Annotated in this window: 55 protein-coding genes and 2 riboswitches (1 of these 57 only partly in view); of the genes, 7 read left to right on the top strand and 48 right to left on the bottom strand. The window is 36.9% G+C overall.

Translation table 11 applies throughout. The annotated features are described in order from the left end of the window. Positions 1-149 precede the first annotated feature (149 nt). From ACWNMY_RS10820 to ACWNMY_RS10840, 5 genes are all read right to left on the bottom strand, one after another. Entirely contained in the window at positions 150-491 is a 342-nt protein-coding gene (locus ACWNMY_RS10820; protein WP_449538235.1) for a zinc ribbon domain-containing protein YjdM, read from the bottom strand. A gap of 13 nt (positions 492-504) precedes the next feature. After that, positions 505-1,341 carry a MetQ/NlpA family ABC transporter substrate-binding protein gene (locus tag ACWNMY_RS10825; protein WP_449538236.1) on the bottom strand — a complete coding sequence of 279 codons (837 nt, stop codon included), beginning with the start codon at positions 1,339-1,341 and terminating at the stop codon, positions 505-507. A 19-nt stretch (positions 1,342-1,360) separates the two neighbouring features. After that, a complete protein-coding gene (locus ACWNMY_RS10830) occupies positions 1,361-2,023 on the bottom strand; it encodes a methionine ABC transporter permease (RefSeq protein ID WP_449538237.1) in 663 nt (220 codons plus the stop codon). Further along, entirely contained in the window at positions 2,016-2,765 is a 750-nt protein-coding gene (locus ACWNMY_RS10835; protein WP_449538238.1) for a methionine ABC transporter ATP-binding protein, read from the bottom strand. Before ACWNMY_RS10835 ends, ACWNMY_RS10830 begins: the two co-directional genes overlap by 8 nt. Positions 2,766-2,941: 176 nt before the next feature. After that, positions 2,942-3,880 carry a hypothetical protein gene (locus ACWNMY_RS10840; RefSeq protein ID WP_449538239.1) on the bottom strand — a complete coding sequence of 313 codons (939 nt, stop codon included), beginning with the start codon at positions 3,878-3,880 and terminating at the stop codon, positions 2,942-2,944. Between the two features lie 275 nt (positions 3,881-4,155). On the opposite strand from ACWNMY_RS10840, the gene ACWNMY_RS10845 reads away from it, so the two are divergent. Then, positions 4,156-4,986 carry a LysM peptidoglycan-binding domain-containing protein gene (locus tag ACWNMY_RS10845; RefSeq protein WP_449538240.1) on the top strand — a complete coding sequence of 277 codons (831 nt, stop codon included), beginning with the start codon at positions 4,156-4,158 and terminating at the stop codon, positions 4,984-4,986. A gap of 187 nt (positions 4,987-5,173) precedes the next feature. Here ACWNMY_RS10845 and ACWNMY_RS10850 read toward each other — a convergent pair whose 3' ends face one another. From ACWNMY_RS10850 to queF, 3 genes are all read right to left on the bottom strand, one after another. Continuing rightward, entirely contained in the window at positions 5,174-5,713 is a 540-nt protein-coding gene (locus ACWNMY_RS10850; protein ID WP_449538241.1) for a VUT family protein, read from the bottom strand. Beyond that, the gene (queC, locus tag ACWNMY_RS10855; RefSeq protein WP_449538242.1) at positions 5,710-6,378 is read right to left on the bottom strand and encodes a 7-cyano-7-deazaguanine synthase QueC; all 669 of its coding nucleotides are present in this window, start codon (positions 6,376-6,378) and stop codon (positions 5,710-5,712) included. Before queC ends, ACWNMY_RS10850 begins: the two co-directional genes overlap by 4 nt. Before the next feature lie 242 nt (positions 6,379-6,620). After that, positions 6,621-7,121 carry a preQ(1) synthase gene (gene queF / locus ACWNMY_RS10860; RefSeq protein ID WP_449538243.1) on the bottom strand — a complete coding sequence of 167 codons (501 nt, stop codon included), beginning with the start codon at positions 7,119-7,121 and terminating at the stop codon, positions 6,621-6,623. 120 nt (positions 7,122-7,241) lie between these two features. Next, positions 7,242-7,288: riboswitch (PreQ1 riboswitch) on the bottom strand. A gap of 336 nt (positions 7,289-7,624) precedes the next feature. Between queF and adhP the strand changes: the two genes are divergently transcribed. Beyond that, positions 7,625-8,659 carry an alcohol dehydrogenase AdhP gene (adhP, locus tag ACWNMY_RS10865; RefSeq protein WP_449538244.1) on the top strand — a complete coding sequence of 345 codons (1,035 nt, stop codon included), beginning with the start codon at positions 7,625-7,627 and terminating at the stop codon, positions 8,657-8,659. 124 nt (positions 8,660-8,783) lie between these two features. Here adhP and ACWNMY_RS10870 read toward each other — a convergent pair. Together ACWNMY_RS10870 and ACWNMY_RS10875 are read right to left on the bottom strand one after the other, a co-directional pair. Then, positions 8,784-10,342 (bottom strand): IS3 family transposase gene (locus ACWNMY_RS10870; RefSeq protein WP_449537189.1). Its coding sequence is split into 2 segments (ribosomal slippage): positions 8,784-9,700 and positions 9,700-10,342, totalling 1,560 coding nucleotides; the frame shifts between segments, so codons are not numbered across the junction. A 146-nt stretch (positions 10,343-10,488) separates the two neighbouring features. After that, positions 10,489-10,986, bottom strand: coding sequence for an LURP-one-related/scramblase family protein (locus ACWNMY_RS10875; protein WP_449538245.1), 498 nt, complete (start codon positions 10,984-10,986; stop codon positions 10,489-10,491). A 315-nt stretch (positions 10,987-11,301) separates the two neighbouring features. On the opposite strand from ACWNMY_RS10875, the gene ACWNMY_RS10880 reads away from it, so the two are divergent. Continuing rightward, positions 11,302-11,754: a staygreen family protein gene (locus tag ACWNMY_RS10880; protein ID WP_449538246.1), complete on the top strand. Its 453-nt coding sequence runs from the start codon at positions 11,302-11,304 to the stop codon at positions 11,752-11,754. 163 nt (positions 11,755-11,917) lie between these two features. Here ACWNMY_RS10880 and ACWNMY_RS10885 read toward each other — a convergent pair whose 3' ends face one another. Continuing rightward, positions 11,918-13,126 carry an ATP-binding protein gene (locus ACWNMY_RS10885; protein WP_449538247.1) on the bottom strand — a complete coding sequence of 403 codons (1,209 nt, stop codon included), beginning with the start codon at positions 13,124-13,126 and terminating at the stop codon, positions 11,918-11,920. Positions 13,127-13,530: 404 nt separating this feature from the next. Here ACWNMY_RS10885 and ACWNMY_RS10890 point away from each other — a divergent pair, with 404 nt between their 5' ends. Then, complete coding sequence (locus tag ACWNMY_RS10890; RefSeq protein ID WP_449538248.1) at positions 13,531-14,010, top strand: PAS domain-containing protein; 480 nt, start codon at positions 13,531-13,533, stop codon at positions 14,008-14,010. 241 nt (positions 14,011-14,251) lie between these two features. Here ACWNMY_RS10890 and ACWNMY_RS10895 read toward each other — a convergent pair whose 3' ends face one another. From ACWNMY_RS10895 to ACWNMY_RS10985, 19 genes are all read right to left on the bottom strand, one after another. Continuing rightward, positions 14,252-15,445, bottom strand: coding sequence for a class I SAM-dependent rRNA methyltransferase (locus ACWNMY_RS10895; protein WP_449538249.1), 1,194 nt, complete (start codon positions 15,443-15,445; stop codon positions 14,252-14,254). 132 nt (positions 15,446-15,577) lie between these two features. Continuing rightward, on the bottom strand, positions 15,578-16,057 hold the full coding sequence (gene rlmH, locus ACWNMY_RS10900; protein ID WP_449538250.1) for a 23S rRNA (pseudouridine(1915)-N(3))-methyltransferase RlmH: 480 nt from the start codon (positions 16,055-16,057) through the stop codon (positions 15,578-15,580). A 93-nt stretch (positions 16,058-16,150) separates the two neighbouring features. Continuing rightward, a complete protein-coding gene (locus ACWNMY_RS10905; protein ID WP_449538251.1) occupies positions 16,151-16,306 on the bottom strand; it encodes a CxxH/CxxC protein in 156 nt (51 codons plus the stop codon). A gap of 200 nt (positions 16,307-16,506) precedes the next feature. Further along, entirely contained in the window at positions 16,507-17,619 is a 1,113-nt protein-coding gene (locus ACWNMY_RS10910) for an ABC transporter permease (protein ID WP_449538252.1), read from the bottom strand. Then, positions 17,616-18,875 carry an ABC transporter permease gene (locus ACWNMY_RS10915; protein WP_449538253.1) on the bottom strand — a complete coding sequence of 420 codons (1,260 nt, stop codon included), beginning with the start codon at positions 18,873-18,875 and terminating at the stop codon, positions 17,616-17,618. Before ACWNMY_RS10915 ends, ACWNMY_RS10910 begins: the two co-directional genes overlap by 4 nt. A gap of 18 nt (positions 18,876-18,893) precedes the next feature. After that, positions 18,894-19,826 carry an ABC transporter ATP-binding protein gene (locus tag ACWNMY_RS10920; RefSeq protein WP_449538254.1) on the bottom strand — a complete coding sequence of 311 codons (933 nt, stop codon included), beginning with the start codon at positions 19,824-19,826 and terminating at the stop codon, positions 18,894-18,896. A 245-nt stretch (positions 19,827-20,071) separates the two neighbouring features. Further along, entirely contained in the window at positions 20,072-20,701 is a 630-nt protein-coding gene (locus ACWNMY_RS10925) for a response regulator transcription factor (protein ID WP_449538255.1), read from the bottom strand. Positions 20,702-20,714: 13 nt separating this feature from the next. Further along, positions 20,715-21,794, bottom strand: a complete 1,080-nt coding sequence (locus ACWNMY_RS10930) for a sensor histidine kinase (RefSeq protein WP_449538256.1) — start codon at positions 21,792-21,794, stop codon at positions 20,715-20,717. A 119-nt stretch (positions 21,795-21,913) separates the two neighbouring features. Then, complete coding sequence (locus ACWNMY_RS10935) at positions 21,914-22,708, bottom strand: MBL fold metallo-hydrolase (protein WP_449538257.1); 795 nt, start codon at positions 22,706-22,708, stop codon at positions 21,914-21,916. 7 nt (positions 22,709-22,715) lie between these two features. Continuing rightward, positions 22,716-23,492 (bottom strand): two-component system regulatory protein YycI, encoded by a 777-nt coding sequence (locus ACWNMY_RS10940; protein WP_449538258.1) that lies wholly within the window; start codon positions 23,490-23,492, stop codon positions 22,716-22,718. Beyond that, the gene (locus ACWNMY_RS10945) at positions 23,479-24,834 is read right to left on the bottom strand and encodes a YycH family regulatory protein (protein ID WP_449538259.1); all 1,356 of its coding nucleotides are present in this window, start codon (positions 24,832-24,834) and stop codon (positions 23,479-23,481) included. The genes ACWNMY_RS10940 and ACWNMY_RS10945 overlap by 14 nt, the downstream gene beginning before the upstream one ends. Beyond that, positions 24,824-26,650, bottom strand: coding sequence for a cell wall metabolism sensor histidine kinase WalK (walK, locus tag ACWNMY_RS10950; RefSeq protein ID WP_449538260.1), 1,827 nt, complete (start codon positions 26,648-26,650; stop codon positions 24,824-24,826). The genes ACWNMY_RS10945 and walK overlap by 11 nt, the downstream gene beginning before the upstream one ends. 8 nt (positions 26,651-26,658) lie before the next feature. Next, positions 26,659-27,366 (bottom strand): response regulator YycF, encoded by a 708-nt coding sequence (yycF, locus tag ACWNMY_RS10955; protein WP_449538261.1) that lies wholly within the window; start codon positions 27,364-27,366, stop codon positions 26,659-26,661. 218 nt (positions 27,367-27,584) lie between these two features. Further along, complete coding sequence (locus tag ACWNMY_RS10960; RefSeq protein ID WP_449538262.1) at positions 27,585-29,021, bottom strand: peptidoglycan DD-metalloendopeptidase family protein; 1,437 nt, start codon at positions 29,019-29,021, stop codon at positions 27,585-27,587. A 605-nt stretch (positions 29,022-29,626) separates the two neighbouring features. Further along, on the bottom strand, positions 29,627-30,913 hold the full coding sequence (locus ACWNMY_RS10965; protein WP_449538263.1) for an adenylosuccinate synthase: 1,287 nt from the start codon (positions 30,911-30,913) through the stop codon (positions 29,627-29,629). 226 nt (positions 30,914-31,139) lie between these two features. Beyond that, complete coding sequence (gene dnaB, locus ACWNMY_RS10970) at positions 31,140-32,504, bottom strand: replicative DNA helicase (protein ID WP_449538264.1); 1,365 nt, start codon at positions 32,502-32,504, stop codon at positions 31,140-31,142. A gap of 252 nt (positions 32,505-32,756) precedes the next feature. Next, positions 32,757-33,203, bottom strand: coding sequence for a 50S ribosomal protein L9 (rplI, locus tag ACWNMY_RS10975; RefSeq protein ID WP_449538265.1), 447 nt, complete (start codon positions 33,201-33,203; stop codon positions 32,757-32,759). After that, entirely contained in the window at positions 33,200-35,173 is a 1,974-nt protein-coding gene (locus ACWNMY_RS10980) for a DHH family phosphoesterase (protein WP_449538266.1), read from the bottom strand. Before ACWNMY_RS10980 ends, rplI begins: the two co-directional genes overlap by 4 nt. A 27-nt stretch (positions 35,174-35,200) precedes the next feature. Continuing rightward, complete coding sequence (locus ACWNMY_RS10985) at positions 35,201-36,130, bottom strand: YybS family protein (RefSeq protein WP_449538267.1); 930 nt, start codon at positions 36,128-36,130, stop codon at positions 35,201-35,203. Between the two features lie 233 nt (positions 36,131-36,363). Continuing rightward, positions 36,364-36,464: riboswitch (TPP riboswitch) on the top strand. A 72-nt stretch (positions 36,465-36,536) separates the two neighbouring features. Between ACWNMY_RS10985 and thiT the strand changes: the two genes are divergently transcribed. Then, positions 36,537-37,109 carry an energy-coupled thiamine transporter ThiT gene (gene thiT, locus ACWNMY_RS10990; protein ID WP_449538268.1) on the top strand — a complete coding sequence of 191 codons (573 nt, stop codon included), beginning with the start codon at positions 36,537-36,539 and terminating at the stop codon, positions 37,107-37,109. Between the two features lie 109 nt (positions 37,110-37,218). On the opposite strand, the gene rpsR is transcribed toward thiT, so the two are convergent. The 7 genes from rpsR to ACWNMY_RS11025 all read right to left on the bottom strand — a co-directional run bounded on the left by rpsR (position 37,219) and on the right by ACWNMY_RS11025 (position 43,603). Next, the gene (gene rpsR / locus ACWNMY_RS10995; protein ID WP_449538269.1) at positions 37,219-37,458 is read right to left on the bottom strand and encodes a 30S ribosomal protein S18; all 240 of its coding nucleotides are present in this window, start codon (positions 37,456-37,458) and stop codon (positions 37,219-37,221) included. Between the two features lie 49 nt (positions 37,459-37,507). Then, a complete protein-coding gene (ssb, locus tag ACWNMY_RS11000; RefSeq protein ID WP_449538270.1) occupies positions 37,508-38,047 on the bottom strand; it encodes a single-stranded DNA-binding protein in 540 nt (179 codons plus the stop codon). 54 nt (positions 38,048-38,101) lie between these two features. Continuing rightward, positions 38,102-38,389, bottom strand: coding sequence for a 30S ribosomal protein S6 (gene rpsF / locus ACWNMY_RS11005; RefSeq protein WP_449538271.1), 288 nt, complete (start codon positions 38,387-38,389; stop codon positions 38,102-38,104). Positions 38,390-38,727: 338 nt separating this feature from the next. Further along, positions 38,728-39,828: a redox-regulated ATPase YchF gene (gene ychF / locus ACWNMY_RS11010; protein WP_449538272.1), complete on the bottom strand. Its 1,101-nt coding sequence runs from the start codon at positions 39,826-39,828 to the stop codon at positions 38,728-38,730. Between the two features lie 273 nt (positions 39,829-40,101). Next, a complete protein-coding gene (locus ACWNMY_RS11015; protein WP_449538273.1) occupies positions 40,102-42,120 on the bottom strand; it encodes a molybdopterin-dependent oxidoreductase in 2,019 nt (672 codons plus the stop codon). A 136-nt stretch (positions 42,121-42,256) separates the two neighbouring features. Further along, complete coding sequence (locus ACWNMY_RS11020; RefSeq protein ID WP_449538274.1) at positions 42,257-42,454, bottom strand: DUF951 domain-containing protein; 198 nt, start codon at positions 42,452-42,454, stop codon at positions 42,257-42,259. Positions 42,455-42,583: 129 nt separating this feature from the next. Then, positions 42,584-43,603: a YkvI family membrane protein gene (locus tag ACWNMY_RS11025; protein ID WP_449538275.1), complete on the bottom strand. Its 1,020-nt coding sequence runs from the start codon at positions 43,601-43,603 to the stop codon at positions 42,584-42,586. Positions 43,604-43,732: 129 nt separating this feature from the next. Between ACWNMY_RS11025 and yyaC the strand changes: the two genes are divergently transcribed. Next, the gene (gene yyaC, locus ACWNMY_RS11030) at positions 43,733-44,344 is read left to right on the top strand and encodes a spore protease YyaC (RefSeq protein WP_449538276.1); all 612 of its coding nucleotides are present in this window, start codon (positions 43,733-43,735) and stop codon (positions 44,342-44,344) included. Between the two features lie 29 nt (positions 44,345-44,373). On the opposite strand, the gene ACWNMY_RS11035 is transcribed toward yyaC, so the two are convergent. The 11 genes from ACWNMY_RS11035 to rpmH form a co-directional block, all read right to left on the bottom strand. Next, positions 44,374-45,111: a DUF554 domain-containing protein gene (locus tag ACWNMY_RS11035; RefSeq protein ID WP_449538277.1), complete on the bottom strand. Its 738-nt coding sequence runs from the start codon at positions 45,109-45,111 to the stop codon at positions 44,374-44,376. Positions 45,112-45,206: 95 nt separating this feature from the next. Next, positions 45,207-46,064: a ParB/RepB/Spo0J family partition protein gene (locus tag ACWNMY_RS11040; RefSeq protein WP_449538278.1), complete on the bottom strand. Its 858-nt coding sequence runs from the start codon at positions 46,062-46,064 to the stop codon at positions 45,207-45,209. Then, positions 46,057-46,818, bottom strand: a complete 762-nt coding sequence (locus tag ACWNMY_RS11045) for a ParA family protein (RefSeq protein WP_449538439.1) — start codon at positions 46,816-46,818, stop codon at positions 46,057-46,059. Before ACWNMY_RS11045 ends, ACWNMY_RS11040 begins: the two co-directional genes overlap by 8 nt. Positions 46,819-47,487: 669 nt before the next feature. After that, a complete protein-coding gene (gene noc / locus ACWNMY_RS11050) occupies positions 47,488-48,396 on the bottom strand; it encodes a nucleoid occlusion protein (RefSeq protein WP_449538279.1) in 909 nt (302 codons plus the stop codon). A gap of 393 nt (positions 48,397-48,789) precedes the next feature. Beyond that, positions 48,790-49,506 carry a 16S rRNA (guanine(527)-N(7))-methyltransferase RsmG gene (rsmG, locus tag ACWNMY_RS11055; protein WP_449538280.1) on the bottom strand — a complete coding sequence of 239 codons (717 nt, stop codon included), beginning with the start codon at positions 49,504-49,506 and terminating at the stop codon, positions 48,790-48,792. Between the two features lie 97 nt (positions 49,507-49,603). Next, entirely contained in the window at positions 49,604-51,487 is a 1,884-nt protein-coding gene (gene mnmG, locus ACWNMY_RS11060; RefSeq protein WP_449538281.1) for a tRNA uridine-5-carboxymethylaminomethyl(34) synthesis enzyme MnmG, read from the bottom strand. 31 nt (positions 51,488-51,518) lie between these two features. Next, the gene (mnmE, locus tag ACWNMY_RS11065; RefSeq protein ID WP_449538282.1) at positions 51,519-52,895 is read right to left on the bottom strand and encodes a tRNA uridine-5-carboxymethylaminomethyl(34) synthesis GTPase MnmE; all 1,377 of its coding nucleotides are present in this window, start codon (positions 52,893-52,895) and stop codon (positions 51,519-51,521) included. Positions 52,896-53,197: 302 nt separating this feature from the next. Beyond that, on the bottom strand, positions 53,198-53,818 hold the full coding sequence (gene jag, locus ACWNMY_RS11070; RefSeq protein WP_449538283.1) for an RNA-binding cell elongation regulator Jag/EloR: 621 nt from the start codon (positions 53,816-53,818) through the stop codon (positions 53,198-53,200). Beyond that, positions 53,815-54,588, bottom strand: coding sequence for a YidC family membrane integrase SpoIIIJ (gene spoIIIJ, locus ACWNMY_RS11075; RefSeq protein WP_449538284.1), 774 nt, complete (start codon positions 54,586-54,588; stop codon positions 53,815-53,817). The genes jag and spoIIIJ overlap by 4 nt, the downstream gene beginning before the upstream one ends. 142 nt (positions 54,589-54,730) lie before the next feature. Next, positions 54,731-55,081 carry a ribonuclease P protein component gene (rnpA, locus tag ACWNMY_RS11080; RefSeq protein WP_449538285.1) on the bottom strand — a complete coding sequence of 117 codons (351 nt, stop codon included), beginning with the start codon at positions 55,079-55,081 and terminating at the stop codon, positions 54,731-54,733. 416 nt (positions 55,082-55,497) lie between these two features. After that, positions 55,498-55,632, bottom strand: coding sequence for a 50S ribosomal protein L34 (gene rpmH / locus ACWNMY_RS11085; protein ID WP_233808912.1), 135 nt, complete (start codon positions 55,630-55,632; stop codon positions 55,498-55,500). 818 nt (positions 55,633-56,450) lie between these two features. On the opposite strand from rpmH, the gene dnaA reads away from it, so the two are divergent. Continuing rightward, positions 56,451-57,671, top strand: partial view of a chromosomal replication initiator protein DnaA gene (dnaA, locus tag ACWNMY_RS11090; protein ID WP_449538286.1) — the 5' portion only. 126 nt of this gene lie beyond the right edge of the window; only the first 1,221 of its 1,347 coding nucleotides appear in the window; the start codon lies at positions 56,451-56,453; its stop codon lies beyond the right edge, outside the window.

Consider the following 57,671-nt stretch of genomic DNA (forward strand, 5'->3'; position numbering starts at 1 on the left):
ACATGAAAACTGATTTGTATACGCGATGTTTACATTTTGTATACAAGTAAACTATTTTGTATACTTCAAATTAATTTACCTATTAACTAAAAAAAGTGCCAAGAACAATTACTTGTCCCTGACACTTCTATATAGAAAAATCTATTTCGTTAGACTTTCTTAACAAATTCAGATTTTAGTTTCATTGGTCCAAATCCATCGATTTTGCAATCAATGTCATGGTCTCCGTCGACTAATCGAATATTTTTTACCTTTGTACCTTGTTTTAATACGGATGAACTACCTTTTACCTTGAGGTCTTTAATGACTGTTATCGTATCTCCATCATGTAACACATTCCCATTTGCATCTTTGACAATCTTCTTGTCCTCATCCTGTTCCTGGTCACCTTGTAACGTCCATTCATGACCACACTCTGGACAAATAAGAAGTGTTCCATCCTCATAAGTATATTCTGAGTTACACATTGGACAATTAGGCAATTTACTCAATATTCTATACCTCCTATTCAAATGCCGGAATGGCAGTTTCATCATACTCTTTTTCTAAAAACTCGCGTACTTCTGGGCTTGTCATAGCTTTTGCTAACATTTGAATTGGCTCAGTATCTGCATTATCTTTACGTGCAACTAACGTAATTGCAAAATCATTCTCGATTCCCTCCGTTAGCAGTGCATCACTTTTCGGTGTTAGATTAAGTGGTGCAGCATACGCAGGTGTCATAACTACTGCATCTGCATCATCATACATTCTAGCTAACATTAACAGATCGACTTCTTCGAACTTATAGTTTTTTGGATTCTCCGTTATATTTGCTTGTGTATAATATGGTCCTGTTTTTTCTTCTAACGTAATAATATCATGTTGGGCTAACAACGCTAATGAACGGTCAACATTTGAAATATCATTCGCGATTGCAATTACAGCACCTTCAGGTAAATCATCCATTGAATCGTATTCCTTTGAATACACACCATAATTCGCAAAATAAATTGGCACAATCGGAACTAAATCTGCATCATTATTTCGATTGTATTCCTCCATATAAGGAACATGTTGAAAGAAGTTTGCATCGACCTCACCTGCTGCAAGTGCACTATTCGGCTGTACATTATCACTTAATACAACAAGCTCGAGGTTTATGCCCTCCTCTGCAAGTTGCGGTTTAGCAAGCTCAACAATATCAGTCATCGGCGGAATTAATGATGCGACCTTAATGGTGACTTGTTCTTGTTCTTTATCCGTGCCTTTTGTCTTTTCATTATCGCTTGTTTCGTTTTCCTGTCCACAGCCAGCTAACAGTATGAGAACCAAAAATAGCAAACCTAGCATTTTTTTCATGTGAAATTCCTCCAATTATTTATCTTTTATCTAGTAGTCTTGATACGGTTGTACCAATATACTGAATAAGCTGTACCAATACGATCATAATCATAATCATGTACATCATAAGGTCGGTTTTAAATTGTTGATACCCATATCGAATCGCAAAGTCTCCAATACCACCGCCTCCTACGACTCCCATGATTGTCGAATACGAAATGAAACTAATTATCGACGTTGTTAATCCGAGAACAAGCCCCGAACGAGCCTCTATGTACAGAAATTTGAACATAATTTCCTTAATAGATGCGCCCATCGAAATGGCAGCCTCCATCACACCTCTTGGTACATCCAATAAGGATTGTTCAACTAAGCGTGAATAGTGAGCAATCGCAATAATCGATAACGGAATTGTTGCTGCAGCCGTACCAATGGCTGTCCCAATAACCCACCTAGTAAACGGGATTAAAAATACGACCAAAAGCAAAAAAGGAAATGATCGTATGATATTTACTAGTAAATTTAAAGTTGAGAAAACATACTTATTCTCGAGTAACTGGCCTTTCCTGCAAAGATACAGTAACGTGCCTACCGGAAGCCCAAGTAAAACAGCAGCTAAAATAGAAACCCCAACCATCGCAAAGGTTTCCCCGATTGCCCTCCAAATCTCTGCTTCATATTGAACTAAAATTTCAGGCATTACTTTTCTCACTATCCTTTGTTAGTTGTTCTACAAACCATGTTGGGCTACTATGTACTATTTGAATCCCTGTAGGCTTATTTGTTACTGTCTCATGAATTTCTCCTTCTGCTAGTACCGTTACTCGATGACAAATACTCTTAATTACTTCCATCTCATGACTGACAATAACAATCGTTACACCAAGGTTTTTGTTTATATTCTCCAATACACCGAGTATTTCAGTAGTTGTGTTTGGATCAAGCGATGAGGTTGGTTCATCACATAATAGGACGGTTGGGTGATTCGCCAATGCCCTAGCTATTGCAACACGCTGCTTTTGCCCGCCACTTAGTTGTGCAGGGTATTTATCAACTAAATGTTCCAACCCAACAAAGCGGAGACATTCCATCACTCGACTACGACGTTTTGACTTCTCCATTTTGGCTAACTCTAACGGTACGGAAACATTATCGTACACTGTTTTATTGGATACAAGATTAAAATGTTGAAAAATCATTCCAACTGATTGTCGGGCTTGGCGAAGTTGTTTGCTGTTCAAATCTGTTAACTGTTGACCGTTCACTTCCACTTTTCCCTCATCAGGAATTTCTAATAAATTCATGAGCCTTAGCAATGTTGACTTACCCGCTCCACTTGCCCCAATTACTCCATGAATTTCACCTTTATGTACTGTGAGAGATACAGATTTAATCGCTTGAAATTGTGAAAATTTTTTCGTAACACGATGTAATTTAATCATAAAAAAACACCTTTCTCTATTTGAAGGGTGATTACAATGCCTCTAATTATAGCTCAATAACATCAGGTTGTCATTCTAGTCCCACTACATGAAACAAGTTTCCACTCAAAGAACAATTATTTCATGCTGAAAAACCGCATCTATTACAATGCGGCTACTCTCCTATATAAGTACTGTTACAATTTCGCAATAATCTCCTGTTTTTCCTTTTGAATGTTACCTAATTCTGTCTCCTCTTCCTCCAATTGAGCCCTTAACTTTTTTAAAAGGTCATATACTTTATCATAGTGGCTCCTCGTCTGGTCCAGTGATCCAGTGATTTTCCCTTGAACCATATAATCTGCAATGAAACCATCAAAGAAAAAGTCAGCAAACTTCAACATTCCAGAGATATTTATCTCAAGATTTGCTTGTTCTTGTACATCCAATAATTCCTTTTGGAACTGACGCATGCTCGTTTGGGCTTGATGAAGATATGCTTCAGACTGATCAATATGTTGGTGTTTGACGACGCCCGTAATCGTTCCCCCACCAAACATATCCCATGTGCCCCAGTTTTCAGCCTTTTTAAGTGATTCCATCGCTTGAATAAGAGCACTTTCTACACGTTCTCCGGCAGTAATGGCTTCATCTAATTCCGTCATGTATGCTTTAAGATTCCCTTCCTGTTCACTTAATTCTAATACTCTTGCCGCAAACGGCGATGAACTGGTTTTAACCATGTTTTCTTTCTGCATGAGCAGCCGATGGAACTTATACTCAGTATCCTTTAGATTATATAATTTATTGCGAATCCCTAACATCGCATCCTCTATTTCCATTTTCGTTTTCGCAGCTTCTTCTAGCTTGTGTCGTTCGGCAATCATTTCTTCCTTCTCTTTTGCTAGTTTTTCATCCTTTGTACCAGATAATAAGGCAAATAGGTTCGTAAGACTAAGTCCTTCGAGTTTTTCAACGTCCTCTTTTTCTGCTTCAAATGTAACTCGTAGCTGAGAAAGAGTCTTCTCAATTACTTCTAATTCTCTTTCGTAATCTGCTAGTTGCTTTTGATATTTGTCTTTTTTCCTTAGTTCGCCTTGTATCTCAATAATCTCCGCATTTATATCTGAGAACATATGAATCCCCCAATTATTTAATGTACTAATTTTTTCTACGTACTAGTTGGAAAAAAGTTTCATTTCTACTATTTCATTTTATAGTTTCTGCATGGACTTTTATTACAAATACCTTTCCTATTCCTTTGATAAGGTAACAGTAGAAATACTAGAAATAGTTTTGCAATATAATTGCCATGGACGTAACCAACTTAATACCTCCCTGTTCTTTTTCTACGAAAAATCTATGATACGATTAGGTAAATTTAGCAACTAAAGACCATGGAGGGTAAAGAATGCTTAAAAAAATAATAGCCATTATGACAGGTACAGTACTCTCAGTCACAGTAAGTGCGAATGTACAAGCTTCCACTATAACAGTACAAAAGGGAGATACACTTTGGGATTTATCACAAGCAAATGATTCAACTGTAAATAACATCAAAATGTTAAATCATCTTACATCAGACCTTATTCACCCTGGTGATGAACTTACAATTGTTCCAGAAAAACAATATCTGGTTAAGCAAGGTGATACATTATGGGACATAGCCATTGATCACCAAGTAACAGTAGCTCAAATAAAAGAATGGAATCAATTACATACCGATCTCATCCATCCTGGATTACCTCTAGTAATCTTTGAAGGTGTAAAATCTAGCAAAAATGCTGTTGTAGAAAAACCAGTACAATCTGATGCGAAAGTATCAACAGAAAGTACACCTGCAATACCCGTTACTGAAACACCAAAAACGAATACACCTGCCGTACCTGCTCCTGAAAAACCAAAGGAAAGTACGTCAGTTGTACCAGCTACAACAACAAGCGATAATAGTTCAAAGGAAATTACAGTAAAAGCTACGGCCTATACAGCTACATGTGAAGGTTGTTCTGGAATCACATCAACTGGTATTAATTTATTAGAGAATCCTGATTTAAAAGTGATCTCAGTTGATCCATCTGTTATTCCGCTAGGCAGTAAAGTTTATGTAGAAGGCTATGGTGAAGCGATAGCTGGGGATACTGGTGGAGCCATTAAAGGAAATAAGATTGATGTCTTCATTCCTTCTAAGGAAGATGCCATTAATTTTGGTGTAAAACAAGTAAAAGTAACCATATTAGATTAATTTAAATTTCTATGAAACTACTTCTTATGACACTGCAAAATCCATGGATTTTGCAGTGTTTTTCTATAATAATATTTTTCGGGAAATGAACAGTATCTGATTATCTAATTCTATAAACGAACATGCTATGGTACTGGTACTACTAAATGCAAAAAGCCACATAAAAGTGGCTCTCATAACAAATCATTTAGTTACTTTCTACATTTTCCAAACGTTCCATTCTGAATTGGTTCAGTATAATCGCCCCAACCAATTGAATAATTGTTTTTACGATAATTTGCCCTAGTATAGCAGCTGGTACAGCCTCCCAAGGGAGTATGTTAGCTCCAAGTGGACTGAGTCCAATCAATACGAAAATAACAGAATCAAAGAAACCTCCAACAATTCCACTGTAGAAAACGCGCCAAGCCAATGGCAGTTTCAATCTAGTATATATTTCAGTGTCAGCTGTTTCAGCAACTACAAATGAAATGGCCGAAGCTAACACAATCAATAATGTATCACCAAGCATGAATGAAACCGCTGCTGATAAAAGTAATGCTATAAAAATAAATAAATATGTTTTCGCTCTACCATATTTATTTTGTACAAGGTCCCGAAATATAAATGTTGCACCTACTAGAAGTGTCCCCATTGGAACAATAAAAATACCAAACTGTAACGGAGCAAATGCTGCCGTTACCACATTTGCGATAACGATAGATAATAAGTAAAATAAAATCCTCATGTTGTCCCCCTCAATTTTTTCACTAAATAAAACTCCTCAAGACCTTTTTTACGTAGTTTACATGCTGGGCATTCACCGCAGCCATCCGCTATTACACCGTTATAGCAAGTTAACGTTCTTTCTCGTACAAATTCCAAAGCCCCTAGTTGATCAGCAAGTTCCCATGTCTGTGACTTGTTTAGCCACATTAATGGTGCTTCTATCACAAAGGAATCGTCCATCGCTAAATTTAACGTCACGTTCAAGGACTTTATAAACGTATCTCGGCAATCAGGATACCCACTAAAGTCCGTTTCACTAACTCCCGTCACGATATATTTTGCTCCTACCTGCCTTGCTAACACTCCCGCAAATGAAAAAAACAGCAGATTCCGACCAGGTACAAAAGTCGATGGCAGTTCCCCATTTTCCCCTTCTTGTATCTTAATGTCTTGTCGTGTCAATGCGTTCGGAGCAAGTTGATTAAGTAGTGACATATCCAGAATATGATGGTTGACACCAAGTTCCCTCGCAATATCTCTCGCACAATCAATCTCAAGACGGTGCTTTTGACCATAATCAAAGGTCACTGCGTCTACCTCTTCAAAACGTTCCTTCGCCCAGAACAGACATGTTGTGCTATCCTGACCTCCACTAAACACAACAATTGCTTTCTCCTGCTTCACTGTCAAAACTCCCTTCTTACAAAGAAAAACAGCACTCTAAGAAAAAGTGCCGTTTCCTCTTAGTTTTTTAACTATGTTCAGCCGGGGTTTAATTCCCGGCTGAACATAGTTAAAGCCTCCGGCGGATGCCACAGATTTTCAAAAGAAATTTTTCGACCATGCTCGAAAAAATCTGGGCGCAAATATGTCAAGACATATTTGATTAGGGTAGCTAATAACCTCTTTCTTATTCTACTTTTGGTTTAACGGTTATCTACTTTTTCCGGATTTAAATCATGGTTCATCAAACGGTGATACGCCATTTCTTCATATTTCGTTCCAGGCTTTCCGTAGTTGCACCATGGATCAATTGAGATTCCTCCACGTGGTGTGAATTTCCCCCAAACCTCGATATATCTTGGATCAAGTAATTCAATCAAATCATTCATAATGATATTGACACAATCCTCGTGGAAATCGCCATGATTCCTAAAGCTAAATAAATAGAGCTTTAAAGACTTACTTTCAACGATTTTTTGATCTGGGATATATGAGATATACATCGTCGCAAAATCAGGTTGATGTGTAAGTGGGCAAAGACTAGTAAACTCCGGACAATTAAACTTTACAAAATAATCACGATTTGAATGTAGATTATCTACTGCTTCCAAAACCTCTGGAGCATAATCGAATGAGTATGTAGTATTTTGATTGCCTAATAGTGTTAAATCCTTTAAACCTTCTTCTTGGCTTCGACCAGACATAAAAAAACCTCCTTGTAAATGTTACCCAACACTTATCAAGAGAGGCATTACCAATTATTCTATAAAACACGTAGAAAAAACAGAAAAGCCACATCCAAATATGGACATGGCATTTGTCATGTTTCCATAGTTTTTTATAGAGGGTATCAGCTATGAACCTCTCCCATTAGCCTGGGCATTCTTTACTTCCATTTACTATATAATATCTTGGTGAGAACGTCAAATGTAAAATTGGCTATACTGTCTAAACGGTAATGTCCCCTCTTCCAAATAAGGTTATTCCCCTAACGCTGGTACATAACATTTAGATTATATTGAATTGAACGTTTATGTAAAATCTTATAAGTTTGTAAGATTTTACATAAACGTTCAAAGATTGTTCAATGTTTCACAATCTATACTTCCTAGCTCCGTGTTATGATGATTCCGTAATGATGGTAAAACATTTTTTTGGTCGTCTGTGAACTCGTAAAAATTCCAAAACACAAAAGGAGAGATCACGTATGAAAGCAGTTGTCGTTAATCAAAATAGCAAGGCAAATATTGAGGTTATTGAAAAAGAACTACGACCATTGAAGTCAGGTGAAGCACTAGTTGATATAGAATATTGTGGAGTATGTCATACTGATTTACACGTAGCTGCTGGTGATTTTGGTAATGTAGATGGCCGTATTCTCGGTCATGAAGGAATAGGTATTGTATCTAAAGTAGCGGATGATGTTACCAGCTTAAAGGTTGGAGACAGAGTTAGTATTGCATGGATGTTCCAAGCATGTGGTAGATGTGAGTATTGTACAACAGGGAGAGAGACCTTCTGTCGTAACGTTATGAATGCTGGTTATAGTGTTGATGGCGGAATGGCTGAACAATGTATAGTTACTGCTGATTACGCCGTAAAAGTTCCTCAAGGGCTAGATCCAGCACAAGCCAGTAGCATTACATGTGCCGGGGTTACTACTTATAAAGCCATTAAGGTTTCTGATGTGAAAGCTGGACAATGGATCGTTATTTATGGGTGCGGTGGATTAGGAAATCTTGCTATTCAATATGCAAAACATGTATTTAATGCAAAAGTTATTGCAGTCGATATAAATGATGATAAGCTATCACTAGCCAAAGAAATAGGTGCTGATATGACAATCAATCCTAATACACAGGGAGATGCAGAGAAGATTATTCAGGAACAAGTTGGTGGAGCATATGCTGCAGTTGTAACAGCTGTTTCCAAAGTAGCATTCAACTCAGCAGTCAATGCAGTTCGTGCTTGTGGTAAGGTCGTTGCTGTAGGCTTACCATCAGAAACAATGGATTTAAACATTCCACGACTCGTACTTGATGGTATCGAAGTAGTCGGATCCTTGGTTGGTACTCGTAAAGATTTAGAAGAAGCGTTCCAATTTGGTGCAGAAGGTAAAGTAGTGCCCATTGTGCAAACTCGTTGCTTAGAGGACGTACAAGATATATTCGAAGAAATGAAACAAGGTAAAATTCAAGGACGTATGGTAATTGATTTTAAAGAACACAAGTGTAATTGTTAGAATAAATAAAAGCAGTCCGAAACTCCTTTTATGAATGGATAAGAGAAAATGCAAAAGAGGCTGGACCTGTTGAAACCATGAACTGCCCCCTGTCAAGTAGACAGTGGAAATAATAAAAAATGACCTAAGCGGCTTTAGCTCTATATTCCATAGGGCTGAGGCCGTTTAGTCGTTTTTGATATCTATTATGATTATAGAAAAATATATACTCGTCTATCGCTTTAGATAATTCTTCAAAAGTCCCATACTTACGCAAATAATACTTCTCGCATTTAAGCGTTCCCCAAAATGATTCCATAGGTCCATTATCAATGCATCTTCCAACTCTGGACATGCTTTGTGTCATCTCTGCCTTGTCTATTCTGCTTTTGAATCCGTTAGAAGTGTATTGGAAACCACGATCGCTATGAATAAGTGGATGGTCTCCATCCAACAATTGTGTAGCTTGATCGAGGGTCTTAAAAACAAGTTTATTGTTATTTGAATGTCCTAATACATAACTCACAATCGATCCATCATATAGATCACGAATAGCGCTTAAATAGGCCTTCTTTGATGTTCCATATTTAAATTCCGTGACATCAGTTACCCATTTTTCATTTGGTTTTTCAGCCGTGAACTCGCGGTTTAATACATTTTCTGCAACATGTTGAGGGATAGAGTGCTTATAACGTTTCTTCTTTTGCCGGATGACAGACTGTATACCAGCGACTTTCATTAGTCTATAAAAACGTTTGTGGTTGAAGTTTTGCCCAAGTTTTCTATTAATGGTCATCGTCATTCTCCGATATCCATAGATGCCTTCTACCTCTTCATGAAGGTCTTTCATCTCTTTAATAATTTCTTCATTCTGTAGTTCCCGTTCAGAAGGAGTACGCTTTAGCCACTTATAGTAAGCTGCCCGTGTAATACCAGCGATATCACAAAGTAACAAGATGCTTAGATTTTCTTTCTCATGAAGTTCCTTAATAGCGATGTACTTGTCCTCAAATCGGATTTGGCTTATTTTCGCCTCCTTTCGATCTCCTCTAACTTTTTTAAGAACAAATTCTCCGCACGCAAACGTTCATTTTCTCTTTCTAACTTTCTCATCTGTAACTTGATCTTATCCTCTGGAGTTAACTCAGTTTCTTCTTTTTTTCTACCACGATTATCCTTAAGCGCTTCATCTCCACCATTTTCATACTTCCTAACCCATTGATATACCTGTTGATAGGATACTTCATAAGCCTCAGCTGTTTTCTTAAAATCCTTCCCGTTCCCTATACAATCCATTACTATTTCAATTCGTTCAACCCAAGTAGTTTGTCTCCCTTTAGTCATAGAGCTCGTCCTTCCCTTCGACGTATCCTTTAATTCTCTATGACTATTATACTTGGAAATCCACCTCTGAAGGACACTTCTACTTGAAATTTCATACTTTCGAACAATCTCATATTGTGAATATTCCCCCGATGTGTAATCTAGAACAGCGGCTAATTTCACCTCTTTAGAATAGGACTTCCAGGTGCTAGAGTATTCAAATCCTTTTTCCCCATCTTTATCAAATATCTCTACCCATTTATATAAAGTAACTTTAGGTATTTGATATCTCTCGGTGAGTTCTTTAACTGTATAATCTTCGTTCTTATAAGCTGTTACTACTTCATACTTAAACTGACTAGAATAGATTTTATTGGACATAAAAAACTCCCCCTAAGGTAAAACAGATTATATTTTTTAATCTGTCTACCTAAGGGGGAGCATATCACCAAATAATCCAGCCTCTATGTTTAGCATTTTTAATCTCTAAAACTTTTGGTTAGTGTTCTGCTATTTTCATTACTATCTTACGTGTTTGCCGCAGAGGAAGCAGCTGCTTGGTCAGCCTTCACGCAATCAATAGCAACTACGAGCGCTATAACTATGGCTTCCATCCTTTCATCCATTATTTGAACCTTGTAACTGTCTCCCCACGTAAACCACTCTTTGCTCACTTTTCCTACAACTTCACCACGCTGTAACACTTGAAAATCCATATCCCACCAGTTACCATGCACTTGAATGCCCGCTGCACCAATCGTATAGCGTGCTTTAAAGAAGGATAATTCTTTTTTTATAGATACTACCTCTTGACCATTCACTTCTACAAAAAACGTCGGTAAAAAGCTGAATATCTTTTTGGTTATGAGCGCTACTTGGTCTCTATTCGTATTCATAATGGAAAACGTCTTTGGAACTTGCATTAAACTGCCTTCCACGTAATATACATCCTTCTCCTCTTGGTCTTTTACCGTAAACTTGCCACTAAGACTGAACACCTTCTGCTTTATATATAGTTGCTTCATATAGTACCTCCCTCTTATCTACCCAATACTAATCAGTATATTATTATTCTATCCGTTATGAACTACTAATGTAGTCAACTAATATTAGCTCTCAGATTCTATCCTTCATGAATCCATTTTTTCAATGGGTTCTAAATTAAGCAAAATGGTACATATACATCAAAATTAGGAGGAGTTATGCAGCGGTTACACCTCTATATGTGAATCCATAAGGCATACTTTGTTTCACCGTAATACATCTTACCAGAGCGTAAATTAATGAGAAGTACTTCCTTATATTTATGAGACTTGTAAAAGATAGGCGGAGTTGATTACGTGAGCACTTTTAATCCAGATAAACTATCAGTTGAATATATGGATGGTGTTACTGCTACAGACCCCGTTATCCCAAGGCGTTACACACTAACTCACTCTGATAACACTGGCGAATTATTTCTAAGCATTGGGTTATTTTATAACTGGGAAAAGATCAATCCTTTGAGAGATGAAGTGATTGGTGAATGGTTGCAATATGGGACTTCGTTATTTTTTTATGTATATGTGCACATTGATCAAGGAGAATATTCCCCATCCATCTCATCAAAACGAAATGAAATATTTAGGCGTGAGTTACCGCTTGCACTACATGCGTTAAAATATGGTGATAGGTTATTATTCAAAAAATATCCCTGTTTGGGTCAATCCCCCATTATTATTACCTTTATGTCCGCTTATCCGCAGTTTGCAAAGCAAGAAAGTTGGGTTACCTTCCAACATTTTGATATCTAACCCACCATCCGTTTCAAATCGCACATAAAGAGAAGTCCTTTCTACCATTATTCGTTTGGCCACCTACTTGAACTCTCTACTATTCCTTCTATACAGCAAAAGCCACGGATTACTCCATGGCTTTTGTCCAGTGTATCTTCAATTTACCTATTTACCTTCATACCTATATAGATGGAAACCGTATAATAACTGTTGTTCCTTGACCTGGGGAAGTTTGAAAATCAATGGTGCCTTTATATTTTTCAACAATATGAAAGCATACCATCATTCCTAATCCTGTTCCTTTGCTTTTTAAAGAATAATAAGGTGTACCTAAAGATTTGACTTCCTCTTCAGACATTCCTTGCCCACGATCAATTACTTTTATATCAATAAATTGTTTTTCCTTTTTAGCTGTAACTCGAACTACATCGCCCATCTTAGAAGCCTCGATGGCATTCTTAATAATATTTATGAATAGTTGTTTAAACTCTATATGATTTGCAACGATTATACATTCGCCTGTGACTTCTAATTCGATTCGGTTATCATATAAAAGTCCATACGAATATAGCAAATCTGTAACACTTTGAAGAACAACCTTAACATTTACCATCTCATTTACCTTGTTTTTATCTGGTTTAGCAATTGATAAAAATTGAGAGATTACCTCTTCAGCTGTGTTTAATTCATCAATCATTAATGAAAAATTTCTTCTTCGGTCCTCGTTAAATGAGTTGTCTTTCTCATATAATTGTAAAAATCCCTTCACAACCGTCAATGGATTTCTAATTTCATGTGCAACAGCTGCAGCTAGTTGACCAGTAATCTTTAACCGCTCCGCTTGCTGGATTTGCTCGTAATATAGCTGTTGCTGTTTAATTCGTCCGTATGTTAAATAAAAGATAAAATAGATAATAATTTGAATTGCTATGAAGTTTATCAAATTTCCTACTATATCCTGTTCTATATAAGGAAATCGTTGCTCTCGATCGATGAACATAATATAACCTATTAAACATAAGATTACTAAACAGTTTAACAGTAAAGATAAGTAAAATACCTTTGAATCAAAAAACAAAATTGAGAGTGCTGGAATAAAACATAAAAAAATAAACGTAGTCCACGTATCTGGATATAAAAAGAAAATCATATAAAAGTAAGTCGAAGCTACAATTATGATTGTTATTCTTAGACCACTCGATATATTCTTGGGATAAAGCAATAAACATACCGACAAAAGAAACACCATTACACTATGTAAAATATATCCAATGTCAAATCCCCCAAAGCGTGGGTTATTAACAAACAATCCTATTATCATAATAACTATCACAGCCAAAACAGCAATATAATACACTTTTTTATTGAATGTGTTCGTAAACTCTCTCATAAATACCCCTTATCTCATTTCCAAAACTACCACCATTATAGATTTAATAGGAAAAAAATACTAGGACAGATAGGGTTATCCAGTCTAAAAAACACCTATGTATGCTTTATTTCACCGCAACTTAAATACCCACATTTTTTTATTGAGCTTGGTTTAATCGTTTTAATTTGTTGTTTATTCCTTATTAAATCAACCTTCACCCATTATAGTGTTTTTTTTATGAAAACGGGTCAAATACTTACTTACAAGTAATGATTACAAACAATCTTTGTGAGATAAATCACAATTTACTTTCCGTAATGATGCTATCATTATTACTGAGGTTAGATACACCTAAAAGTAGATATTTTCTTACTACTATTTATATTTTTCATTAAGAAGATTTCATAAAGGAGTGTTATATCATGTCTGAAAATAGATTGTCAGAGTTAATTAGTCCTGAAGCTATCATTAATTTTGAAACCGGTGCAATTAAAGCGAGCACTTTGGATTCAATTATAAACCTTTTACCATTTGAAATGGGTTTTTGCGATAATAACGATATTTTCCGCTGGTTTTCAAATAATCCAAACCGTGTCCATGGTCGTCGGAAAGAGGCTATAGGATGCCATGTGCTTGAGCTTCACCCAAAGGTGGCTCATCATGTTGAAAAATTGTTGAATGATTTCCGTTCAGGAGCACGCGACGAATGGGAATTTTGGTTTCCGAAACGCTCCGGTGAAGAAACCGGTCAAATTTACCAAAAGTTCATGGCAGTACGTGGTGAAAACGGAGAATACCTTGGCTGTATGGATGTGACCATTAATCTCGACTTTTTCAAAGGAAAAGAAGGTAAACACACACCTGAAACTATTGACGAATTTATAGCTGTTACACCTGAATAATACTATCTTTTCAATTTAGCGACCGCTAAAAAACACACTGAATCCCCCCATTCAATGTGTTTTTCTTTGTATCTTGAGTTCTGTTTCTTACTACTGCTGAGACTTATATCAAGTTTTCCTATAAATGAAGTCATCTAAAAAACCGCATCTATTTATGTTACGGTTCACCGTAATACATTGACATGCGGTTTCCATTCTAACTGTCAAAACATTTTGTTTCTGCTTTCTAATCACTCTACCTTTAATGCTTTTGAATAAACACTATTTTTAAATAGTTTCCTTCATTGTATGACTTTATTGTCGCAAAGTCAGAAGGCAGGGAAAACTCCTCTTTTATGCTATATTTTACGTTTGATTCCTTAAATGCCTGATCAATAAATGTTTTGAATCTTTTCATATCAAAATTCGCACTATTTGTCGAAGCGACAATTACCCCATTTTTTTCAGTGATCAGAATTGCCTCTTTTAGTAAGTTTTTATAATCCTTAGCCGCACTAAAAGTGTATTTTTTTGATCTAGCAAAACTAGGGGGATCCAGAATAACTAGGTCAAACATTTTCCTTTTCCTTACAGCATATTTAAAATACTGAAATACATCCTCTACAATAATATCATGGGCCTCAAAATCTATTCCATTGATACTAAACTGCTCCATTGTCTTGCTCAAACTCCGATTCGCTAGATCCACACTTGTTGTCTTAGTGGCTCCACCTAATGCAGCAAAAACAGAAAATACCCCTGTATAAGAAAATGTGTTCAATACTGTTTTACCCTTTGCATACTTATCAAGAATGGTCTTTCGTACATCTCGCTGATCAAGGAAGACACCGACCATTGCCCCCTCGTTCAAGTATACAGCTAAGCGAACACCATTTTCTTTTACTAGTATCGGAAACTGACCTCTATTTCCATCTACAAATCCATCTTCTTCGATATATTTCCCACCAGTGTCATAGCGCTTTTTTTGGTAGATGCCCTCATATTCTACTAAATTTCTCAGTGAATCAACTACGTAATTATTAAATGCAAAGATCCCTTCACTGTACCAATTAATTAAATAATATCCATTAAAATAATCAATCGTTAATCCGCCAATTCCGTCTCCTTCAGCGTTGAAGACCCGGAATGCATTAGTTTGTTTACTATTAAATAATTCTATTCTTTTTTCGAAGGCGGTTTTTATTTTTCTTTCAAAAAATGATTGATCAATCTTTTCATTTTCCTTATGAGTTAGAATCCAACCATAGCCTTTATTTTGGTTCCCGTAGTAACCTGTTCCGATAAATTTGTCCTTTTCATCGACAAGTTGAACGATCATTCCCTCTTTTGTTAAGCTATCCATGTTATAAATTGCTTCTTTACGAATAAGGGGATAACCAGTTTGATAGGATTTCTCAAATTTCGACTTCACCTTTAATATACCTTCTGTCTGCATATACACCATCCATATTTAAAAACTATTTTGTCTATGATTTTATTTCAGCAATTGTAAACCTCTCAGTCATATTATTGACAACAATGAGTGACACTTGACTTACTCCTTTTCCCTTTAGCAAAAAAACCGCATCTATTTATGATACGGTTCATTCCGAATAATTCGAAAGGCGCGATACACCTGTTCCACCAAAATTAATCTCATCAATTGATGAGGAAACGTCATTTTTGAAAATGACAGCGTATCATTCGCCCGCTTCATTACGTCTTTGCTTAATCCTAACGATCCTCCGATAATAAAGGCAATTCTACTTTTCCCATAGGTTGCAAGCCTTTCAATATCGTCCGCGAGCTGCTCAGAGGATTTCATTTTCCCTTCAATTGCCAAAGCAATCACATGGGTGTCGTCTGACAGTTTTGCTAGAATTCGCTCTCCTTCTTTCTGCTTTACGATCTCCATCTCTGACTCGCTTAGATTTTCTGGTGCCTTTTCGTCAGATAATTCCACAACCTCTACCTTTGCGTAAGCTGTTAATCGTTTTAAATACTCATTTATCCCCTGGATTAAATACTTTTCTTTCAGTTTTCCAATTGTAACAATTGTGATATTCAAACTTATCCCCACTCCGCTCACATTTTACAAACAAGTTGTCCACAGAACTTATCCACATATCCACATTTTCTATCCACATCTTGTATGGGAATATTAGTTCCCTACAACATATACCGCCTTATTTTGACAAAATTCACAGGTTGTTGATAACTCTTCCTCTTCAATTTTTGTCATAATCGGAGCCATTTCATGCTCATCAACGATGATATCCAATGCTAATTCGACATGTTCCTCACAACATTTAATCATTTTTATCCTCCATTTATATTACCCACAGTCCCCTGGGAATTATGGGTATAACTTTTTTCTCGACAATTTTATTATCCACATATTCTTTCTTTTCTATCTTACCCATTCTAGCATATAAATTAAATGCCAAAAAATTTTATCCACATCTAAAAAAATAACAGGCGCCTGAAAGCACCTGTCTTTTTTCGAATCCTACTCTTTTATGAACCTCTCCGTTCCATCACATTGATTCCGATTCCAATTAACAAAACACCCATCAAGGTCAACATACTCATTGGGTACATTAACTCACTTAATGATTCCCCATAAATAGTTGCTCCCTTTAATCCTTCCATCGCGTATTTTACCGGTATAAAATCAGAAACACGTAATAAAAAGTCTGATGTGACAATTTCCAGTGGCCAGTAGGCACCTCCGAGCATGGACATACTAACCGATACTAAAGAAATGATTGCATTAAATTGCTGCGAACTTTTTACAATACTCACTAAAAAAATCATAAACGCTACAATTGAGAACACATATGGGACTAAAATAAGTAATGCGTTCCCAAACCCTCCGTAAAAGTCTGCCCCGAACCCATACCTAAATATGAGGAAGATAATCGCAACTTGAAAATATCCCATTAAGAAGCTATATAGCAAATTTCCCGCATACATCTCCCACTTTTTTATAGGAGATAGAATCATTCGGTCCCATACCCCCATGCTTCTCTCCTGTAAAATATGATGAACATTATACGAAATGGTGTACATGACAAAGAATAATGTAAATCCAAATATGGTCTGAAGTTGGTTATCAATTATAACGGATTCTTCCCCACGAAAGGAAGCCGTTTCTACTTGAAAAACAGGGTAGTCTTCTCTCTTCTGTAACTCTTGAAATAAAGCAACCTTATCTACATGAGGTGAATGATTACTAGCCTTTTCAATATTCTCTTCAAATGACAAATCACCATATAGTGATTGAAAATAACTGTCAATCAGATGTACATTTTGAGTTTCCGCTACAACAACAATTGTATAGGAATCCTCATTGAGTTCTACACTAGCCTCTGCATCACCTTCACTAACCATTTCTTTTGCCTTCTCTTCTGTTACCAAGGAGAACTCGAAGCCATTAGATTGTGTGACTTCTTTCCATAGATCCGTTTCCTCAACATGTTCGATATCTGTAAATACAGGTACATGTATGGTTTTATAATCTGCGCTACCTAATAATGATGCAAAAATAATGCTCATTACAGTCATGCCAATCAAAAGCAATGGCTTCCGAATAAATAATTGAAATTTTGCTCGTAGAATACTCATCATATGGCATCACCCCTTTTTGGAAAACTTGCCACTGCTACTACCAGCATGAGGATACCAAAACCAAGTAAATAGAAAATATGAGTAGCAATACTAGAAAGATCTGATCCCTGCAGCAACTGTAATAACGCCGTCATACCTGCGCCATTTGGTGTAAAATTCCCCAAAAAGCCAATCATGGAGGAAGTTTCACCAATTGGTATAAAACTGCCACCTAAAAATGAAAGGATGGCCACCATTACGTTTCCAAAAAAGTTGGAGACTGCTTCTGAATTGATACGAAAGTTTAATGCTGTTAACAATGTCGCTAATCCACCAATGGCAAAACAAAGGGAAAGATTTACTACCATGAAACCTATATAATTACTCCACACAACATCAAATACAAGTGATGTAATCCCATATAATACGGATTGCTGAATGATAGCAATCAACATAACAGAGGTGAAAATACCTGTGAAATAAGACCATCTAGATGTGTTAGAAAGAATAATGCGATTGTACACATATAGTTGCTTTTCACGATATGCAAAAGAACTAATATTACTAGCAATAAACATTATAAACATGACACTCATACCGACTGTATAATATTGCATGGAAGTAATCGGTTCTCGCTTCGAAACCGTTTTAATCTCTCCTAGCTTCGCATTGTCCACCGCCTCTACTAGAATACCCGCCTTTCCTACAACCGTCATGGAAGAAAGCTGCTTTTGAAATTGCAAAAGTATGTCCTCGACTACATTTGAGGCAATTTCTTTTGCCTCATTTTTATATAGTGTTATAGAGGTAGTAGTAGGTTGATCTAGCAGAGCCGAGCTAAGAGTATCCAATGAATAGTTCTCTGGTATTTCAATCACAGCAGCAAAGCTATCATCATTTCGAATATCATCCAATGATTGGGGAGGTACTTCCTCAATTCGAACAACATCCTTTAACTCTTCACTACCAAACACATCTTTTAGTAAAATGGTAATGGGCCTTAATTGGTTTGCCCCTTGAATGTATGCTTCCTCTGCTTCTGCTGGTAGATGTTCCGCTCTTACCTTTTCAGCAAAAGCATCTATATCCTTCTGTTCATCACCATGATTGATGATAGCTACTTTTGCCGAGACAGGAGATAATTCACTTCCCATAACTCCACCTAGTGCAAATCCAAGTATGGCAATTAGAACAAGTGGCATAAGAATTAATACAAGTAACTCTTGGGGATTTCGCAACAATACCAGTAAATCTTTTTTAATAAATGGTTTAATCATCCTGTTTTCCCCTCCTGTTTAATCTCTTAGTGCTCTACCTGTTAGATGTAGGAAGACATCTTCTAATGTTGGGGCTTTTACTTCAACTGAAATGAGCGTTGTACCTGTTTCTTCTGCATATTGAGTGATTTTCCGAAACAGATTGTACTCCTTCGGAACGATAATGGTTACATTTTGCTCTTGTGTTTTTACTTGGCGTATCGTAGCATCTGCTTGAAGTAGTTTAATAAACTCTTCTTTTACTCGTTCTACCTTTATCGAAATTGTATTTTCAGAGGATAATATATTTTTTAGCTCCTCTTTTGTGCCAGAAGCAATGATATGACCTTTATCCATAATATAAATGCGGTCACATAAAAATTCGACTTCCTCCATATAGTGACTCGTATATAAGACCGTCATTCCTCTTTCCTGATTAAGATGCTTCACTGTTTCCAAAATATAATTTCTAGATTGTGGATCAATTCCAACTGTGGGTTCATCCATGATGATAATTTCTGGATTATGAAGCAGTGCTACTCCAATATTAAGTCTTCGTTTCATACCACCTGAGAAGGTTTTAACGATATCCTTTCTTCGATCGGTCAGCCCAATTTGTTCTAACACCTCTTCAATTCTAGTTTTTAGCTCAGTACCTTTTAAACGATAGATTTCACCAAAGAATCGTAAATTTTCTTCTGCAGACAAATCGGTATAAAGGGCGATTTCTTGTGGAACGACCCCTAGTATTTCTCGTATGTTCCTTGGATTTTTAATCGTACTTTCATTCAATAGTCTTACATCACCAGATGTCGGTACCACTAAAGATGACAACATGGAAATTGTCGTTGATTTACCAGCCCCATTAGGACCAAGCAAGCCAACAATTTCTCCCTTTTCCAAGAACATATTAATTCCTTGTGCAGCATATTTTTGTTTAAACTTCTTCGCTAAATCAATTACTTCTAACATTCCGTTCCCCTCCCTTATAGTTACATCATAGCTAACTTGAGGTCTTTAAAGCACTATCCTGCGTCACTACTTGTTACGAAAAACATGACCTCCGTCACTTCTTACCTTTTATTCCGAAAATAAGGTCAAAGGCTAAGTGCCAAAACCTATGGGCCTAAAAACCAGATGCAAATTTATTAATTCGTCCTTCATATAAAAAGAGGCTGTTCAAATCGTCCTTTTGGACTTTGAACAAGCCTCCTTTATTATGTAATATCATTTTTCACTGCAAAAATAGCAAGTTGGGTACGATCCCTAAGCTCCAATTTATGGAGGACTTGTGTAATATGATTTTTCACCGTACCAACTGATAAAAAAAGTTCCTCTGCTATCTCTTTGTTTGTCTTTCCTTCTCCTACTAATCTTGTGATTGCAAGTTCACGCGAAGACAGGGGCAAATCAACCTTCTTTTCAATTTTATGCAAGAGTCGGGGCATTAGCTTTGCTGCAACCTCTTCATGAATAGGTAATCCTCCTTGGAAGCAGCTATGTACAGCTTGTAGTAATGTAAGCTGATCCGAAGTTTTTAATAAAAAGGCATTTGCGCCATATTTTAGAGCCTGTAAGGCATATTCATCATCATTGAAAGTCGTAAGGATTAAAATTTTCACATCTGGCCAACGTTCCTTTATTTTTCGAGTAGCTTCAAGCCCATTCATAATTGGCATACGAATATCCATTAATACGACATCAACCACATGTGTTTCCATAATTTTTAGTGCCTCTGCTCCATTTTCAGCTTCAGCTACCACCTTAATTTGGCTATCCTGTTGGAGCATTAGCTTTAAACCCTGTCTCACAATGGACTGATCTTCTACAAGTAATACACTCCACATCGTACTGCCCTCCTCACATTTTCTCTAAGGGAATAATCCCTTTAATAATAAACTGGTCATCTGTTTGGTAGACAGATAGTGTGCCTCTCAGCTCTTCTACGCGCATTCTCATGTTTTGAAGGCCAAAGCCTTCTTGAAATGGTTCTTTTTTATATATCCTATTTTTTATAATACATTCAATATTACCATTTGCCGTTTTACCTAATTCAACCTGTATCTCTCGTGAATGGGCATGTCGCATTGCATTAGTAAGACCTTCCTGTATTACTCGGTATAACACAACACTTTGTACATTCGTTAGTCTCTCTGAAAGAACACCCTGCCTTGTCGTAAACTGAACCATGATATGGCTTTCTGACTCAAGCTTTTTTATGAGTTGTAAAATGGTCGCAAACCCTTCATGCTCTCTTTCCTTCAATGCCCGTACTGCATACCGTGTTTCTTCTAAACTATCCTTTGCTAACTCTTTTAGTTCCTTATAGTTCTCTGCACCATGCTGGATAGAAAGAATCTCTAGCTGCATGAGCAATGCTGTTAACTTATGACCAACAGAATCATGAATATCCCTCGCAATTGCTGTTCGTTCCTGAAAGCGTGCATCCTCCTCCGCAAGGAGTGCGACCCTTTTTAGTTTTCGATATTCCCCAAGCAATTTTTCATATAAATCTCGTTGTTCTAGCCGTTTCGTCCATAACATATTCATCTGGATCGCAAGGATATAGAATAAGAGAATCGTAACCAAGAAAGACAACGTGGTTTCAGTCATGAATAGCAACCCAAGGAAGCCAACCACCTGCAGAATGACGAATAGTCGATAATTTCTACTATCCAGTTGGCTAACAGCTAATAATGCAACATAAAGTAACAATAGCAAACTGAAGGGATTACCCGATTCAACGATTGCTTGAGAAAACAAAAGTCCTGTCATGACAAGATACAAATAAATAGGCTTTGGAGCTACTTTGAGTAAAAAGTACAATGTCATAATTGCCGCACATATAATAATTGGGTATGCAGTCTCTATACTTCCATAAAAGAAATACAGCCCCCAAATTGCCATAAATCCAGACGTCTGAAATACAAATGCTTTCATATTATCCCCACTTTTTTCCTATCTACATTCCAAGTTACTAGAATATTCATACTAGGTCAAAGTGTTTTTTACAAAAGGAAAGCCCATCTGATTCACCAGATGGACTTCCTTATACTTTATTACACATATGCAAGCTTTGTTGGTATTTTAGGATCTGTATCGTATAAATCAAAGTGCTCACCCACAACATGACCTTTGCTTTCAAGGGTTTGCCTAACTGACATACGTGCTAAATCCTTTAGATTGTTATCCTTACTAAGATGTGCTAAGTAAATTCTCTTCGTACGGTCTCCTATGACATCTGACATTGCAAGTGCTGCATCCTCATTCGATACATGTCCGATATCACTTAAGATACGGCGTTTTATACTCCATGGATAGTGACCCATCTGAAGCATTGATACATCATGATTGCTTTCAAACACATACGCATCTGCATTTTCAATCGTACCCTTCATCCTGTCACTCACATAGCCAGTATCCGTAATTAGAACAACCTTTTTCCCATCATTATGGAAGACATAAAACATTGGCTCAGCCGCATCATGGGATACCCCAAAGGATTCAACATCCATATTTCCAAATGTTTTTACCGTTCCCATTTGAAAAATAAATTTCTGATCAGTCGGGATTTCTCCGATATTATGTTCCATTGCTTTCCAAGTCTTTTCATTCGCATAAATGGGTAACTTGTATTTTCTTGCTAACACACCAAGTCCCTTTATATGATCACTATGCTCATGTGTGACTAGGATGCCTGAAAGGTGTTTAATTTCTCTGTTTATATCTTTAAATAAAAGTTCTAGTTGTTTACCACTTAAACCGGCATCAACAAGCAGTGAATGCTTGTCCGTTCCAACGTAAAACGCATTTCCAGTGCTTCCGCTCGCAAGCACACTAAAATGCAAGCCCATAGTTTGCTCACTCCGTCTTATATATGATTTGTCCCTCAATGGCATTGACGTATATTTCCGTTTTATCATCAATCACTACATGCCATGTTGGTGCTAATAACTGTGATTCAGAAAATGGAACCAGTGGGTAATACCCTATTTCCACCTTGGTAACGTGACTTCCTGATTTTAGATGTCCATTGTCAAACAAGTTTTCTAAGGTTTGGATTGGAGTAATTAACTCCACCAACTCATGCTTCTCAAATTCAGGAATGAGTGTTTGTTGATAGGAAATTACTTCATTTTCCTCGTTTACATTTAATAACATTAACCCGCTAATATTTGTGGATTCTCCAAACACCTTATAATTTTCGTAGTGCTGGTATAACAAAATAGTCCCTGTTTCAACATCCACTTTCCATGTGCTATATTTGTCACCATCAATCATGTTTTCCTTTACAAATTGATTAATTTTTACATGATCTGTTAAGGAAAGCTTTACAGGTTCCTTGAAAATACCCTTCAATACTCCCGGGCTATCAATATTAATCTCTTGATTTTTAAGATCTTTAATATCCTCTTCTGTGAAGACCTTAACCTTCCCACTAATATAGCTTAATTCCTTCGGCTCCTTAGGTAAGAGCTCGTACGAAATTTCCTCGGTCGCCAGTTTCTCATCAATCGTAGCTTCCGCGATGACATCTAACTGACTACCGTCCTTTTTTTGAGCGAGTTGATACCCTAAAAATACATTGAGAATAAGGAAGGTAATGATAAATAGAGTTTTGGTTTTACTCCAATCCATCTTCATTCCCCCTTACTTCCTCATCCTTCATCTCGACCTTTAACCAACTTCCATTATACCTGTAAGACCAGATTGGTTGAAGTGAAACAAATTGGGAATTGTCTTGTTTCTCTTTAAGCTCATTCATATTACTCTGTTTTTCCTTAAGCTCATAAGCAATCGTTACATACTCTAACAATTCTGGATTAAAATCTGGAAGAGCTTTTAGTGCCTCTATCACCTTTTCACCATTTGTTAAAGATGTCTTAATTGGATTCCATTCAATCTGTAATTTTACTGATGGATGAACATATCTTACAATTTCGTTGTTATCCCACTTTTGAAAAATTTCCGTTACACCCTGACTATCAAAGACTGGGATATTGTTTTTATATAATTTAAATACAGTTGTTTGATTTTCCGGATTCCATCTAAAGAAACGGTACGTATCTGTCCATCCTACATGTTCATTTACATAATCAATACTTGTTTGAATCAAGTCCGTGGTTAAACCTTGCTTCTCACCCATGCCCGTCGGATTAATAAACTCAACGTATGGGAGATCGTTATATACTCTTAGTAATCTTGATCCATCTGTATGAACCTCTGCCGTTGTAAGCTCATCCTTCTTTACCTTATCTGAATTCGCAAACAACCGATCAATAAAAGTACTAATTTCAATTTCATCAATGAAATAATCATATTTGTTAAGATAGGTTCTTTCCCTTGGTAAAAACAGTGATATTGTCTCGGAAAGGGAATATTCTAGATGTTCAGGATATCTACTAGCAGTTGAATAGTGGCTTTTCTTAAAATCACTTACAAGCTCCCTATTAATTCTTCCTTCATAAATTAAATGTTCACTCGTTGATATAAAATAAACAATTCCTTCACCCCGGTCATTCGCATTCACATCAATCACAAACCGATCAAATGTTGCAGAGGAATTTTCCTTATCATTAATCCGAAAGATTGACTTATAGATTTGTAAAGGAATGACATCAGAGAAATGAATTTCAACATGTCCATTTTGTTTTATGAAGTTTGCAAAATTGTCTAGGGGCACGTTATGTGAAATATTTTGAACATCATTGATTTCCCACGTACGAATATCTTTCATCACTCTATTAATTTCTATCTCATCATAGGTTCCAAAGTGCTGTTCGTTTATATGGTACAGTATTTTAATTGGGCTAATCAATCCTGAAGTTTCCCTAGAGTTATTTGCTGAAACCTCATCTACTAAATTATCTCCATCAAGGTTTTTATATTGGGGCTGGTAGGTCCAAAGAGTCCATGTAAGAACAATACTTAATAATACTAAGATGATTAATATGGTTGTTTTTATTGATTCATACTTCATTCCAATCATCCTCTAGTCCCTCGTCTATCGGCAATGTGAAGAATACAGTTGTCCCTACCCCTTCTTCACTTTCTGCCCAAATTTTGCCCCCATGGGCTTCAACCATCTCTTTGGCAATAGCCAGTCCTAATCCTGTTCCACCTAATTTACGCGTTCGGGCCTTATCTACTCTATAGAAACGGTCAAAAATTCTCTCAATGTTTTCCTTCGGTATTCCAACACCCTGATCACGCACACTTACTTCAATTTCATCTTTAGACTCCTTCACTTGGAAGGTAACTGTTCCACCTTCAGGCGAATATTTTAACGCATTCGAAATGATATTATCGAGTACCTGTGTGATTTTATCCTGATCCATCTCTACATATAACGGTTTATCAACTAACTTCCGGACAAACGTTACATGTTGCTTTTTCGTCATTTCAAACCGGTCAATGATTCTATGAAAGTAGGAGGTAAAATTAATGATATCTTTTGAAAAACGATAATCCTTACTATCTAGCTTTGAAAGCTGCAACAAGTCATTCACAAGACGAATCATTCGCTCTGTTTCTGTTTGTGTGACATCTAAAAACTGCGGCGCAATTTTCTCATCTTTCCATGCTCCATCTGCTAGAGCTTCAAGATAGCTTCTCATTGTTGTTAAAGGAGTTCTTAGCTCATGTGAAACATTGGCAACAAACTCTCTTCTTTCGCTTTCAATTTTCTCTTGCTCTGTTACATCATACAAAACAGCAATGAGACCATTGATAAAGCCTGATTCCTTCTTAATTACAGAAAAACTCACCTTAATAATATATTGTTTTTTATGTGTGCTGAAATCCAGTATTTCTGTATCAATATCGTGAACAAGTTCCTCAAAGGTATATTGCTCATCTAATCCTAATACGGATACAATTGATTGATCGAGCGCTGTTTCACGTGAAACATCTAGCATTTTAACTGCAGGTCCATTCATTAAAATAATTCTACCCTTTTTGTCTGTTGCAATCACTCCATCTGTCATATGTGCTAGAACAGAAGCTAGCTTTCTGCGTTCCCCTTCTGTGGTTGCTTGAGCATCTTGTATTTTATTGGATAGATTATTAAATGTCATCGCAAGCTGACCAATCTCATCCTGACCAAAAACCTTTACCTTTTTTGAAAAATTTCCTTTCCCTAATTCAACGACATGTTTTCTCATTGCAGAGATCGGCCTTGTAATTGTTTGGGCCACAAATATACCTAGAATTGCCGTAATCGCCATCGCAATTCCCGTTCCCGCCACAAAAATATCATTGATTTCTTTGATGTCATCATAGACATTTTCCATTCTCGCAATTAAATAGATTGCTCCAATAATATCTCCGTTTGACCGAATCGGTGTGGAGGATACATACATTCGGTTATATGTCTGTTTTTCTAGTTGAACATCATCAGGGTTATCTCCAAGCAATAACGTACGCTTGACCATATCCTCATTTATTTTTCTGCCTACTATTCCTTGACTGTATGGGTCTGAACTTCCAATAACACGGCTTTTATTATCAATAATCCGGATTTCCTGAATATCCTCCGATTCATAGTCTTGTAGGATAAGACGTATATCCTTTTCTAATGTGGAGGGATCCTCTCGATCCTTAATCATTTCCTGTTCAATACTGAAAGCTAGCATATTGACACGTTCATTAAGGGATACCTTGAAGTTTTCTACTAGTCGTAGCTCCAGCTTCCCGATAAAATACACACCGATTATTTGCATGGCTATTAAAATGAGGAGCAAATAAATGAGTGCAAATTTAAAATGGATGGATTGAAAAAAACCTAGCCTTTTCATTGCTCATACTACTCCTGATCAGGATTTCGCAGATAATAACCCACTCCACGTCTTGTTACAATCCAGGTTGGATGACTTGGACTGTCTTCAATTTTTTCACGTAAGCGGCGTACTGTTACGTCGACTGTACGAACATCTCCAAAGTAATCATAGCCCCATACTGTCTGTAAGAGATGCTCTCTCGTCATTACCTGGCCTAGATGCTTTGCTAAATAATGCAATAGCTCAAATTCCCGATGAGTTAATTCAATTGTTTCACCACGTTTGCTTACAACATAGGCATCAGGATGAATCACAAGTGCACCGACTGTTATCTCATTTGTCGTATCTTGACTCACAGCTTCGGAAATCTGTTGATGTCTTCGTAAATTCGCCTTTACTCTAGCTAATAACTCTCTTGTGCTGAATGGCTTTGTTACATAATCATCGGCACCAAGCTCAAGTCCTAATACCTTGTCAATTTCAGAGTCCTTTGCCGTTAGCATAACAATTGGCATATCGTACTTCTTTCGAACCTCACGACACACTTCCATTCCATCTTTATGTGGAAGCATAATGTCAAGTAGGATAAGATCTGGGTTTACCTCCTCAACCTTTTCCAATGCACTGTTGCCATCATATGCACAAACTACCTTGTACCCCTCTTTTTCTAAATTAAACTGTAATATATCTGCAATCGGTTTTTCATCGTCTACAACAAGAATTACTTTTTCCATATCGTTTTTCTCCTTTTATGATATATTTATCTGTCTACCTTTATATAGTTCGAATCTCTCCTGTTATTTTGCACCTATAATTCTAACTTTAGCAGAAAAAGGCAGTTATAACATCTGATGAGGTAAAAAAACCACAAATGGCCTCTTCCTACTTTCATAATTCTATATGTTTATGAAAAAACCTTCAGCAACATGCTGAAGGTTTTCGTTTAATGCTATTAGTTTAAATAATCTAATGGGTTTTGAAGAGCCCCATTCTTATATACTTCAAAATGTAAGTGAACCCCTGTTGAATTACCAGTAGACCCCATCACACCAATTTGTTGGCCTTTTGTAACTGTCTGACCAACACTTACGTGGATGGAAGACAAATGAGCGTAAATTGTTCGTAAACCATTATTGTGATTAATCACTACTTTATTACCAAACCCACCAGAATAACCTGCTTCCACAACAGTTCCATTGTCAGCTGCTTTAATCGTGTAATTACTTGGTCTAGCGATGTCGATTCCCTTGTGGAGTCTTCCCCATCTATATCCAACATGACTTGAGATATAGCCACCGCTTGCTGGCCATGCAAGGTTTCCAGTTCCCCTTGATGGGACTACCTTTGTTCCCTTTTCAACAACGTGAGCTACTGGCTCTTTTTTCACTGTTTCTGCAACCTTTATCGTTGCTGTTGTTATACCATTAATCATTTCGTATTCGTAGTGTACAGCTTTTTCACCATCTTGACCTTCTTGGGTTACTTTTGTATCACCTTTATACATATTTGAGTTTTCAACTACTTTTGTCTCGTGCTTGATTGCCTCATTTTTATTTTGCTCCATTGTTACAACAACTGTTAAAAATGGCTTATAGGCTGTTACATTTAATTCTTGACCAATTTGAATGGTAGTATCTTCTGTAATGTCTGGATTTAGAGCTAATAACTCATCCGTAGCTAGTTCATGAGCTACAGCGATTGATCCAAGGACATCGCCTTCCTTCACTTGATACTTTTTCTCTTCTAATGTGCCTTTTTGAAGCAATGTAACCGTTTCTTCAGGTGTAAGTACTTGATCTGGAGAAACTTTTTCCTCTGAAACTGAAACCTTTTCAGTAAATGAAACGTCTAATAAACGAGATTGTCCTTCAGCTAAAGGTGGTAAAGGCTCTTCAGAATCTTTTCTAGCCTCTAGCTCTTGAAGCTCTTCTTGTTTTACATATTGTAATTTTAGTTGTTTAAGGGCTTCTTCCGCATCTTCTTCATTTGTAAGATATGCCACAGGCTCGCCATCTATTGTTATAGCCTTCGCTTCAGCTACAATCTCAACTCCGGCTTCGACTTTTTTAACAGTTGCGGCATTATTTACAGTAGGTAGAAACGCATGCTCTTCGATAATAGATACATCATTCGCTACTAATGAAAGTTCATTATATTCTTTCTGCATTGAGTCTTTCTTTTGTTCAATTACTTTATCTATAATATTTGTAGAATCGACTGTTCCAATTCTTTCACCATCTATGTATACATGATACACTGTTTGGATTTTAGAGTCTGCTGATACTGTTCCAAACAAAAGTGTTGAAAGTGCAATTGATGCTATGGTAACTCGTTTGAATAGAGTCATAGATTTTCTTGGTGTTTTTTCTGTGTTTTTTTGATTTGACACGGTCTTTCCTCCCTGAACAAAGGTTACTTGTCCGATGTAATCGTTCATCTCACCTTGTGAGTTGAAAAGCGTTGCCTCACAAAATACGCCAAGACGTATTCGATAGTTCGACAATTCTCTCTATTTTATACTCTATAAATTTACCACAGAACTTGAAAAAAAGTATACTAGTTTCCAATATGTAATATAATTGTAGTATTCCTGTCATTTTTTTACACAGAAAATTGTAGAAAATTGACAGTACTATGAGCCTTTCTTCATACCCTTCTATGCATTTTTTGAATAAGTTTGTCGGTCTATTATGTCTAAAGACTCTCTTAATAGTTGTCATATAGATAGATAGGCATATCAAATAAATCACACAAATGGCCAAAATAGAAGAATAAAAGCGTAAGCGCCTTGATTAGCCCCGACAAGCATAAGACGAGACGGCGAGAAGGTTGCTCTTTGACCTTCTTGACGGATTGGCTTATGACCTCGAGGGGCTAGGCGCTGGAGCTAGATGTAGATAAACTCATTTATAACTTATCATAAGGTTAAATTTTATAATTTCCTAAACCAAAAAAGCATAGCCGGATATACATCCAGCTATGCCTTTTCTCGTATTATGCATAGACACTTCGTACTACATTTGTTTGCGTACGATCTGGTCCAACAGAAAACACTGATAACGGAATACCTGTTAACTGCGAAATCCGCTCAATATAGTGACGGGCGTTGTCTGGTAACTCCTCTAATCGTTTCACTCCTGTAATATCTTCCGTCCAGCCAGGAAGCTCTTCATATACTGGTTCACATTCTGCAAGAGCTTTTAAGCTTGCAGGAAACTCTTCAATTACCTCACCTTTGTAACGATAGGCTACACAAATCTTTAAGGTTTCAATCCCTGTTAATACATCAATTGAATTAAGAGATAAATCGGTGATCCCACTTACTCGTCGTGCATGACGAACGACAACACTATCAAACCACCCTACTCTGCGCGGGCGCCCTGTTGTAGTACCATATTCACGGCCGACTTCTCGTATTTGGTTTCCAATTTCATTCGTAAGCTCTGTAGGGAATGGGCCATCTCCAACACGTGTTGTATAAGCCTTAGAAACCCCAACTACATGATTTATTTTGGTTGGACCAACACCAGACCCGATTGTAACCCCACCTGCGACTGGGTTCGAAGAAGTAACAAATGGATAGGTACCTTGGTCAATATCAAGCATAACACCTTGTGCTCCTTCAAACAGGACTCGACGCCCCTCATCTAATGCATCATTAAGCACCACAGATGTATCACAAACATAGTGAGCAACTTGTTGGCCATACTCATAATACTCTTCTAAAATTTCCTCTACCATAAAGCCTTTTGCCTCATAAACCTTTTCCAATAGGCGATTTTTTTCAATAAGATTGTATCTAAGCTTTTCTTCAAATACTTCTCGATCTAGAAGGTCGGCAATACGAATCCCCACTCTTGCTGCCTTATCCATATATGCAGGACCGATTCCCTTTTTTGTAGTTCCTATTTTATTCGCTCCCTTGTACTCTTCTTCTACCTCATCAAGTTTAATATGATACGGTAGAATAACATGGGCACGATTGCTTATCCGTAAGTTATCCGTATTTACCCCCCGTTCGTGCAAGTAAGCTAGTTCTGCCACCAATGCTTTTGGATCTACCACCATGCCATTGCCTATGACGCAAATTTTATCTGAGTAAAAGATTCCTGATGGAATTAGATGAAGTTTATAGGTTTCCCCATCAAATACGATTGTATGGCCTGCATTGTTTCCTCCCTGATATCTCGCAACAACCTCTGCTTTTTCAGAAAGAAAGTCGGTAATTTTCCCTTTACCTTCGTCTCCCCATTGTGTTCCAACAACTACGACTGATGACATTACATGCACCTCCAGGTTTATTGTAAAGAAATAACATTTGTCCGAAGACAATTTTATCAGTGTTGCACCGATTAATCAATAATAAACGAACATTTTTTAATAAATACAATTTATTGTTCGTTACTGACTTTAATAATCATACTATTATTGTTTCCAAAACATAACAAAAAAGACGTATCAAAATTGATACGTCTTTTCCTACATTGTGCGCCTTGCGCTTATTGAACTAAGCACCCGGTGGTATATTTGCATCTTCAAACCTGCGTTCCAGGTTTACGAATTTATTATATTCCTTCACAAAAGCGAGTGATACTGTTCCAACTGGACCGTTACGTTGCTTAGCAATAATAATTTCAATGATATTCTTATTTTCCGATTCCTTATCATAGTAATCATCACGGTATAAGAATGCAACGATATCAGCATCCTGCTCAATACTTCCTGATTCACGAATATCTGACATCATCGGACGCTTGTCCTGTCTTTGTTCTACTCCACGAGAAAGCTGTGACAATGCAATAACAGGAACCTTTAATTCACGGGCCAAAGCCTTCAAGGAACGAGAGATCTCCGAAACTTCCTGTTGACGGTTTTCCCCACTTCTTCCGTCCCCTTGAATAAGTTGGAGATAATCAATTAGAATCATCCCTAACCCGCTCTCCTGCTTAAGTCTACGACATTTAGAACGAATTTCTCCAATACGTACACCAGGAGTATCATCAATATAAATTCCAGAGTTAGATAAGCTCCCCATTGCCATTGTAAGCTTACTCCAATCCTCAGGTGTCAATGATCCTGTACGAAGGTTTTGTGCATTTATGTTTCCCTCCGCACAGAGCATCCTCATAACAAGCTGCTCTGCACCCATCTCAAGACTGAAGATAGCAACATTCTCATCTGTCTTCGTTGCAACGTTTTGGGCAATATTAAGGGCAAAAGCAGTTTTACCAACTGACGGACGAGCCGCAACAATGATTAAATCATTTCGCTGGAATCCTGCAGTCATTTTATCAAGCTCTGTAAATCCTGTAGGAATCCCTGTAATATCCCCAACCCGATTGTGTAGGGTCTCGATATTATCATAGGTTTGTACGAGGACATCCTTTATATTTTGGAAGGCACCTGCATTTTTGCGATTGGCAACTTCCATAATGTTCTTTTCAGCTTCACTTAATAAAGCCTCAACTTCATCCTCACGTGAATAGCCATCCGTAGCTATGCCTGTTGCTGTTCGGATAAGTCTTCGTAAAATAGACTTTTCTTCAATGATTTTCGCATAATATTCTATATTGGCAGCAGTTGGCACAGAGTTCGCCAAATCACTTAAATAGGAGACTCCGCCAATTTCCTCTAAGATTTTTGCATCCGCTAACTCAGAAGTAACCGTAACAAGATCGACCGGTTCACCTTTATTAGAGAGATTCAGCATCGCATCGAAAATCTTCTGGTGGGCTGTCCGATAAAAGTCTTCTGGAATCAATAATTCTGAAGCAAGAGTAAGTGAGCTAGGTTCTAAGAAAATGGCACCTAGTACGGCCTGTTCCGCTTCTATATTTTGCGGAGGAATACGATCAGCAAAAATGTCACTCAACTATTCTCCACTCCCTTTATTTAACATGAATGTGTAAGTGTTCATATTCGTATCTATCTATCTATTATACTTCTCTTTTTTTGAATTCCAATCGAAAAAAGCTCAAGTAAGTAAAATTACAATCAAACTCGCCTTATCACTTTGTGCTCAAGTTTTAAAAATCTAGGTAAAAGCTAAAAAAATGTGATCTTGTATAAATACAAAACCACATTTCTCATTCTATCTGTTTTCCCTATTCATTTTCAATGGAAATTACTGCTCTTTGACATGTACCTTAACAGTAGCTACTACCTCAGGGTGTAATTTAACAGTTACATTTGTATAACCTAAAGCTCTAATTCCATCTGGTAAATCAAACTTTCGCTTGTCGATTTTAATGCCATGTTTTTTAGAAAGGTCGTCAGCAATTTGTTTGCTAGTTACTGAACCAAAAAGACGTCCACCTTCTCCTGCTTTAGCTTGTAACTCAACCGTTAACGTTTCAAGTTTTTCCTTCAATTGCTTTGATTGTGCTAGCTCTTCTGCCGCTTCCTTCGACTCCTTGTTTTTCTTAGCCTCTAAGGTTTTTAAATTTGCTGGTGTTGCCTCAATTGCTAAGTTTTGTTTCAATAAAAAATTGTGTGCGTATCCATCAGATACGTTCTTTACTTCTCCTTGTTTTCCTTTACCTTTTACATCCTTTAAAAATATAACCTTCATTCCTTGGTTCCTCCCTCTAAATACTCATCTATTACTTGAATAAGCTGTTCTTCTGCTTCTTCTATTGTTGTGTCCGCTATTTGGGTTGCCGCATTTGTTAGATGGCCTCCACCACCTAAGCCTTCCATAATAATCTGAACATTGACTTCCCCCAATGAACGAGCACTGATTCCCACTCGTAGGTCATTCCGAATTGATATGACAAATGAAGCTACGACATCATTCATCGTTAGTAATGTATCAGCTGCCTGAGCAATCATAACCTGATCATAGGTTTCATCTTCCGTCCCTTTTGCAATCGCAATTCCATTTTTATAAATAAAGGCAGATTCAATTAGCTTTGAACGCTTTTTATAATGCTCCATATTCTCTTTTAGGAACTTTTGCACTAATATTGTGTCTGCTCCTTGAGCACGTAAATAGGATGCCGCATCAAATGTCCTCGAGCCCGTTCGAAGTGTAAAACTTTTTGTATCTACGATGATTCCTGCAAGAAGAGCTGTGGCCTCTAGCATATTGATTTTCTTTCGTTTTGGTTGATATTCAAGTAACTCTGTAACCAGTTCAGCTGTTGAAGATGCATAAGGCTCCATATATACAAGCAACGGTGATTGAATAAAGTCCTCTCCTCGTCTGTGATGATCAATCACAACTACTTTATCAATTTTAGTTAACAGCCTTTCCTCAATTACTAAGGAAGGTTTATGGGTATCAACCACTACGAGTAACGTATTATTAGAAGCAATTTCAAGCGCTTGCTCTGGTGTTATAAAATAGGACCATAACTCAGAGTTTTCCTTCACTTCCTCCAGCAGACGTCCAACCCCAGAATCAATTTCATTCGGGTTTAGGACAATATACCCTTCCTTCTGATTCATCTGAGCAACTTTTAGAATTCCGATAGCAGCCCCTACCGCGTCCATATCAGGATATTTATGGCCCATTATGATGACTTTATCACTGTCTGTGACTATTTCCTTTAATGCGTGAGAAATCACTCGAGCGCGTACCCTAGTGCGTTTTTCAACTGGGTTCGTTTTACCACCATAAAATTTAACCTTTCCATTTGGCAACTTAATGGCCACCTGGTCTCCACCACGTCCCAACGCAAGATCTAGACTTGATTGAGCTGCCGTTCCAAGTTCGGGAAGAGTCTGTACGCCAATTCCAATCCCAATACTTAATGTAAGTGCCACACTATCTTTTGCCGTATTTTCTCGGACATCGTCCAATATTGTAAATTTAGTTTTTTCAAGCTCTGACAATATTTCCTCATTTAAGACAGCGATGAATCTTTCAGACGAGGATCGCTTTAAAAACACCCCATGCTTGTTTGCCCAGTCATTTAGAAGGGACGTAACATGGCTATTTAAAGAGCTCTTTCGTTGATCATCCATCCCTTGAGTGACTTCATCATAGTTATCTAAAAAGATAAAACCTAATACAGTCCGCTCTGCCTCATATAACTGTGAAATTTCAATTTGTTCGGTTACATCAAAGAAATATAGCAGTCGCTCTTCTCTTTTAATAATGACCTTGAATTTCTGCTCATTTAACGTTATTGTCTCACTCTCAATCTCTTGTTGAATTAATGGAACAATCAGTTCCTCCACTTCATACAGAGACCTCCCTACTAGCGTATCGGCATCGAGGCAATTTGATAAATAAGAATTTGCCCATTCAACCTGAAACTCGTCATTATACAGTAATATACCAATTGGCATTTCCATCAATGCCTCTTCGCCGACCTTTTTTAACCGATAAGATAGGGTTGAAATGTAATGCTCCATTTCCTTTTTTAACAGGGCATTCGCTTTGTACAAATAATAAACAATCAATCCAAGGAGCAGAAAACTTGCTAACCCAATTATCCAATGAAAATAAAAAAGAATGGCACTAAACACACTTGTAATGACAAGCAATGCATATATAGGGTAGCTAAATAACTTCCTTTTGTAAAAGTCTGGCATGTAATTTTCAGCTCCTAAAGCTTTGTTTTACTTCTTTTCATTTATTCGGTCTCGTAATTGAAATCCTAAGTCAATTATACCTAAGATTCGAATTATATAAAGAAGAAATGGTGTTAGGATTGTAAGTACAATTGGTACTGCCTTGGAAATTCTTTTTTTGTAGCAATATTGATAAATGAAGGATAAGCCTTGGATAACCATTAGTAATTGTAAGATAAAAAAGAAATTTAAAAACGCTGTATACCCAAAGGTTCCCTTTTCCATTTCAAAAAAACTAAAGAGTAATACAACCAAGTATATCCATAAGATACTCTTTGGAAAGGAAATGTCACGAAATGGAGGGAATGGATTCATTTGAACTTGTAAACGACCAAGTATTGGCCTAATAGCTAACACTGTTACGAAAGCCAGAAGCATTGCAATAAATGCAAAGAAACTTGGAATTAGATACTGCAAAATGTCAACTGACTCTTCTAGTTCTGTTATCATATCTGTGTTTACTTGATTACCTGTTGCCCCCATTATACTCTCCGTCATTTGAATTGATTCCTTTGAGGCCTCTTTTACTACCTCCACTACATCCACTTGTAGAATCAAGGTGACTGTTACATACAAAAGTACAATTGAAAATAGATAGGACAAACATGCACCTAAAAATAATTCAACTCCACTTTTTCCCCTGTTGATTAGTTCACCTAAAACGACTCCGGTAATTCCAAATACTAACGTATGTACGATCCCCAACACCGATCCCAGTAACCCTGATAACACAAAGGCAATGAACAGAAAGAGCATTGCCTGCTTCATCTTATACTTTACGATAAACAGGATAAAAGGAATTGGCAAGAGGAACGAAACGAACGCACCTATGAGAGGGATATATAGAGTGAGTAGCAATAATACCCCATAGATAGCTAAAAGCATGGCGCCTTCTGTTAATGTTCTTGTGTTCTTCACCTTTTCACCTCATCTAATAAAAAAACGTACTACTCAAAACAGGAGCCCATTTTTCATCACCTTCTATTTTATAGACTTACTGTAAAGTCTTCAACTATTGTGGGTTGGTTTGAAAAACGTTTACCCTATGAAGGATAAACATTTTCATTGCTCAGCCTATCCTATAAATTGGTAGATAAAACTTTTTGTTTTACTTTTCCCTAATATCTATTATGATAGTAGTAATAATTAAACGTTACCACAAGGGGAGCAATTTGCTGAGAGTGAACGATATCGTTCTGACCCTTTGAACCTGTTAGTTAATTCTAGCGAAGGAATGTGGATGATATGAGAACTCATACTTATTTAAAGTTGTTCTCCTTTGGGGTGCGTTTTGTTCATTACACACTTCATTGGGGGTTTTTTTATGAGAAATACTAGATTACAGGCAATGATTGAAGCTGCAATCTTTGCTGCTTTGGCTCTTGCATTAGACATTTTTGTGCCGTCACTTAAATTTGGTCCATCCATCTCTATATCATTCGCAATGATACCTGTGTTTATTATCGCACTCAGATGGGGTTTTAAGATTGGGTTCCTTTCGGGATTTTTATGGGGACTTTTACAGGTAATTTTTGATCCATGGATTATCCATCCAATTCAAGGTGCTATTGATTATTTCTTAGCTTTTTCGTTTATTGGATTTGCAGGATTATTTAGAAATAGTGTTCAACAAAGCTTACAGAATGGGACTCGAGCAAAATCTCTTATTTTGATTTTCTTGGCTATCTTTGTTGGATCACTTGCTCGTTACTTTTGGCATTTCGTATCAGGATTTGTTTTCTTTGCAGAGCAATTGAAAGGATTCGAGGCTATTTGGTTCTCACTTACTGCCAATGCGATTACAATGTTAGGTGCCTTTGTATTCTGTTCAGTAGTTATGACATTATTAATTTTCGCATCTCCTCGGTTCTTTGTAGTAAAACAAACTTCATACTAAACTACATAGCTCCTGATAGACTTCAGGGGCTTAATTTTTTGTATATACATATATGATTACATAAAAAAAGCAATGACCGTTTATTACGGTCATCGCTTTTTTTTAACTATTATTCACCAGATACATATGGTAATAAAGCCATTTGACGAGCACGCTTGATAGCAACTGTTAACTTACGTTGGTATTTCGCACTTGTACCTGTTACACGACGAGGTAAAATTTTACCACGCTCAGAAACGAACTTTTTAAGCAAATCTACATCTTTGAAATCGATTTTTGAGATTCCGTTTGCTGTGAAATAACAAACCTTACGACGTTTTGCACGTCCACCTCTACGTCCACCTGCCATTTAGTTCTCCTCCTTCCGCTTAGGAATTTATCCGAAGAAACTTACAAGTTTAGAACGGAAGATCATCATCTGAAATATCGATAGGTTGTCCATCGTTTGCAAATGGATCTTGATCCACTCTTGTAGGTCCTTGATTGTTTTTATTTGGGTTCTGATTCTGCCCAAATGGAGCATAGCCACCTTGGCCTTGATTGCCACCTTGGTTTCCACCATAGCCACCGCCATAGCTGCCACCAGGGTTACCACCACTGCGTTGTTGGTCATTTGCATTTCTTGGTTCAAGGAATTGAACACTTTCTGCTACAACCTCCGTAACATATACGCGTTTGCCATCCTGACCTTCATAATTCCTAGTTTGGATACGACCATCAACGCCAGCTAAACTTCCCTTTTTTAAGAAATTCGCGACATTTTCAGCTGGTCGGCGCCAAATTACACAATTAATGAAGTCAGCTTCACGATCACCTTGCTGATTCGTAAATGCTCGATTAACTGCAAGTGTGAAGGTTGCAACAGCAACTCCACTTGGGGTATATCGTAATTCCGGATCCTTTGTTAGTCTCCCTACGAGAACTACGCGATTCATCATCAGAACCACTCCTTTACAGGATATTCAAACAGAGTCTATACTCTTAATAATTTATTAGTCTTCTTCTCTAACAACGATATGACGGATAATGTCTTCGTTGATTTTAGCTAAACGATCGAATTCGTTAACAGCTTCAGCGTTTGACATTACATTAAGTAGCATGTAATAACCATCACGGAAATCATTGATTTCATATGCAAGACGGCGTTTACCCCACTCTTTTACGTTTGTAATCTCCGCACCATTGTCTGTTAAAACGCCATTAAAACGTTCAACTAAAGCCTTTTTCGCTTCATCATCAATGTTTGGACGGATGATATACATAACTTCGTATTTTCTCATCACGTTCACCTCCTTTTGGACTAACGGCCCTTTTACTAAAAAGGGCAAGGAGCAATTTTTACAATTACTCACAGAAAAACATTATAGCACATTAAAAAACTGTAGGCAAGAAATGTTTTAAACTACAGATTTAAAGCTCATTTGTTCAAGAATACAGAAAAGAGTGAGAGCAAGCAACCTTGCTCAAGCCTTTTCTGTATTCTTGTCACCTTTCAGCCATAGCTGAAAGGCGTATGAAACCAAGGTTTCATACGAATGAGCTTAAAATCAACCAATTAACAACTTAATTAAAACAGCCACAAAACAAAGCTTGTCCTGTGGCTTGCCTCTTACATGTATTATACATTAAATCTAAAGTGAATGACATCTCCGTCTTGTACAATATATTCTTTCCCTTCAAGACGAACCTTTCCTGCCTCACGAGCTGCAGTCATGGATCCACCTGCAAGAAGATCTTCATACGAAACTGTTTCAGCTCGGATAAAGCCTCTCTCAAAGTCTGAGTGAATGATTCCCGCACATTGGGGTGCCTTCATTCCCTTTCTAAATGTCCATGCTCTTACCTCTTGTACACCCGCAGTAAAATACGTAGCAAGGCCTAAAAGGTGATAAGCAGCACGAATCAATTGATCTAGACCAGACTCCTCAATTCCAAGCTCTTCAAGGAACATCTCTTTTTCTTCCCCTTCAAGCTCAACAATCTCAGATTCAATTTTTGCACAAACGACGATAACTTCTGCATTATCTTTTTTGGCAAATTCACGAACTAATTGAACATACTCATTTGATGAAGGATCTGCTACATCATCTTCTCCCACATTAGAAACATAAAGAACTGGTTTACTTGTTAACAAGTGCATTCCCTTAACATACTTCATCTGCTCTTCTGTAAATTCTAATGTACGTGCGGGTTGTTCATTCTCAAATGCATCTTTTAATTTCACAAGCACCTCGTGCTCTGCCACTGCATCCTTATCTTTTTGCTTTGCAAGCTTCCCAACACGATCAATTCGCTTATCTACTGATTCTAAGTCAGCTAAAATCAACTCTAAATTAATCGTTTCAATATCAGCAATTGGATCTACCTTACCTGCTACGTGTGTGATGTTATCATCCGCAAAGCAGCGAACAACATGACAAATTGCATCCACTTGACGAATATGAGATAAAAATTTATTACCCAACCCTTCACCTTTACTTGCACCTTTTACAATCCCTGCAATATCGGTGAATTCAAAGGTCGTTGGTACTGTCTTTTTAGGTTGAACAAGCTCTGTTAATTTATTTAATCTTTCATCTGGTACTTCTACAATTCCCACATTGGGGTCAATTGTACAGAAAGGATAATTTGCTGATTCAGCACCCGCCTGAGTTATTGCATTAAAAAGTGTTGATTTTCCAACGTTAGGTAGACCAACGATTCCTGCTGTTAATGCCATCTTTTTTCCACTCCTATATAATCAAATACACCTTGTCGTTTTTGCGCTCAGATTCACTACTGAATTTGAGGCAGTCGCCAGAGGCTATAGCGTATTCAGCCTAGGTTTTGAACTTCTATCTGAAGTTTATGTTCCCTTCTTTTATAAATAATAATAAAAAAGATTTTTGCTGAATGAAGGTAACCGAAACATACTAACCTTCAACAATTATAGATTTTACTTTACAAAAATACAAGCCGTTTCAATTAGAAACGGCCTGATAAAATATTTGTCTTATTTGTTTTCTTTCTCCTCAATTTTTTCAATTGAGACTAAACAATCATATACGGTGCTACCTAACCCATTATCAGAAGCTTGGTGAGAAGTTAAATTATTTACACTGCCACCGAAAATATGCCATTGTCCTTCATCAACACAAATAATATTTGGTGATGATTCCTTAAGTAACTGTACACTTCCAGTAATAGAACCACGTTCATTAAAAACTCTTACCCTGTCATTAGGTTGAATTCCCTTTTCTTCTGCAATATCTTTAGAAACTTCAACTTTGACCTTCTGTAGCCCCTCTATTAAATGATAGCTCTGCGAATGATTAGAACGTAAAGGATGAATGGTTAATAAAGTATAAGGGTACTTTTTGGCTAGTTCTTTATCAGAATACAGTGATTCCTTTGGATAGGAAATCTTTAACCGTCCATCATACCCCTTACTCTCTCCTAGAGATGAAGTAAATTCAAACTTTCCAGACGGAGTTGTAAAAGAATAATCTTGCCATGGGACAAGTTCAACAGGTAAAGGAACATGACTCTTTTCTTTTATTGCCTCAAAAGAAATCCCTTGTTTATCTAATGAGCCCAAGCCCATTTTAATAAACTCTTCTCTCGAAAAATCAAAGTCTTCTCCAAACCCAAGTCGTTTGCCCAGTTCTGTCCAAATCCAAACATCTGATTTCGCTTCTCCAGGCAATTCTACCAGCTTTGGACCATAATTCACGAAATGATGATACATAGAAGAGTAATAGATGTCCTCTTCCTCAAAAACAGTAGCAGACGGAAGCACATAGTCCGCAAGTCTAGCTGTATCAGTCATAAACTGCTCTAGTACAACAACAGTATCAACAGATTTAAACGCTTCCTGGACAAGAGCTGTATTTGGCACTTGAGTCAGTGGGTTGCCACATGAAACCATAATCATTTTAATGGGAGGCTCCGTAGCAGTTAATATACCTTCTGCTTGTTCCATCATTGTAAATGATCGTGATTCCTTCTTCCTCTCTGGCAGTGTTAATGCGTCACTATCGAAGCTTTGACCAACCTGTGTGTTTCCGAAATTCGCACCGCCCCCTGGAATTCCGACATTTCCACTTATAGCAATTAGCGCATCGATTAAGCGTATTGTGTTTCCACCATTTGCGTACCGCTGCATCCCTAATCCCATATAGGTTGTCGTAGGCCCGTCACTATATAGATGTGCCAAATTTGTAATTGTTTCACGTGGAACATTTGTTATTTCTTCTATTTGTTCCATCGAAATTCCTTCTATCATTGTTACGAGATCTTCGTAACCTACCGTATGATTTGTAATAAAGTGTTGATCCTGCAAGTCTAAACGTAACAATTCTTTCATAATACCTATTGCTAATATTCCATCCATTCCTGGTGTTATCGGAATATATGAAGTAGCGATTTTAGCTGTTCCATTATAGATTGGATCAATCACAATAATTTTCACGCCTGTTTTTTTCACATCTTGTAAATAAGAAAAAAGATGCATATTTGTCCGCGTCACATTTCTTCCCCAAATAACAACATTTTTACTATTGTAAATATCCTCAGGTGCATGACTGCATGCATTTCCAAAATCCCAATTTTGTGCCTCGATTCCCGATCCCCAGCAAATGCTACCAGTTAACTCCGTTACGCCTCCGTAGCAATTAAAAAAGCGCTTTGGTATCTTCGTTAACAATCCTCCATTGGCATAGTCATGACTGTAAAGTACAGATGTTGATCCATACTCTTGTTTTACCTTTTCAAGCTTACTAGATATTTCATCGAGAGCTTGTTCCCAGGTGATTCTTTGAAACTCTCCATCTATTTTTTTAAGCGGATGTAGGATACGCTCTGGTGAGTTCGTTCTAGTCTCAAGCATCCGGCCCCTACCACATATTTTCCCCTTTGTTATTGGATGTTCTTTATCTCCATCTATCTTTACTACTTTACCGTTTTCCACCTCAACAACAAAACCACAACTGTCCCAACAATTTAATGGACATGCAGATTTATATGTGGCCATATTACTCAACTCCCATACTTGTAGAAAACTACTGAAATCATATTACTTATTATAAATCACATCTCAAAAATTTCTATAAAAAAGACTCCTGGTAACCAGTAAATTTTATCCAAAAATAAAAAGAAAGCATGAGGCTTTATTCCTCATGCTTTACTAAGATTTTTTTCATTTTCCGTGTAAACTCTTTTCTTGGGATTAGTACACTATGTGAACATCCCTCACACTTAATTCGAATATCCATTCCGAGCCGAATGATTTTCCATTTATTTGTTCCACATGGATGAGGCTTTTTCATTTCTACTATATCATGTAATCCATATTCCTTCTCTACCACGATACTCACCCTTTATCCTAAAGTTATCTTATTTTCTATTATTGCTTTATAGCTAACAATTGTATAGTACTGGAAAACCCCAGTAAAGGAAGAAAGGATTTCTCCTATAAAACGTATTGTACCAATAAATCACTTTAAATTGTAGCGATTTACAATGGGATATAACAATATAACTGCTAGTAAATATAAATTGGCGATCCCATATATAGGATATAAAATAGAAACCAGTGTCGAAAAGCCGAAGGTAGTAAAAGGTGCCATAAGTATGATAAATAGAACTGCAATCATCCAAAGTGGCATTTTCAACTTTTCTTTAAACCTTGTTGATAAACCTAATATTCCGGATGCAGCGGTTGTAAAAATAGCACCGAATAATAGGATAGACATAAAGAATACTGCTATGTACGGGAAATTCTTTAGGATGACGAACAATGGTATCTCATACAGCATAATTTCTTGAGCGATATCAAGTAATGCTTCATTATAAACAAGGGTAATCACACCTAGGAACAGGCCACTGCCAATACTTGCAACAAGCGCCTCTCCTTTTGACTTCATTTCCTTTCCGATTGCTCCAAGAACAGCAACAAGTGGTAAAATATTTAGCGCTGTAAAGGTAAAGGCAGCCGGCCAGTTTTCCTGTTCCTGTAGGACAAATGAAAATTCCCTTTCGTTTGAAAATAGGAAAATAAACAGTACTGTTACTAAAAAGACAATTAAAGCTGGAATGATTATCATATTAATTGAAACCAACCCATTAATATTCCACATAAATACAAGAACAAGTAGTAGACCGAAAAGGACAATTCCCCACCAAAATGGAATATTAAATAACTCTAACGTAGCCCCCCCACCTGCTAGCATAACGACTGTCGTTGAGAATAAATACAAGATGGTAATTCCATCATAAAGATGAGCAATCTTTTCCCCTACTAGTTCCCGTAAGACAGGAACAAAGTGCTCAGTCTCCTTTTTATAGCTTATTTTCATTATAGTGTAACAGCAAATCGTAAAAATAAACGTAAAAAAGATGATTGCCAAACTACTTTGTTCACCATAAAACTGCCAGATTTCCCTTCCAGATGCATAACCAGCACCTATTGAGGTTCCCAATATTAAAAACATCCACTTTATTCCCGCCCGAAACATGATATCCCCCACTTCTCTTTTTCTACTAAAAAGCAAACTCATATAGTCTAATAATCTTTTCGATCAGATGTATAGAATTCAAGATTTCTCCGTATACTGATAGTACAGCGAAAAAGGGGTGAAAAACCTATGAATCTAAGATATAAATTATTTGATCAATCGAAAAATGACCCATTCCGTATTACATATGATCAAGAACTAGCCGACCATCAAATTGCTTTAAAAATATCTTCTATGCTACCACTTACGAACCAACCCATTATTATTTTTTGTATTGGTACAGATCGTTCTACAGGAGACTCACTAGGTCCTTTAATAGGTACTAAAATTAAAGAAAAAGGACTGTCCCACTTTCATGTATATGGCACATTGGACGAACCTATTCATGCAGTTAATCTACAAGAAAAGATTGAGGAGATAAAACGCAACTATACAAACCCATTTATTATTGGAATTGACGCTTGTTTAGGCCGTTTAAAGAGTGTAGGGTCCATAACCATTGGGGAAGGCCCTATAAAGCCTGGTGCAGGCGTTAACAAGGAATTAACCCCTATTGGAGATATGCATATCACTGGAATTGTAAATGTGAGTGGATTTATGGAGTTTTTCGTTCTACAAAATACGAGACTTAGTTTGGTTATGAAGATAGCAAATACAATTGTAAGTGGGATATATAGGGCAGAGTACAAATACCTAAGAAGAATTGAACTAGAGAATGAAAGAGACCAATTTTCCATGTAAAAAAACCTCTTCAAAATTGTAGAAGAGGTTTAAAAAATACCTTGTGCAAAATAAACGATTGAATTCCAATAATAAACACCCGTTACTAGTATAGCTGTCACTAAGATACCAGGTAATAGGTTTGCAACTCGAATGGTAGTAATTCCTAATAAATTTGTACCGATGGCAACAATCATTAAGCCTCCTGCACCCGTCATTTCGACAATAAACGAGTCCATTAACTCTGTCGGTACCCATTTATCAATTTGTGTAGCAAATAATGCGATTGAACCTTGATAGAGGATAACTGGGACAGCTGAAAAAAGAACTCCTATACCCAATGTAGTAGATAGTATTAAGCTAGTAAAGCCGTCTAAAATAGACTTAGTATATAACACACTATGGTCGTTACGTAGGCCACTATCGAGTGAACCTATGATCGCCATTGCACCGATTACAAATATTAAGGTTGATGTAACAAAACCTTTGGCAATGGTACCTTCACCAGATGAGGAACCTACCTTCTTTTCAATCCATTTTCCTAAATTATTTAGTTTATCTTCAAGTTTCCACCATTCGCCAAGAATTGCACCGAAAACTAAACTGAAGATAACAATCAAAAATTGTTCTGTTTTTAAGCCCATTTGGATACCGAGCAAGCAAACAGCTAGCCCAATTCCGTGCATAACAGTGGTTTTCATTTTATCTGGAATCCGGTGTAATACCTTTCCTAATAAAGTACCAGCTGCTATACATAATCCATTGACAATCGTCCCTAAAAGAACCACTTTTCATTACCCCTACTATTTTTTAATAGAATAAAAAACAACTGCACGATCTTGGTAGAAGAAACCAACAAGACGTGCAGAGTTTTTATTTAGCATTATGAGATTTTGGGAGAATCTAAGAGTTCGAGAATTCGTTCTAAATCTTCATTTGAAAAGAATTCAATTTCAATTTTCCCTTTTTTCTTCGTTTTCTTGATTGATACCGATGTGCCAAAGCGTTCACGAAGAAACGACTCTTGCTCCTTAATGAAGATATCTTTTTCCTTCTTCGGCGGCTTCGTTGTTTCACGTGGAACATTTTGATTCAATTCATTAATTAATACTTCCAATTGGCGCACATTCAATTGTTCTGCAAGTACCTTTTCAACGATGACATTTAACTTTTCCTTCTTTTTCAAGCCAAGAAGTGTACGTCCATGCCCCATGGATAATTTCCCTTCGGAGATCAATTGTTGTACATGTTTTGGAAGAGAAAGAAGACGAAGATGGTTCGCTATATGTGGTCTACTTTTCCCTAAACGTTTTGCAAGTTGCTCTTGGGTGACCTTCAAGTGGTCAATCAAGGATTGATAAGCAAAGGCTTCCTCAATTGGTGACAAATCCTCACGTTGAAGGTTCTCAAGCAAGGCGATTTCCATCATTTGTTGTTCATCTAGTTCACGGACGACGACCGGAACACTTGTTAACTTTGCTTCTTTTGCTGCTCTGAATCGTCTCTCCCCAGCAACAATTTCAAACCCTTTTATACTTTTACGAACTATCAAAGGTTGTAAAATTCCATAAGTTAGGATCGAATCCTTTAATTCAGTAATTGCCTCAGGCTCAAATGTTTTTCGTGGTTGATACGGATTTGGTCGCAATTCATTAATTTTAATTTCCTGTACAACCTCTTCTTTCCCTACTTCCATTGTAGAGAACAAAGCATTGATACCTTTACCTAACCCTTTAGCCATTCGCAATCACTTCCTTTGCAAGATCTAAGTATACTTCCGCGCCTCTTGACTTTGGATCGTAAATAATAATCGGCTCCCCATGACTTGGTGCTTCACTCAAACGGATATTTCTTGGAATAATCGTTTTATATACTTTATCTTGAAAATACTTTTTCACTTCTTCAATAACTTGAATCCCAAGATTTGTTCTTGCATCAAGCATTGTAAGGAGTACTCCATCAATCATAAGCTCTGTATTTAAATGCTTTTGAACCAAGCGAATTGTATTTAACAATTGACTTAATCCCTCAAGTGCGTAGTATTCACACTGAACTGGAATGACTACTGTATCGGAAGCAGTAAGTGCATTTAACGTTAGTAATCCTAAAGACGGTGGACAATCAATAATGACATAATCATATTGGTCCTTTACCTCTTCCAGTGCCCTTTTCAAACGAACTTCTCTAGAAATTGTTGGAACTAACTCAATTTCAGCACCAGCTAATTGTATTGTTGCTGGTATCATATATAAATTTTCGACTGCTGTTGGGACTGTTACATCCTTAGCAGCAACATCATCAACAAGAACATCATAAATGCATTCATCTACATTTGCCTTTTCTATGCCACAGCCACTTGTAGCATTCCCTTGAGGGTCAATGTCCACAAGTAATACACGCTTACCGACATAAGCTAAACACGCACTTAGGTTGACGGAAGTAGTTGTCTTACCTACTCCTCCTTTTTGGTTGGCTATTGAGATGATTTTCCCCACGATGTCACCTACTTTCATATTCAAATACTTCTGCCTTGGGGTACTCAAACCCTGGACTTTTCAGGTCTACGCGATGTGTGTCACCTGAAATGGTGTTCTAAATCTTTATCACTTTACTAGAAAGCTTCCTTTAAAAATCCAAGGTAACCGCCGAAGGTTATTCTTTTATATAGTTGAGAGTTAATCCCTACTATATAACCCATTCGTTATCCCACATCTAGGAATTAAATGGTTACAGACATCATAGATGCCTACAACTTTTAATAATAGACAATCAATTTATTATTCTATCACTTTTTCTATTCTATCATGAAAAAATGATAGAGGATTATCTTTTTTTATAAAATAAATAAACAAATGCGACTTGGCATAGTTTCACTCTACTTTTAGATCAAAATCCGGTGTTTCATAAGATGTTCACTTAAGGATAGGCTATCTAAGTCTTATGTTGTACACTCATCTCCTTAAAAAACATGGCAACCACCGGAAGCTTTACTTTTATCCATTCCGGTAGAGGTTGATATCTAACTGAATAAAAGTAAAATGTTTCACGTGAAACATTTCCTATGACAAAATGATTATTTTTTCCAAAACCCTATAGATTCTAGTGTAGAAGAACGATACATAAAAAATTCCCTCACCATAATAATGATGAGGAAATACATACAGTTATTTATTTTTAGGAATTCGAATTGTAAACTGGAAATATTCTTCTGTTTCTTCTTCTTCTGTATTTAATGAGACTCCGCTTTCTTCAACCATGGTCAATGATTGACGAATGGTGTTCATAGCAATTCTCATATCCCTACTTACTGCCTTGAACTTAGGTTTAGGTCGTTTTTGTTCTTTTTCTAATTCCAGGATTTTTACGACGCGATCCTCTGTTTGCTTTACATTTAATTCTTTTTCCACGATATCTTGCATGAGCCTGATTTGTTTTTCTGGATCCTTAAGTGGTATCAATGCTCTAGCGTGGCGTTCTGTAATCTTTTTTTGCATTAAAACGTGCTGTACTTCTTCTGGCAACTTTAATAAACGTAGCTTATTTGCTATCGTTGATTGACCTTTTCCTAATCTTTGAGCTAATGCTTCTTGTGTTAAACTATGTAATTCTAGTAATCTAGCATAAGCATACGCTTCTTCAATAGCTGATAGTTCTTCACGTTGCAAATTCTCGATCAATGCAACGGATGCTGTTTCCGCATCGTTAAAGTCTTTGATGATTGCAGGGATTGTTTCCCATTCAAGTGATTGAACAGCTCTCCAGCGGCGTTCACCTGCAATTATTTCATATTGATGGTCAGCAAATTGACGAACTACAATTGGTTGAATAATACCATGAGTACGTATGGTTAATGCAAGTTCTCTAATTTTATCTTCAGCAAAGACAGTTCGTGGTTGAAAACGGTTTGGAACAATTTCATTAATTGGAATTTGTCGAACCTCTTCATTCAGGTGTGTTTCCTCTTCATCTATTATTGAATCCTCTATTTGTGTTTCTATCACCTGTACTTGATTCATTTGCTGTTTTTCATCTTTTTCGCCGATACTAAACAATCGTGAAAATGGATGTTTCATAATTCCACCACCCCTTAGAACTCCCACTATTACAAATTCTCTATTTAGTCTCTCATTCCTTCTATTATAACACGTATTTTACAAAAATCTTACTATCTTTCTACTAATTAATGAGATTATATATATCATGTATTGGAGTATTGAAAAAACCAACCTGACATCATTAGGATCAGATATCTTTTAGGAGATAAGCTAAACTTCAACCTGTTGAAAGCGATTCCTCCAGATTGAAGTTTAGGTGCTTACTGGATACGAACAGACAATGAAACATATATATATGTACCTTCGTCTGTTTTCTGAGTATAGAACGGTACCCTATTAAGGAATTAAAACTGCTTAACACGGGATAAATAAGTATCCAAAATACATCCAGCACCTGCAATACTCTCATATTTATTTAATGGGAGAACGGTTTGGTGTGCCTGGCTTTCGTGGGTATTTTTTTGGTGTGACTTTATTCTTCTCCACAATCACAATATTTCTTTCACTGTTTTCAATTGGCAAAAGGAAATGGTGTACATCTTTTACAGTACCACCTAACGTTGCAATTGCCTTCTTTCCATCTTCTAATTCCTCACTAACAGATGCAGCCTTCATGGCAATAAATGTTCCATTTACCTTTACAAGCGGAAGACATAATTCGCTCAAAACAGACATTCTGGCAACTGCTCTCGCCAATACTAGGTCAAAAGACTCTCTTATATCAGTTTTATGACCAAAAGTCTCTGCTCGATCGTGATAGAAAGTTACATTTTCTAATTGGAGTTCTTTTGCAAGCTCGTTCAGGAACGTAATTCGCTTTTGCAAAGAATCAACAATCGAAATTTTTAAATGAGGAAAGCAAATTTTTAAGGGAATGCTTGGAAATCCAGCACCCGCTCCCACATCGCAAATGGAATATTCCTTTCTAAAATCAAAATAAAAAGCCGCTGAAATCGAATCGAAAAAATGCTTTAAATATACTTCCGGCTTTTCAGTAATTGCCGTTAGATTCATTTTTTCATTCCATTCAACTAATAATTTATAATAGGTTTCAAATTGTGTAAGTTGAGTAGGAGAAAGTTTGATTCCTTTCTCCTCCAACATTGTTTTAAATAATGAAGTATCCATATATGGTCCCTTCTAAGATAAAGTATAATCTGCGGTATCCCGAGAAGGTATCCCCTTGTTTCGTAAATACCCTACTAGCTTTTTATGTGCAACACACTTACTTTACTTTTGCAATTTTACCTTGCTCTAAATACACAAGTAAGATAGAAACATCAGCCGGATTCACACCTGATATTCTAGAAGCTTGAGCAACAGATAAAGGACGCACTTCTTTTAGGTTTTGTCGTGCTTCATTTGCAAGACCAGAAATTGCATCATAATCGATATTTTCTGGGATCTTTTTATCTTCCATACGTTTCAATTTCTCAACTTGCTGTATTGATTTTTGAATATAACCTTCATATTTGACTTGAATTTCTACCTGTTCTGCAACATCAGGATGTATCTCATACTCGCTCGGGGCTAGCTGACTAATATGGTTATATGTCATTTCTGGACGTTTTAGCAAATCACTGGCCAGTATGCCGTCCTTAAGCTCACTTCCACCCACTGAACGAATCAAGTCTTGAACCTCATCTGTAGGTTTAATCCTTACATCCTTCAATCGTTCCATTTCTTGTTTTATGGCAGCTTTTTTCGTTAGAAAGGCTTGATATCGCTCCTCATTAATTAAGCCAATCTCATGTCCTAGATCTGTTAATCGCAAATCTGCATTATCATGACGAAGGAGTAATCGGTATTCAGCACGTGACGTTAATAATCGATAAGGCTCAGCTGTCCCCTTTGTAACTAAATCATCAATTAACACACCAATGTATGCATCAGAACGACTTAGGACAACCTCTTCTTTTCCAAGTGCACGTAAACCAGCATTAATACCTGCCATAATACCTTGACCCGCTGCTTCTTCATACCCTGAAGTCCCGTTAATTTGACCGGCCGTATATAGATTTTTAATTTTTTTCGTTTCAAGGGTTGGCCACAGCTGAGTTGGCACAATTGCATCATATTCAATTGCATATCCAGGTCTCATCATTTGTGCATTTTCAAGTCCCGGTACAGATGCAATCAAACGATGCTGAACATCTTCAGGTAAGCTTGTTGAAAGCCCTTGAACATAGACCTCTTGCGTATTTCTGCCTTCTGGTTCAAGAAAGATTTGATGCCTTGGTTTATCGTGAAAACGTACAACTTTATCTTCGATAGATGGACAATAACGTGGTCCTGTTCCCTTGATCATTCCAGAATAAATTGGTGAACGATGTAGGTTCGCATCGATAATTTGATGTGTTTCTTCACTTGTATATGTTAACCAACATGGTAACTGGTCTGTAATGTACTTTGTTGTTTCATATGAAAAAGCCCTTGGAGTCTCGTCTCCAGGTTGAATTTCTGTTTTACTATAGTCAATCGTATGGCTATTCACGCGAGGTGGTGTACCTGTTTTAAAGCGTACTAATTGAAAGCCAAGTTCTTCAAGATGCTCCGACAATTTAATAGATGGCTGCTGGTTATTTGGACCACTTGAGTATTTTAGCTCTCCGAGGATTATTTCACCGCGTAGGAATGTACCTGTTGTAATGACAACAGTAGTAGCACGATACACCGCACCTGTTTTTGTAACAACACCATTACAAACATCGTCCTCAACAAGTAAACGTTCCACCATACCTTGAACTAGAGTCAGATTTTTTTCATTTTCCAATGTTTTTTTCATTTCATGCTGATATGAAAACTTGTCTGCTTGAGCACGTAAAGCACGTACGGCAGGACCTTTACCAGTATTAAGCATTCTCATTTGAATATGCGTTTTATCTATATTTTTTGCCATCTCACCACCTAGGGCATCAATCTCACGAACAACAATCCCTTTAGCTGGTCCCCCTACTGAGGGGTTACATGGCATAAATGCAACCATATCAAGGTTAATGGTTAGCATTAGCGTTTTTGCACCTAATCGTGCAGAAGCTAGGCCTGCTTCGCAGCCTGCATGTCCTGCACCAATGACGATGACATCATAAAAACCTGCGTCATAGCTCAAGTTTAATTCCTCCTAAAATAACAAATCTTTACTACTTTCCTAAGCAAAATTGTGAAAAGAGCTGGTTAATTAGGCTTTCATGGACGGCATCGCCAATAATTTCACCTAAGAGCTCCCATGTTCTCGTTAAATCAATTTGAACCATATCGATTGGTAAGTCAACTTCAACACCCGAAATTGCATCTTCAATTGATTTTTTCGCTTGAGTTAACAAAGCAATGTGACGAGAGTTGGACACATATGTTAAATCACTTGCCTCAACAGATCCCGTAAAAAATAGTGAGGAGATGGCTTCCTCTAAGGAATCAATTCCCTTTTCTTCTAGCAAAGAAGTCGTTACAATTGGAGAATCCTTTGCTAAAAGTTGCACCTTTTCCATGTCGATTTTTTGCGGAAGGTCAGTTTTATTAATGATTACAATTGTGTCCATTCCGGAAATCGCATCGAATAACCGCTCATCTTCTACTGTTAAATCATCACCATAGTTTAACACAAGCAGAATAAGGTCAGCCTTTTTTAATACTTCTCTCGACTTTTCAACACCGATTCGTTCCACAATATCTTCTGTTTCACGGATACCAGCAGTATCAACTAGACGTAAAGGTACACCTCGAACATTGACGTATTCTTCTATTACGTCACGCGTAGTACCAGGAATATCAGTCACGATAGCCTTATTTTCATGAATAAGGCTGTTTAATAAGGATGACTTACCAACATTAGGTCTTCCAATAATAACAGTTGATAAACCCTCTCGTAAAATCTTTCCTTGATTTGATGTTGCTAATAGTTTAATGATTTCATCACGTACTATTGTAGCTTTTTCTAGTAACACATGATGAGTCATTTCTTCGACATCATCATATTCAGGATAATCAATATTTACCTCAATATGGGCAAGAGTTTCGAGTAATTCCTGTCGTAAACGGGTAATAAGAGTAGATAATCTACCCTCCATTTGACCAATTGCTACGTTCATTGCCCGATCAGTTTTTGCACGGATTAAATCCATAACTGCTTCTGCCTGTGATAGGTCAATACGACCATTTAAAAAGGCACGCTTTGTAAATTCACCTGGCTCTGCAAGCCTTGCTCCATTTGTTAGGACAAGTTGTAGGACTCGGTTAACGGAAACAAGTCCACCATGGCAATTAATCTCAATTACATCCTCTCTCGTAAAGGTCTTTGGTCCTCTCATTAAGGTAACCATTACTTCCTCTACGACTTCCTTTGTTTCTGGATCCACAATATGGCCATAATGTATTGTATGGGACGCTACCTCCTGCAGGTTCTTCCCTTTAAATATTCGATTTGCAATGTCAATTGCTTCATCCCCACTTAGTCGAACGATAGCGATTGCTCCTTCTCCCATTGGAGTTGAGATTGCAGCTATTGTATCAAACTCCATATTTCCACCTTCTTCTATAAAAGCACTATATTATTCCATTTGATTTATTTAAAACATGTGTATAACTTTAACATTCGCTTTTTAGTAGTATTACCTATTTATCCACATGGATAACAAACTTCGTTTTCATAAAACAAACTATACCCATTTTATCTTATCCACATGTGAATAACAATCATGAAGAATCCCTCTTATTAAAGAACATTTTCTTTGGGGATAAATTGAAGGAAATTTATTCTTATTTACTAAAAAGAGACAAAAAAAACCTAGGCATTCGCCTAGGCTCCTTTTATAGGTGTTCTTTATTCCGCTGGTGAAATCACAATATGTCGATTAGGATCAGATCCATTCGAAGAGGTTTTTACTTTTTTGTGTTTTGCTAGAGCTGTATGGATTACCTTTCTTTCGTAAGAAGGCATAGGTTCTAGTTTTACACTCTGCTTCGATCTACTAACCTTACTCGCCAGTCTTTCAGCTAGTTGGATCAAGGTTTCTTCACGACGTCCTCGATAATTTTCAGCATCTACAATAATATTCAAGTAATGATCTGCAAACCTATTTGCTACCAACTGAGTTAAATATTGAAGAGAATTTAACGTTTGTCCTCTTTTCCCAATTAAAACAGCCATTTTTTCGCCAGATAATTGAAATGTTACATTTTTTCCATGGCGAATGACATCAATCTTCGCTGAAACACCCATCGTAGAAATGACATTTTCAAGAAACTTCTGTGTCTCTTCAACTGGGTCAATTTTGACTGTTACCTTTACAACAGCTGGCTTTGTACCGAAAATTCCAAATAACCCTTTTTTACCTTCATCGATGATCTGAATATCGGTGCGGTCTCTTGTTGTGTTAAGTTGAGCTAAAGCTGATTCTACTGCTTCATCGACGGTTTGCCCTGTAGCAGTTACCTGTTTCACTTTTTGGCTCCTCCCGCTTTTCCAGATTGTGCTGCTCTTATATCTGGACCTTTAATTAATATTGTTTGAACAATCATAAAGATATTACCTACTACCCAGTACAGTGATAAAGCTGCTGGGAAACTGATTGCAAAGACAACGATCATAATTGGCATTAACCAAAGCATCATTGCCATTTGAGGGTTATTATCCATACCCATCATTGTAATCTTTTGCTGGATAAATGTTGTAACGCCTGCAATCAAAGGAAGAATATAATAAGGATCTGAATCCCCTAAGTCAAACCATAAGAAATTATGCTCAGCAATTTCTCTCGTTCTCATAATTGCATGGTAAAAACCGATCAAAATTGGCATTTGAATCAATAATGGAAAACATCCAGCTAGTGGATTCACACCATGCTTTTGGAAAAGCTGCATTGTTTCTTGTTGTAGCTTTTGTTGAGTTGCTTGGTCCTTTGAACTGTACTTTTCACGAAGTGATTTTAGCTCCGGCTGAATAGCTTGCATTGCTTTTGAACTCTTTGTTTGTTTAATCATTAATGGTAATAACGCAAAACGAATCAATAATGTTACGATAATAATCGCTAACCCATAGTTTTCAGCTGTGAGTTCAGCAAAATATGTAATAAGCCAGGATAACGGATAAACAAAATATTTATTCCATACTCCTTCACTGTCAGCAGTAATTGGATCATTAATTTCTGTACAACCAGACAAAAGAAGTACTACACCAATTAGCGCACTAAGTAATAATATTCGCCTTTTCAACTACATTTCCTCCTAATTCTAAATAACTTTAAGGTAATACTATATTTCATGAATTTTTTAAACATATTCAAGTAAAAACAATATGTACAATGTATTCTACCATTTCCACATATAAATTTCTTTCTTTTCCTACGAAAAATATCTACGAATTTTGCACTTTTTTTAACACCTTTGCTAGCTTTAAAACGTGAAGTAAGCTTTTTTGCACTTCTTCATAGCTCATCTGGGCAACAGGCTTCCTAGCAATAATCACATAGTCCTTGTCCTTGACAAGTGATTTATGCTCAAGAAAAAATTGACGAATTAGTCGTTTTATTCGGTTTCTTGTAACAGCGTTTCCAATTTTCTTGCTGACAGACAGACCAATTCGAAAGTGTTCTTGTCCCTCATTTTGATAGACATACACAACGAATTGTCTATTTGCTGAGGATTTCCCAGACTTAAACGCCGTTTGAAAATCTTGGTTTTTTTTTATACGGTATTCCTTTTTCATCTCTTACAACTCCTGTGCGACGAAACAGCGTTTCAATTTCTTGGATCCATACCCTTACGTAATTTGTGCGTCTAGATTGCCTAGCCATAGCGACTAGAAACCAGAACACTCCTACTCCTCCAGCAGAGGCAAAACTGCCTCATTGTCGGAGTCACAGACGCAAATGAAGAGCTAATGCTAACGTAACCTATAACGCGTCCATTTAAGACTTTTAATTTCTCGTTTTAGGAAGAGTCGCATTTCGCCTTTCTAGTATGGTCATGAAAAAAATTGAAATAAACATATTTATAGAACTTATTGTCCTTTATAACCGATCAGACAGTACTTATAGTAATTTGTTAGTAATCACAGAACACGATTATCACAAATATAAATGAAAATCACTTAGAAAAAAAGACCACTGACGCTTCAGTGGTCTATGCTGATAATACTTTTCTTCCTTTTCTACGACGACGAGCAAGAACTTTACGTCCATTTGCTGAGCTCATACGACTACGGAATCCGTGAACTTTACTGTGTTTACGTTTGCTTGGTTGATATGTTCTTTTCATTATATGACACCTCCCTGAGGAATTAACTCTCATTTACATAACAGACAGTCCTACTAATTATAGTGAAAATCCATAAAAAATGTCAACCTTATTTGAAATTCTATATTTTGGATAACACTAATACTATTCGATGGTTTTCTTTTTATATTGTAGTTTGTAGCTACATATCACTTATTTACCAAACTTGATTCCGATCTGACTCTACTCTTTTCACTTTTCAATACTATTGTTTGACTAACATTTTCGACTCTACAAAAAAACGTCACTAACATTTGCAAAGTACATACAGTTTTCATAACACTGGGTCATTCATTTGCACATCCCAGACATTGTGGACAACTTTATTCGACATATTTTTTAATCCACAACATTTATCGACAGTTTCTACACATCATATTGTGTTGTGGATAATATTTTTCCACAAGGTATAGATATTGTGGATAAGTTTGTAAAAACCATTGATTATCAGCTCATTATTTGATATTATAGTTTTGTTTTCACTCGTAATAAGTTATTAACAATTTTTAATTATCCACAGAATGTGGATATCATGTGGATAGATTTTTACACAGTGTGTATGAAGACTTGTCCACAAGTAGTGGATTATGTCGAAAAGATGTTTTTCTACTATATTATATAGTTATTCACAATTACTCTTTATGTATATTTATAAATGGATATTCATTTTAAAGAAAAAGTTGCATATGACCTTATATTTATACACTTCAACAAGATACTTAGTAGATAATGACTCGGCATATAATGTATAGCCGTTATACCTTTGTATTTAAATAAGAGCTAACAAAGGAGGGAGATTGTTGGAGAATATTGCAGATTTATGGGCAAAAGCACTCCAAGAGATCGAGAAAAAACTTAGCAAGCCCAGCTTTGAAACTTGGCTAAAATCAACAAAAGCTCATGCGCTACAAAAGGATACGCTTATTATTACTGCTCCTAATGAGTTCGCAAGAGATTGGCTTGAATCTAGATATTTACATCTGATTGCTGAGACAATATATGATCTCACAGGTGCAGAACTTGGAATCAAATTTATTATTCCTCAAAATCAACTGGACGAAGAGTTCGAAATGAAAACACCAGAGAAAAAAGCTACGAAACAAGATGAACCGGCTGAACACTCTCAAAATATGCTTAATCAAAAATACACCTTCGATACATTTGTCATTGGATCTGGTAATCGGTTTGCACATGCTGCATCACTAGCAGTGGCAGAGGCTCCAGCAAAGGCATATAACCCGCTGTTCCTATATGGTGGTGTAGGTCTTGGTAAAACACATTTGATGCATTCAATTGGCCATTATGTGCAAGAACATAACCCAAATGCTAAGGTCGTTTATTTATCATCTGAAAAGTTTACAAACGAATTTATTAACTCGATTCGAGATAACAAGGCTGTTGAATTCAGAAATAAATACCGTAATGTTGATGTACTACTTATAGATGATATTCAATTTTTAGCTGGAAAAGAATCAACGCAGGAAGAATTTTTCCATACGTTTAACACCTTGCATGAGGAAAGCAAACAAATTGTTATTTCAAGTGATCGACCACCTAAAGAAATACCAACACTTGAGGATAGACTTCGTTCACGCTTTGAATGGGGATTAATTACGGATATTACCCCTCCTGATTTAGAAACGAGGATTGCTATCCTACGTAAAAAGGCAAAGGCAGAAGGTCTCGATATACCAAATGAGGTTATGCTTTATATCGCAAATCAAATCAATACAAATATTCGCGAACTTGAAGGTGCACTCATTCGAATCGTGGCTTATTCATCTTTAATTAATAAGGATATTAATGCCGACCTTGCGGCTGAAGCGTTAAAAGACATCATACCGAGTTCTAGGCCTAAAATAATTACAATATTTGAGATACAAAAAGTAGTCGGTCAACACTACAATATTAAACTTGAGGATTTTAAGGCGAAAAAGAGGACAAAGACGATTGCCTTTCCTCGCCAAATCGCAATGTATCTATCTCGAGAACTAACTGATTCATCTCTACCTAAAATTGGA

Source organism: Ferdinandcohnia sp. Marseille-Q9671, assembly GCF_976954385.1.

Coding starts and splice junctions, on each gene's coding strand:
- ACWNMY_RS10825 (WP_449538236.1), bottom strand. CDS start 1,341: ATGAAAAAAATGCTAGGTTTGCTATTTTTGGTTCTCATACTGTTAGCT.
- ACWNMY_RS10830 (WP_449538237.1), bottom strand. CDS start 2,023: ATGCCTGAAATTTTAGTTCAATATGAAGCAGAGATTTGGAGGGCAATC.
- ACWNMY_RS10835 (WP_449538238.1), bottom strand. CDS start 2,765: ATGATTAAATTACATCGTGTTACGAAAAAATTTTCACAATTTCAAGCG.
- ACWNMY_RS10840 (WP_449538239.1), bottom strand. CDS start 3,880: ATGTTCTCAGATATAAATGCGGAGATTATTGAGATACAAGGCGAACTA.
- ACWNMY_RS10845 (WP_449538240.1), top strand. CDS start 4,156: ATGCTTAAAAAAATAATAGCCATTATGACAGGTACAGTACTCTCAGTC.
- ACWNMY_RS10850 (WP_449538241.1), bottom strand. CDS start 5,713: ATGAGGATTTTATTTTACTTATTATCTATCGTTATCGCAAATGTGGTA.
- queF (WP_449538243.1), bottom strand. CDS start 7,121: ATGTCTGGTCGAAGCCAAGAAGAAGGTTTAAAGGATTTAACACTATTA.
- adhP (WP_449538244.1), top strand. CDS start 7,625: ATGAAAGCAGTTGTCGTTAATCAAAATAGCAAGGCAAATATTGAGGTT.
- ACWNMY_RS10875 (WP_449538245.1), bottom strand. CDS start 10,986: ATGAAGCAACTATATATAAAGCAGAAGGTGTTCAGTCTTAGTGGCAAG.
- ACWNMY_RS10885 (WP_449538247.1), bottom strand. CDS start 13,126: ATGAGAGAGTTTACGAACACATTCAATAAAAAAGTGTATTATATTGCT.
- ACWNMY_RS10890 (WP_449538248.1), top strand. CDS start 13,531: ATGTCTGAAAATAGATTGTCAGAGTTAATTAGTCCTGAAGCTATCATT.
- ACWNMY_RS10895 (WP_449538249.1), bottom strand. CDS start 15,445: ATGCAGACAGAAGGTATATTAAAGGTGAAGTCGAAATTTGAGAAATCC.
- ACWNMY_RS10905 (WP_449538251.1), bottom strand. CDS start 16,306: ATGATTAAATGTTGTGAGGAACATGTCGAATTAGCATTGGATATCATC.
- ACWNMY_RS10910 (WP_449538252.1), bottom strand. CDS start 17,619: ATGATGAGTATTCTACGAGCAAAATTTCAATTATTTATTCGGAAGCCA.
- ACWNMY_RS10915 (WP_449538253.1), bottom strand. CDS start 18,875: ATGATTAAACCATTTATTAAAAAAGATTTACTGGTATTGTTGCGAAAT.
- ACWNMY_RS10920 (WP_449538254.1), bottom strand. CDS start 19,826: ATGTTAGAAGTAATTGATTTAGCGAAGAAGTTTAAACAAAAATATGCT.
- ACWNMY_RS10925 (WP_449538255.1), bottom strand. CDS start 20,701: ATGTGGAGTGTATTACTTGTAGAAGATCAGTCCATTGTGAGACAGGGT.
- ACWNMY_RS10930 (WP_449538256.1), bottom strand. CDS start 21,794: ATGAAAGCATTTGTATTTCAGACGTCTGGATTTATGGCAATTTGGGGG.
- ACWNMY_RS10935 (WP_449538257.1), bottom strand. CDS start 22,708: ATGGGCTTGCATTTTAGTGTGCTTGCGAGCGGAAGCACTGGAAATGCG.
- ACWNMY_RS10940 (WP_449538258.1), bottom strand. CDS start 23,492: ATGGATTGGAGTAAAACCAAAACTCTATTTATCATTACCTTCCTTATT.
- ACWNMY_RS10945 (WP_449538259.1), bottom strand. CDS start 24,834: ATGAAGTATGAATCAATAAAAACAACCATATTAATCATCTTAGTATTA.
- walK (WP_449538260.1), bottom strand. CDS start 26,650: ATGAAAAGGCTAGGTTTTTTTCAATCCATCCATTTTAAATTTGCACTC.
- yycF (WP_449538261.1), bottom strand. CDS start 27,366: ATGGAAAAAGTAATTCTTGTTGTAGACGATGAAAAACCGATTGCAGAT.
- ACWNMY_RS10965 (WP_449538263.1), bottom strand. CDS start 30,913: ATGTCATCAGTCGTAGTTGTTGGAACACAATGGGGAGACGAAGGTAAA.
- rplI (WP_449538265.1), bottom strand. CDS start 33,203: ATGAAGGTTATATTTTTAAAGGATGTAAAAGGTAAAGGAAAACAAGGA.
- ACWNMY_RS10980 (WP_449538266.1), bottom strand. CDS start 35,173: ATGCCAGACTTTTACAAAAGGAAGTTATTTAGCTACCCTATATATGCA.
- thiT (WP_449538268.1), top strand. CDS start 36,537: ATGAGAAATACTAGATTACAGGCAATGATTGAAGCTGCAATCTTTGCT.
- rpsR (WP_449538269.1), bottom strand. CDS start 37,458: ATGGCAGGTGGACGTAGAGGTGGACGTGCAAAACGTCGTAAGGTTTGT.
- ssb (WP_449538270.1), bottom strand. CDS start 38,047: ATGATGAATCGCGTAGTTCTCGTAGGGAGACTAACAAAGGATCCGGAA.
- rpsF (WP_449538271.1), bottom strand. CDS start 38,389: ATGAGAAAATACGAAGTTATGTATATCATCCGTCCAAACATTGATGAT.
- ychF (WP_449538272.1), bottom strand. CDS start 39,828: ATGGCATTAACAGCAGGAATCGTTGGTCTACCTAACGTTGGAAAATCA.
- ACWNMY_RS11015 (WP_449538273.1), bottom strand. CDS start 42,120: ATGGCCACATATAAATCTGCATGTCCATTAAATTGTTGGGACAGTTGT.
- ACWNMY_RS11025 (WP_449538275.1), bottom strand. CDS start 43,603: ATGTTTCGGGCGGGAATAAAGTGGATGTTTTTAATATTGGGAACCTCA.
- yyaC (WP_449538276.1), top strand. CDS start 43,733: ATGAATCTAAGATATAAATTATTTGATCAATCGAAAAATGACCCATTC.
- ACWNMY_RS11040 (WP_449538278.1), bottom strand. CDS start 46,064: ATGGCTAAAGGGTTAGGTAAAGGTATCAATGCTTTGTTCTCTACAATG.
- noc (WP_449538279.1), bottom strand. CDS start 48,396: ATGAAACATCCATTTTCACGATTGTTTAGTATCGGCGAAAAAGATGAA.
- rsmG (WP_449538280.1), bottom strand. CDS start 49,506: ATGGATACTTCATTATTTAAAACAATGTTGGAGGAGAAAGGAATCAAA.
- mnmE (WP_449538282.1), bottom strand. CDS start 52,895: ATGGAGTTTGATACAATAGCTGCAATCTCAACTCCAATGGGAGAAGGA.
- rnpA (WP_449538285.1), bottom strand. CDS start 55,081: ATGAAAAAGGAATACCGTATAAAAAAAAACCAAGATTTTCAAACGGCG.
- rpmH (WP_233808912.1), bottom strand. CDS start 55,632: ATGAAAAGAACATATCAACCAAGCAAACGTAAACACAGTAAAGTTCAC.